We start from the raw sequence: 46,009 nt of genomic DNA, 5'->3' as shown, positions 1-46,009 counted from the left end.
CATGGACGTCGAAGCCGACCTCGGCATCGACTCCATCAAACGCGTCGAAATCATGGGCGTCCTCCAGGAACAGTTCCCCAGCCCCACCCCCGTCGGCCCCGAGCAGCTCGCCGAACTGCGCACGCTGAACGAGATCGTCGGCTTCGTCCTCGAACTCGGGGGCGGCCCGGCCGAACCCGCACAGAACACCGCCCCGACCGCCACCCTGCCCCCCAGCACCACCCCCACGGCCACCGCCACTCCCACCGGCGCCGACGTCACCGCCGCCCTCCTCACCATCGTCTCCCAGAAGACCGGCTACCCCGCCGACATGCTCGACCTCACCATGGACGTCGAAGCCGACCTCGGCATCGACTCCATCAAACGCGTCGAAATCATGGGCGTCCTCCAGGAACAGTTCCCCAGCCCCACCCCCGTCGGGCCCGAGCAGCTCGCGGAGTTGCGGACGCTGGGTGACATCGTGGGCTTCGTCGCCCGGCTGTCCGGCTCGCCCGCGCCGGAGGCCGCTCCGGGAACGGCTCCCGGGACCGCTCCGGGGACCGCTCCGGGGGAGACGGCGCCCGCCGCCGCCCTGGACGTCGCCCTCACCCCGTCCCCGATCGGCCGCGGCCACGCCGCGCTGCGCGACCTGCCCACCCCCGACCACCTCGTCGGCGCCTACCCGTCCGGCGTGACCGCGCTGCTGGTGGACGACGGCAGTGAGGTCGCCGAGGCCATGGCGGCCCGGCTCGGCGCCGACGGCTGGCAGGTGCGGGTGCTGCGGCTGCCGGGCGTGCCGCAGCGGATCACCGGCGCGGACGATCTGCCGTTGACCGGCTGGGGAGCCACCGAACTGGCCGCCCGGGTGGAGGAGTTGGGCGGCACCGCGGTCCACCTCGCGCTCGTGTGCGCCGCCGCCGACGGTCTGCCGTGGGCCGAGGGCGTCCGCCGGCTCGCGTACACGCTGCTCGTCGCCCGGCACCTGGTGGCGCCGCTGACCGCCGCCGCGCGGTCCGGGCACCGGGCGGCCTTCCTGACCGTCACCCGGCTCGACGGCGCGTTCGGGCTGACCGGTGTCGACGAGGACGCCGCGCCCGCCGGTGGTGTCGGCGGCCTGGTGAAGACCCTCGCGGTCGAGGCACCGGAGCTGTTCTGCCGGGCCGTCGACCTGGCCCCCGCGCTCGGCGCGTCCGGGGCGGCCGACCTGGTCCTGGCGGAGGCCCACGACGCGGCCGCCGCCCCGGTGCAGGTGGGCCACGACGGCTCCCGGCGGGTCGCGCTCACCCTCGGGGACGCACCCACCGCGCCCACCGCCCCCACCGGCACCCCGCTGACCCCGGACGACCTGCTGGTCGTCACCGGCGGGGCGCGCGGCATCACCGCCCGCTGCGCGGTCGCGCTGGCCGGCGCGCACCGTCCCGGTCTGCTCCTCCTGGGCCGTACCGCCCTCGGCGCGGAGCCGGAGTGGGCGCGCGGGCTGTCCGACGCGGCCGCGCTGAAGGCCGCCGCGGTGGCGCGGCTGAAGGCGGCGGGCGAGAAGCCGACCCCCAAGCGGGTCGAGCAGCTCTACCAGGCGGTCGTCGGTGAGCGCGAGGTCCGTGAGACGCTCGCCGCCGTCCGGGCCGCGGGCGGCGAGGCGAAGTACCTCGCCGTCGACATCACCGACCCCGCCGCGACGGCCGCCGCGCTCGCCCCGTACCGGGAGCGGATCACCGGTGTGGTGCACGGCGCGGGTGTCCTCGCCGACCAGCTGATCGCGGCGAAGAAGGCGGCCGAGATCGAGCGGGTCTTCGCCGTGAAGCTCGGCGGTCTGCGGTCGGTGGTGGCCGCGCTGAACGCCGATCGGCTGCGTCACGTCGTGCTGTTCTCGTCGGTCGCCGGGTTCTTCGGCAACCGGGGCCAGTCGGACTACGCGATGGCCAACGAGGTCCTCAACGCCTGGGCGGCCGGCTTCCGCCGCGCCCACCCCGCCGCGCACGTCTCCTCGCTCAACTGGGGCGCCTGGGACAGCGGCATGGTGTCGCCGCAGATCAAGGCAGTGTTCGAGGAGCGCGGGATCGCGCTGATCCCGGAGGAGACCGGGGCCCGGCTGTTCACCGAGCAGTTCGCCCCGGAGCGGGCGGGCGACGTGGTCACGGTCCTCGGGCCGACCACTCCCCTGTCGGCGCGGGAGGACGGCGCGCCCACGCAGCCCGCCGTCCTGGAGCGCGACCTCTCGGCCCTGGTGACCGAGCCGCTGGTCGCCGACCATGTCATCGGTGACGCGCCGGTGCTGCCGGCCGTGGCCGCGCTCGGCTGGGCGGCCGGCGCGGTCGAGCGGCTGACCGGTCATGTGGTGTCCCGGGTGCGGGACTTCGCGGTGCACAAGGGTGTCGTCTTCGACGGCTCGCTCGACGGCTGCCGGTTCCGGCTCTCCGTGGACCCGACGCCGGACGGCGCCGAGGCCGACGTGGCGATCCGCTCGCTGGCCGCCGACGGGACCGTACGTCCGCACTACGCGGCGCGGGTGTCGCTCGGCGGCGCGCGGCCGGAGCCGGGCCGGCCGGCCGGGCTCCCGGCACTGGGCGGCGGCCGGGACGCTCGGGAGTTCTACACCGACGGCACGCTCTTCCACGGCCCGGCCCTGCGGGGTCTGCGCCGGGTGCTGGAGTCGGGTGAGGCGCGGCTGGTCCTGGAGTGCGCGCTGGCCGAACTCCGGCCCGAGGGAGGGGCGTTCGGGTCCGAGCGGTACGCGCCCGCCGCCGCCGACCTGCTGCTCCAGGCCGCGCTGGTATGGACGCGGCTGCACCGCGACACGGCGAGCCTGCCGATGGCGGTGGCCGAGGTCGAGCTGTACGCGGCGCTGCCGGACGGCGAGCCGTTCCTGGTCGTCGTGGAGCCCGCCTCCTCGGACACCACGCTCACCGTGACCGCGTGCGCCCCGGACGGACGGGTCCTGGCCCGGTTCTCCGGCGTGTCCCTCGTGTCCACCCCGCAGCTGGCCGCCAAGTTCGCGAGCCGCTGAGCCCGACGTACGGACCGGGGGTCCCGGCGGGTGAACTCCCGCCGGGCCCCGGCACCCTGGAGGAAACAGCTGCCATGAGCAAGTTCGCGATCGTCGGGATCTCCTGCCTCTTCCCCGGGGCGGACACTCCCGACGCGTACTGGAGGAACCTGCGCGACGGCGTCGACAGCCGCACGGAGGGCGGGCCGGAGGTCTTCGGCCCGGCCTCCGACGCCCGGGACGCGGACCCCGCGCACGCCGTCACCTGCGTCCGCGGCGGGTTCGTCTCCGACTTCACGTTCGACCCGACCGGGTACCGGCTGAACCCCGACGACCTGACCCGGCTCGACCGGGTCTTCCACTGGTCGCTGCACGTGGCCCAGGAGGCGCTGCGCGACGCCGGGCACGCCGACCGGCCCGAGCTGCTGGCCCGTACCGGCCTGGTGATCGGCGACTACTCCTTCCCCACCCCGGCCTCCGCCCGGATCAGCCTGCCCCTGGTCCACGAGGCCGTGCTGTCCGGACTACGCCGGTCGGGGCGCCCTGCACCCGCCGTGACCCCGCTCCTCGACCCGGCCGCCGTGCACCCGGCCGACGCCCGCGTCAGCGGCGCCCCGGCCCGGATCGCCGCCGCCGCGCTGGGCCTGGGCGGCCCGCGGTACGCCCTCGACGCGGCCTGTTCCTCGGCGCTGTACGCGCTGAAACTGGCCTGCGACCATCTGGCGGCCGGCCAGGCCGACCTGGTGCTGGCGGGCGGGGTGTGCGCGCCCGACCCGACCCTCATCCACCTCTCCTTCTCCGACCTGCACGCCTATCCCCGCAACGGCGTCAGCCAGCCCTTCGACGCCCGCTCCACCGGCATCCTCACCGGGCAGGGCGCGGGCATGGTCGCCGTACGGCGGCTGGCGGACGCGCTCGCCGACGGGGACCGGATCCACGCGGTCGTGGACGGCATCGGGCTGTCCAACGACGGCGCGGGCCGCCATCTGCTCGTCCCCGACGCGGCCGGGCAGCTGTCGTCGTACGAACTCGCCTACGCGCGGGCCGGGTTCGGGCCGGAGCTCGTGGACTACCTGGAGTGCCACGCCACCGGTACGCCGATCGGCGACGGCACGGAGGCCGAGTCGGTCGCCGCCTGGTTCGGCGCGCACGGCGCGGTCCCGCCGCTGGGGTCGGTGAAGGGCAACCTCGGGCATCTGCTGACCGTGGCGGGCCTGAGCAGCCTGCTGAAGGTGATCCTGGCCATGGGGCACGGCCGACTGCCCCCGACGCTCGGGGTCGAGCGGCCGATCGCCGAGGGGCTGCCAGTGGTGCGCGAGGGCCGCGCCTGGCCCGACGGGCGGCCCGGACCGCGCCGGGCGGCGGTGTCCGCGTTCGGGTTCGGCGGGACCAACGCCCATGTGGTGCTCTCCCAGGAGGCGGCCGCCGAGGAGTCCGAACCGGTGGTCCCGCCGGTGGTCCCGCCGACGCTCGACGTCGTGGGCCTGGGCGCCCACTTCGGCACCCTGGACTCGGCCGCCGCCTTCGAACGGGCCCTGCACGACGGCGCCGACGCCTTCCGGCCGCTGCCCGAGCACCGCTGGCGCGGCCTGGAGGACACCGCCGGCGGCACGCTGGAGCGGGCCGGGCTGACCCGGGCCGACCTGCCCGAGGGTGCCTTCGTGGACCGGATCGAGCTGGACCCGGCCGACCACCGCATCCCCCCGGCCGACCTGCGCAACTACAACCTCCAGCACGCCCTGATGTCGAAGGTGGCCGACGAGGCGCTGCGCGACGCCGGGTTCGACCGGACCGTACCGCCGGGTGCGAAGGCGCCCGCGCCGCGCAGGGTGGCGGTCGTCGTGGCGATGGAGATCGAGCCGAGCGCCCATCTGCACCTGGCGCGGCACGGCCTGGGCGACTTCCTGCGGCGCGCGTACGCCGACGCGGGCTTGGAGCCGACCGGGGAGCAACTGCTCGCGGCGGCCCGGGACGCGGTGCACGAGCCGATCGTCGCCAACGAGGTGCTGAGCTACATCGGCAACATCATGGCCAGCCGAATCTCCTCCCTCTGGAACCTGACCGGCCCTTCGTTCACCGTCTCCTCCGACGGCGCGGGCACCGCCGAGGCGCTCCAGATCGCCCGGCTGCTGCTGCTGGACGAGTCGGTGGAGGCCGTGCTGGTCGGCGCCGTCGACCTCGCCGCCTCCCCCGAGAACCTGCTGCTGCGCGGGGCGCGCCCGGTGGCGGGCGCGGGCCTGAGCTTCGGCGAGGGGCAGCGGGGCCGGCGGATCGGCGAGGGCGCGGGCGCCGTCGTGGTCACCCGGGCGGGCGAGGCGACCCGGCCCGTGTACGCGCGGGTGGACTCCGTCGCCGTCCGGCACGTGGCTCCCGTCGACGGGGTGCTGCCGGAGGCCGATCCAGGCGTGCTCGCGGCGGCCGCCGGGCAGGCGCTCGCCGAGGCCGGGATCGAGCCGGCGGACGTGGGCTACCTGGAGGCTCACGCGGGCGGTACGGCGGTGCAGGACGCGGCCGAGCTGGCCGGGCTGGCCCGGGTGTACCCGGCCGGGTCCGGGGCGGTCGCGCTCGGCAGCGCCAAGGCGCAGGTCGGCGACGCGCAGGCGGCGTCCGCGATGGCCGGGCTGCTGCGGGCGGTGCTGTGCCTGCGCCACGGCTATCTGCCGGGGGTGCCGGGCTGGCGCCGGCCCGACCCGGAGCTGGCCGCCTCCTTCGCGGCCTCCGCGTTCCATGTGCCGGACGCCTCCCGGCCCTGGCTGCGGGGCGGGAACACGGAGCGCCGGTACGCGGCGGTGAGCGTCATCGGTTCCGACGGAGCCCACGGCCATCTGGTGCTCTCCGGCGACCGCACCCGCGGCGACGACGTGGCCATGGACTGGCGGTGGGCCGGCGCCCCGGTGCTGCTGCCGCTGGGCGCGCCGGACGTGGACGGGCTGCTGGCCGAGGTGGACCGGCATCTGGCGCTGCTCGCCGAGGGCGCCGACCCGTACGGGCTGGGCCGGGCCGCCGCCGAGCGGCTGCCGGGCAGTGCCCTGCGGGTGGTGCTGGTCGGCCGGGACGGCGAACAGCTGCGGCAGCAGCTGGAGTCGGCGTCCCGCGACCTGCGGGAGGCGTACGCCAAGGGCGAGGAGTGGACCACCCCGGCGGGCAGTTGCTTCGCGCCCCGGCCGATCGGACCGGACGGCAAGGTCGCCCTCGTCTACCCGGGCGCCTTCAACTCCTACCCCGGACTGGGCCAGGACCTGTTCCGCGCCTTCCCCGCGCTGCTCAGCCGCTTCGAGGCGGAGGCGGCCGACCCCGACCGGATGTTCCGCGCGGCACAGCTCTATCCGCGTACTCAAGTCGCCCCGGACCGGCGGGCGTTGATGGAATTCGAAGGGCGGCTCGGCGAGGACGTCCCCTTCATGCTCGCCACCGGCACCACGTTCGCCATCCTCTACACCGACCTGGTGCGCGACCTGCTGGGCGTGCCGGCGCACGGCGCGTTCGGGTACAGCCTGGGCGAGTCCAGCATGCTGTTCGCCACCGGCGGCTGGCGGCGCTCCGCCCGCCGGGACGACCGGATCGGCGCGACCCCGCTCTTCCGTGACCGGCTCACCGGCCCTCGCCGCACGGTCCGCGAACTGTGGAACCTGCCGGACTCCGTGCCGGACGCGGCCGTGTGGGGCAGCTTCGTGCTCCTCGAGTCGGCGGACCGGATCACCGAGGCGCTCACCCGCCACGACCGGGTCTTCCTCACCCATGTCAACACGCCGACCGAGGCGGTCATCGCCGGTGACCCGGCCCGATGCCGGGCCCTGATCGAGGAGTTGGGCTGCCCGTCGGCCCGGTCCCCCGTCAGCTCGGTGATGCACTGCCCGGTCGTGGACGGGGAGCTGGACGCCCTCGCCGAGCTGAACGACCACCCGACCGGCTCGCCCGACGGGCTGGAGCTGCTCAGCGCCTACGACTACGGGCCGGTCGACGGCCTGGAGCGCGGGGAGGTCGCCCGGCGCATCGCGCGGACCCTGCGCGGCACGATCGACTTCCCGCGCCTGGTCCGGGCCGCCCACGACCGGGGCTACCGCTACTTCGTCGAGGCCGGTCCCGGCGCCACCTGCACCCGCTGGGTGCACGACACCCTCGGCGACGCCCCGCACGTGGCGGTGCCGGTGGACCGGCGCGGGGTGCCCGCCGCCCGCTCCGTCGCCCAGCTGGCGGCCCGGCTCGCCGCCCACGGGCTGCCCGTCGACCTGACCGCGCTGCTCGGCCCCGACCCCGTCCGGACGGCCCGTCCGGCCCTGTTGCGGGTGCCGGTCGGCGGGGGCGCGTCCATCCCGGCGGGCGTGGCGGCACGGGTGGGCGGCCTCGCCGCCGCTCCCGCCGCCCCGCTCTCCGCCCGTACGTCGCCCGCGCCGGCGCGCGCCACGGCCGACGCCGCCCGGCCACAACCGGCCCCCGCCGCGACCGTCTCGCTGGAGGTAACCGACCCGATGCCCGCCGACCCCACCCTCGACGACGCCGAGGTCATCACCTTCGACGGGGAGCCGATCGCGTTCCTGCCGTGGGCACAGCAGGACGGTCCCCCGCCCGCGCCGGCCTCCTCCGCCCCGGCTCCTGCCCGTCCCGAACGTCCCTCCGCCCCCGCGCCCGTGCCCGTACCCGCCCTACGGCCTTCCGCGTCCACCGGTTCGCCCGCCGCCGATCTGGTACGCGAGATACGGCAGCAGATGGTGGCCACGCACTCGGTCGTCATGGAGACCCAACGCGTCCTGCAGGAGCACACCCTGGCCCGTGCGGAGGCCCTGCTCGACGGACCCCCGGCACCGGTCTCCGGCGCCCTCCCCACGCAGCCGGGGGCGACTCGGTCCGCTCTCCCCGTGGAACCCCCTGCCGCTCTCCCCCTGGAGCCCCCCACCGCACGCCCCGCGCTCCCCGCTGCCCCCGCAGCCCCCACCGTCCCCGCCACCCCCACGCTCTCCGCCCCGCCGCCCCCGTCCGCTCCCAGGGACCCCGGCGTGGTCTGGGACGAGGCCCAGCTGCTCGCCTTCGCCACCGGCAGCGTCGCCGAGGTCTTCGGCCCCGACTTCGCGCCGGTCGACGCCTACGCAAAGCGGGTCCGTCTGCCCGCGCCGCCCTACCACTTCGTCACCCGCGTCACCGCGCTCCAGGGCGAGACCGGGGTCTACGAACCCTCCTTCATCCGCACCGAGTACGACGTCCCCGAGGACGCCTGGTACGCGGTGGACGGCGGGGTGCCGCCGGCCGTGGCCATCGAGGCCGGCCAGTGCGACCTGCTCCTCATCAGCTACCTGGGCATCGACTTCCGCAACAAGGGCGAGCGCGTCTACCGGCTGCTCGACAGCAAGCTGGTCTTCCACGGCGACCTGCCGCGCACCGGCCAGACCCTGCGCTACGACATCTCCATCAACCGGTTCGTCCGCCAGGGCGACACGACCCTCTTCTTCTTCAGCTACCTCTGCTACGCCGACGGCGAGCTGATCCTCGAACTCAAGGACGCCTGCGCCGGGTTCTTCACGCAGGCGGAGCTGGACACCCCGCTCGGCGTGGTCGTCACGGAGCGGGAACGGCAGCGGCGGGCCGCGCTCACGAAGACCACGTTCAAGCCGCTCGCCGACACCGACCGGAACCATCTCACCGCCGCCGACCTGGAGTTGCTCGCCGACGGCCGGCCGGGCGAGGTCTTCGGCCCGCACCACGCCCAGGACCCCGGACTCAACCCGGCGCTGCGCCTGCCCGACGCCCGGCTGCGCATGGTCGACGAGATCCGTATCGACCGCACCGGCGGACCGCGCGGACTGGGCGCGATCACCGCGTACAAGCGGCTGGAGCCCGACGCCTGGTACTTCGCGTGCCACTTCCCCGACGACCCGGTCCTGGCCGGTTCGATGGTCGCCGAGGGCGCCGTCCAGACCCTCCAGGCGTACCTGCTCCACCAGGGGATGCACCTGGTGCTGCCGGACGCCCGCTTCCAGACGATCATCGGGCTGGAGACGGAGGTGCAGGTCCGCGGCCAGATCACGCCCGCGCACGCCGAGATCCGCTACGAGATCGAGGTCATGGAACTGACCCTGCTCCCGCGCCCCTCGGTGATCGCCGACGTCCTGGTGTACCTGGGCGACAAGCCGGTGATCCGGATGCGCGACTTCGGCATCCAGGTCCGGGAGAAGGACGGCACCCCGTACCGCCCCCCGCTCGGCGGTGTCCCGGAGTTCCTCGGCCGCCGCAACCGGGCCGGCGAACCCGCGATGATCAACGAGCTGCACCTCGCGCACGCCGCGAAGGGCGACCTCGGGACGGCGATGGGCCCGGAGTTCGACGTCTACCGGGACAGCAGGGCGCCGTACATCCCCAACGGGGACTTCCAGTTCGTCGACCGGATCATGCAACTCAAGGGGACGCGCGGTGACCTGAAGCCGGGCGCCGAGATGGTCACCGAGTACGACTCGCCGGCCGACGCCTGGTACTACCGTGAGAACGCCCACCCCCACATGCCGAACTGCGTCCACATGGAGACCTCCCTCCAAGCGGCGATCCTGCTCGGCTACTACCTGGGCGCCACCCTCAAGCAGCCCGGGACCGAGTACTCCATCCGCAACCTCGACGGCACGGCGACCCTCGTCAAGGACATCGACCTGCGCGGCAGGACCGTGCGCCACCACTCCACCCTGCTGATGACCAGCGCCGTGTCGGGCGCGGTGCTCCAGAACTTCCGCTACGAACTCTCCGCCGACGGCGAGGTGTTCTACCGGGGCGAGTCCCTCTTCGGCTACTTCAGCGAGGCGGCCCTCGCCCACCAGGTCGGCCTCGACAACAGCACGTACGTGGCGCCGTGGATCGAGCGGACGAAGCCCGGACACGTCCGCCGCATCGAACTCCCCGACGACGCACCGCAGTTCGGCGGTGAGCTGCGGCTGCCCGGCGGCCACTTCCATCTCGTCGACCGGGTCGACGTCGTCGAGGACGGCGGCAGGCACGGCCGGGGCCACCTGCACGGCCACCGGGTGATCCGTCCCGACGAGTGGTACTTCGACTGCCACTTCCACCGCGACCCGGTGATGCCCGGCTCGCTCGGCGTGGAGGCGATCCTCCAGGCGCTGCGGCTGTACGTTCTCGACCAGGGCCTGGCGGAGGGCATCCCCCGCCCCCGCTTCCGGCCGGCCACGGACATCGCCATGAGCTGGAAGTACCGGGGCCAGATCCTGCGCCACGACGGCGAGCTGAGCTTCGACGCGCACATCAAGGAGGTCCGCAGGGACGGCGACCGGCTGGTCGTGATCGCCGACGCCGAGCTGTGGAAGCCGGGCCTGCGCATCTACGAGCTGACCGACGTGGCCGTCGAGGTCCGCCCCGACGACACCGCCGGCTCGCCCGACACCGCCGCCGACCCCCGCGACCAGGCCTGACCGGGCCCGAGGAGACGACCCCGTCATGCAGACCCAGACCACCACGCCTCTCCGGTGGCACGGAGCGAGCGGCCCGCACACCGACCCCGCGGGCATCCGCGAGGCCCTGTCCGACCTCGACCGTCCCTGCTTCGTCGTCCGCACCCCGTCCGGCGTCGGCGCCGTCGCCGGCGGGCGGGCGACCACCGGCGACGGCCTGCCGCTGCTGGCCGCGGCGGCGCCGCTGCCCCCGCGCGCCCTCGGCTCGCCCGCCTTCCTCGCCGCCCACGGGGTCCGCCAGGCTTACATGGCGGGCGCGATGGCGGGCGGCATCGCCTCCCCCGACCTGGTGATCGCCCTGGCCCGGGAGGGCTGCCTCGCCTCCTACGGCGCGGCCGGACTGCTCCCCGAGACCATCGAGAAGGCCCTGGTCCGGTTCGCCGCCGAGATCCCCGGACTGCCGTACGCCGTCAACCTCATCCACAGCCCCAGCGAGGAGCGGCTGGAGCGGGAGGCGGTGGAGCTGTTCCTGCGGCACGGGGTGCGGTGCGTGGAGGCGTCGGCGTTCATGAGCCTCAGCCCGCACGTGGTGCGCTACCGCCTGAGCGGTCTGCGGCGCACCCCGTCCGGCGCCGTGGCGGTGGACCACCGTCTGATCGCCAAGATCTCCCGCCCCGAGACCGCCGAGCGTTTCATGCGCCCGGCGCCGGCCGCCCTGGTCAGCACGCTCCTCTCCCAGGGGCTGATCACCGCCGAGCAGGCCGATCTGGCCAAGTACGTGCCGATGGCCGACGACATCACGGTGGAGGGCGACTCCGGCGGCCACACCGACCGCCGGCCGCTCACCGCGCTCCTGCCGACCATCCTGCGGCTGCGCGACACCGTGCAGCACGAGCACCGCTACCCGACCACCGTCCGGGTGGGCGCGGCGGGCGGCCTGGGCTGCCCGGCCTCGGTGGCCGGCGCGTTCGCGATGGGCGCCGCGTACGTGGTCACCGGGTCGGTCAACCAGTCCTGCGTCGAGTCGGGCGCCTCCAAGGCCGCGAAGACGCTGCTCGCCGACGCGGGGATCGCGGACTGCGAGATGGCACCGGCGGCCGACATGTTCGAGATGGGCGTGGAACTCCAGGTGCTGAAGAAGGGCACCCTGTTCCCGATGCGCGCCAAGCGCCTCTACGAGCTGTACCAGGCGTACGACGGCCTGGAGTCCCTCCCCGACGCCGAGCGCGCCAAGCTGGAGACGCAAACCTTCCGCCGCCCGCTGGACGACGTGTGGCAGGAGTGCGTGGGCTACTTCAGCCGCCGTGACCCCGAGCAGCTCGCCCGGGCCGCCGGAAACCCCAGGCGCCGGATGGCGCTGGTGTTCCGCTGGTACCTGGGCATGGCCTCCCGCTGGTCCACGGTCGGTGACCCGGACCGCGTCCTGGACTACCAGGTGTGGTGCGGCCCGGCGATGGGTGCCTTCAACGACTGGGTCACCGCGAGCTACCTCAAGGCGCCGGGCAACCGCAGGGTCGCGGACGTCGCCCACCACCTGATGCGCGGCGCCGCGTTCCACACCCGCCTGGCCCAGCTCCGCACGGCGGGCGTCCGTGTCCCCGCGTCGGCGGCCGACTACCGCCCGGTCCCGCTGGAGTCCCCGTCCCTGGAGGGCGCCCGATGACCCCCGACGCCGTCGAACGGCTCCTCGGCGACCCGTACGACCCCCGCAACCCGTACGGCTTCGCGGCCGCCGTCGCCCGGGACGAACAGGACGAGTTCCCCGAGGAGTTGTGCGCCACGCTCCGTGCGGCGGGCTTCCATCTGAACTACCTCCCGCGGGAGTGGGGCGGCCGCTTCGAGTCCTTCGATCGGAGCATGCTGCTGGTGCGCACGGCCGCCCGCCGGGACCTGAACGTCATGCCGGGCACGATGTTCGGTATCACGGCCGCGACCTGCCTGGTCCTGCACGGCTCGCCCGAGCAGCACAAGCACGCGGCGGAGATCCTCGGCCGGGGCGGTGCCGTCGGCTTCGCCCTGTCGGAGGCCGGCCACGGCAGCGACCTGCTGGCCAACACCGTCCGCCTCGAACCCGCCGCGCACGGCTGGGAGTTGACCGGGGAGAAGTGGATGGTGGGCCTGGGCCGCCGCTGCGAGGCGCTCTACCTGGTGGCCCGCACGGGCGAGCGCGGCGGCCCGGGTGCCTTCTCGGCCGTCCTGCTCGACCTCACCCGGGGCGAGGGCCTCGACCGCGGTCCGGCCGTCCCCGCGAGCGGTATGCGCGGCATCGACTTCGCCCATCTCCGCTTCCACCGTTTCCCGGTCCCGGCGGACGCCCTGGTGGGCGTCGAGGGCCAGGCGCTGGAGTCGGTGATGAAGGCCCAGCAGGTGGTGCGGGTGATGAGCATGGCGGGCAGCCTGGGCATCGCCGACACGGCACTCCGGCTGACCCTGGACTTCGCGGCGGACCGCCGGGTGGGCCGTACGACGGTCCTCGACTCCCCTTATCCGCGGCGGGAGTTGTCCGTGGCCTCCGCCGCGGTACTGGCGGCGGACGCGGTCGCCCTGGCGGCCTGTCGAGGCATCCACGTGGCCCCGGAGACGTTCAGCATCTGGGGCTGCGCGGCGAAGCACGTGGTGGCGGAGAGCACGGACGAGGTGCTGCGCCGCTGCGGGGGCGTCCTGGCGACGGGGGCCGTCCTGCGCACGGAGGGCCCGGGCGGCGGCCTGTTCCAGAAGCTTCAGCGGGACGCGCAGATCGTCAGGGTGGTGGACACCAGCACCCTGGCCAACCTGCGCTCCTTCGCAAGCCAGCTGCAACAGGCTTTCAGGGGCGCGGGACCGCATCGACACGCGGCCCCGCCGCGGAACGCGACCAGCCACGAGGCACCCGCACTCATGGACCGGATCCGCACCGTCTTCGACCTGAACGAGCCTCTCCCCGCCTACGACCCCCACCGTCTCGACCTCAACGCCCGCGGCCACGAGCCCGTCACCGCGGCCCTCCCGCACGTGGCCCCCCAGGCACTGGCCAGGCTCACCTCCCACGCCGACCACGACACCGCCCACCTGGTGACCCGCCTCGTGGCGGCCGTGAGCGGCCTGCCGGCGGACATCCCGCACGCCGACCGGGACACCGGCCTCATCGACCTCGCCGAACGCTTCACCTGGCTGCACGCGGCCACCGTCTGCCTCCACCTGTGGTGGGCCAACGAGACCAACCCCTTCTTCACCACGGCCTGGCTGCGAGCCACCCTCACCCACCTCCTCGCGCGAGCGGCCGGCACGGACCCCCGCCGCGAGGGGCGGGCGCAGCATCCCGCCCTGGACATCACCACCGACCTGCACCACCACGACCAGTTGTTCAGCGCCCTCCCCGTCCACCTCGCCTGACCGTCGGAGACATGCGTGCCGAAGAAGGACCTCACGGAACTGGCCGGGCGGCTGGAGAGCCATCTCGGCGATCCGCACGACCCGGCGAGCCGGATGCCGTTCACCCGTGTCCTGGAGTACGACGAACGGGAGGACTACCCGTACGAGTTCGTGAACCTGCTCCAGCGCTGGGGAGCCCTCGACTTCTCGCTCCCCCGCGCGCAGGGCGGCAGGGCGGGTGACGTGGAGGCCGGTTTCCACCTGATGCGGCTGATCGCCCGCCGGGATCCGACGACCGCCACCGCGTTCATCATCACCAGCCTCAGTTTCATGCCCGCCTGGATCGCCGGGACCGAGGAGCAGAAGCGCGCCCTGGTCGAGGCGATCCGGCACGGGACGCGCTACGCCTGGGGCCTCTCCGAGCGCCGCCACGGCAGTGACCTCACCGCGAACGAGCTGACCGCGCAGAAGGCCCCCGGCGGCTGGCTGCTGACCGGCGAGAAGTGGCTGATCGGCAACGGCCGCGTGGCCGACGGCCTGAGCGTGCACGCCCGCACAGACCCGAGGGGCGGCCCCGGCGGCTACTCGGTGTTCGTGCTGGACAAGCGCGCCACCCCGGCCGGCGCCGTGGACGAGCTGCCGCGCGAGCGGATGCACGGGCTGCGGGGCCTCGACATGAGCGGTTTCCGGCTGGACCGTGTCTTCGTCCCCGATTCCGCGCTGCTCGGGCGCCCCGGCCAGGGCCTGGAGATCGCGCTCAAGACCTCCCAGACGGCCCGGGCCCTGATCAGCGGCATCGCGCTGTCGGCCGTGGACACGGGCCTGCGCGTGACCCTCGATTTCACCGAGGGCCGCGAGGTGTACGGCCGCACGGTCAGCGACATCCCGTACTCGCGCCGCCAGTTGACCGAGTGCTTCGCCGACCTGATGGTCGCCGACGCCGTGAGCCTGGGTGCCGTACGGGCGCTCCAGGTGGTGCCCGAGCAGACCAGTGTGTGGTCGTCGGTGGTGAAGTACTTCGTGCCGACGCTGCTGGAGCGCACGTTCGCCCAGCTGAACGTCGTCCTCGGGGCCCGTTTCTATCTGCGCGACCACCCCCACTACGCCATCCACCAGAAGATGATGCGCGACCTGCCGGTGGCCAACTTCGCCGACGGCAACACGGTGGTGAACCTCAAGAACATCGCTCTCCAGCTGGAGGGGCTGCTGGCCACGGCCGGCTCGGCGGATCCGGCGGTCAGGGCGGGCGCGCAGGAGCGGGCGGCCGTGCTGTTCGGCGTCGACCGTGAGCTGCCGCTGTACCGGCCCTGGGACCAGGAGCTGTTCAGCCGGGGCATGGACGACGCCCTGCTCGCCGCCCCCGACGCCCTGCTGCGGCTACGGCGGACGGCCGGGGAGGCGAAGCCAGAGGAGCGGGAGTGGCTGACCCGGTCGGCGGACGTGGCCGGTGAACTCCTCGCCCACGCCGACGGGTTGCGGGAGCGGACCGCCGCGCTGAAGGCGGCCCTGGGCCGTGACTTCGGGCAGTCCGCCGAACTCTTCGACCTGGCCAAGGAGTACTGCCTGCTGCACGCGACGGCCGCCTGTGTCCTGACGTACGTCCACTCGGCGCACGCGCTGGACGATCCGCTGCCGAGCGCGGCGTTGCTGCTGCTCCAGCTGGAGCGGATCCGGCGGCATGTGCGGCCGCACGAGGCGGTCACCGACGCGGCGGTGGTCGACGAGGTGATGCGGGTGCTGCGGTGTCTGCACCGGGAGGATCTGCTGTTCTCCCACTGGCAGTTCCCGCTCGCGCCGCGCGGCGACCTCACCGCGGCGCGGCACTGAGATGGCGCGGAGCACCGACCGTCATCTGTGGCTGCTGCCGGAGTCCGCGGCCGAGGGGTTCGTGGCCCGGCTGGGCGGGACGGCCCTGCTCACCGACGGCGAGCGGGCGCGGTGCGAGCGCCCGCTCGCACTCCCCGCGCGGCTGCGGCGCACCGCGGCGCTGCTGCTGGCCCGGCACGCGCTGAGCGCGGTCTCGGGCCAGCAGCTCGACTCCTGGCGCTTCACGGCCGGCCCCGACGGCAGACCGGAGCCGGCCGCCCCGCCCGGTTCCGGTCTGCGGTTCAACCTCTCCCACACCGAGGGTCTGATCGCCTGTGTGGTCACCGAGGGCGGCCGCGCCTGCGGGGTCGACGCGGAGGCCGCCCACGCGACCGCCGACGCCGTACGGCATCTGCCCGCGCACTTCGCCGAGCCCGAGCGGGCGGACCTCGCGCGGCTGGCGGATCTCGCGCCGATCGTCGGCGAGCGGGCGCGGGCGGCGCGGGTCGCCGCGTACTGGGTGCTCAAGGAGGCCTATCTCAAGGCCCTCGGCACCGGGCTGCGGCGCGAGCTGTCGTCGATCGTCTTCGCCGGCCTGCCGGGCCCCGGCATCACCCTGCACGACACGCGGCGGTCGGCCCGCTTCTGGCGGTTCGACCTGGTCCACCCCACCCCGGACCACGTCGTGGCCGTCGCCACCGAGCACACCGGTCCCCTGGGACTGCGCACGACCGTTCTGACCAGCTGACCTTCCCCGAACGAGGAGCCCCGATGTCCGAGAAGCCCAGCATCGCCGTGGTCGGCGGCGGAGTCGCCGGCCTCTCCGCCGCGTACGCCCTGCGCGAGCACGCCCGGATCACCCTGTTCGAACGCGAGGACCGCTACGGCGGCCACGCCAACACCGTGGAGGTGGTGGACGCGGGCCGCACGCTGGGCATCGACACCGCGTTCGTCGTCTTCAACCGGCCCGCCTACCCCAACCTCTCCGGATTCTTCGACGAGTTGGGGGTGGAGAACCGGCAACTCCTCAGCGGGTTCAACTTCTTCGACCTGTCCAGCGGTCTGCAGTACGGCAGTGACGAGATGGACCTGTCGGAGGACGAGGTGCGGGCGCGCTACCCCGCGTACTTCCAGACCATCTGGCGTGAGGCGCGGCGGTTCCACGAGGAGGGCCGGCACGACTTCTTCCGCAAGCGCACGGACCTGCCGATGGGCGAGTACCTCGACCGGGGCGGCTACAGCGAGGAGTTCCGGTACGGCTACTTCATCCTGCTGTGCAGCGCGGTCTGGTCGGTGCCGGCCGAGCTGGTGTGGGAGATGCCGGCCACGACCGTCATCGCGTTCTTCATGGCGCACGACGAGAGCGGCCTGGGCGGGCGCCGGGTCGACTGGCGGACGGTGAGCGGGGGTTCGATCTCGTACGTGCGCAAGGCGCTGGCCGCGATCGACCCGAAGGTACGGCTCTCGGAGCCGGTCACCGGGGTCCGTGAGGACGCGGACGGGGTGACGGTCCGTACGGCGAACTCCGAGGAGCGCTTCGACTACGCGGTGGTCGCCACGCACGCCGACGTCACCCGCTCGCTGCTCCAGAACCCGACGCCCGCCCAGCACGAGCTGCTCGCGCCGCTGCGCTACAACGCCTCGACGGTCGTCCTGCACACCGATCCGTCGGTGATGCCGGCCGACCGCGAGCGCTGGGAGGCGTGGAACTACGGCAAGGTGACGGTCGACGGGCAGCCGCGCACGTACGTGGCGTACTACATGAACAAGCTGCACGGGTTCACGTCGGAGACGGACTACTTCGTCACCCTCGACTACCCGCTGGAGGTCCGTGAGGACACCGTCGTCCGGCGCTTCCACTACGAGCACCCGGTGCTCGACATGGCGATGCGCACCGCGCAGAAGACCATCTACGAGGTCAACGAGGGCCCCCGGGTGAAGCTGTGCGGCTCGTACTTCCACTCCAAGCAGCAGTACTGGGACCAGATCGGCTCCCACGAGGCCGCGTTCTCCTCCGGCAAGGAGGCGGCGGCCCAACTGCTGCGGGAACTGGCGGACTAGGGCGCGTGGCGGCGGGCCGACTCGTTCTCCTGGGCCAGGCGCCTGAGGGCCATCAGGGCGGGTTCCAGGAGGACGGTCAGCAGGAGGGCGCGTTCGGCGGTCTCCAGCGGGTCGGCGATGCCGTTGAGCTGGTCGAGGTCCAGTTCGGCGGTGCGTTCGGCGAGACGGGCGTAGGGCAGCAGGGTGTGCCAGTCCAGCGGGACGCCAAGTGAGCGCAGGGTGCTCAGGGTCTCGGCGAGGGTGGCGCGGGCGGGTGCCGACTCGTGCACGTCCCAGCCCAGTTCCTTGACGAGTGCCTCGACCTCGGCGGCCTCCGGGGCGTCCTCGGCGGGCTCCTCGCCGACGCGGACGGCGCCGAGGGTGAGGCCCAGCAGCCGGTGGGTGTCGCCGGTGTGCTCCGCGAGGGCGTCCAGCACGTCCCGGGTGGTGCTGACCGACAGGCCCCGTACGCCGGTCAGGGCGCGGATCAGCCGGAGCCGGCGCAGGTGCTGGTCGTCGTACTCGGCCTGGGTGGCCGCGGTCTGGCGGCCGGGCGGGAGCAGGCCCTCACGGAGGTAGTACTTGATCGTCGTCACGGAGACGCCACTGCGGCGGCTCAGTTCGGAGATGCGCATCGGATTCGTTCGCCTCCGCCACTGGAATCTGGATACCTCTACTGTCTAACATGGATAGTAGAGGTATCCAATATTTCCTCCGAGAGGGCCGAGCCATGCCCACCCTGCGCTGGACCACTGTCAGCACCCCCGCACCCGGTACCGAGGCGTTCGTCATGGCGTCCCGGTTCGAGGTGCGCGCGCTCAAGGACGTGCCGCGCTTCTTCCTGAAGTCCCTGGCCGCGTGGAAGCAGGTCTCCGGCGCGCCCGGCGCGTACGGCGCCTCCCTGATCGCCCAGCCCCTGAAGCGCACCTTCTGGACCCTGTCGGCCTGGGAGGACAAGGACGCGCTCTACACGTACGCGAGGACCGAACCGCACCGGTCGATCATGAACGGCCTGCGCCCCGTGATGAAGAACTCGGTCTTCACCTTCTGGCAGGTCCCGGCGGCGGACCTGCCCATCGACTGGACCGACGCCCGGCGCCGGCTCGCCGAGCAGGAACGCACCGGCGCCTGACACCCCCCACTCAGGAGAGACCCCCACCATGACGCTGTCCGAAGAGAGCCCGGTCCTCGACGAACCGGCCGCCTCCGCCCCGTCGGCCGAGGGCCGCCGCATACCCCTCTGGCTCGCGATCGTCGCGGCCAGCGTGCCCATGTTCATGGTCGCGCTCGACAACCTCGTCGTCTCCACGGCCCTGCACACCCTGGCCGTCGACCTGGAGGCGAACACCCAGGAGCTCCAGTGGTTCGTCAACGCCTATGTGCTGAGCTTCGCGTGTCTGCTGATGACCGGTGCCGCACTCGGTGACCGGTTCGGGCGGCGGCTGGTCTTCGTGGTCGGCATCGTCGTGTTCACGCTGGCCTCGATCGGCTGCGGCCTCTCCGACACCAGCGCCCAGCTGATCACCTTCCGTACGGTCCAGGGCTTCGGCGCGGCGGCCGTGATGCCGCTGTCCCTGACCCTGCTCTCCCAGGCCGTGCCCGAGCGGCTGCGCGGGATGGCGCTGGGCGTGTGGTCCGGCGTCAGCGGCCTGGCCGTGGCGATGGGCCCGGTGGTCGGCGGCGCGGTCGTGGACGGCCTGGACTGGCGCTGGATCTTCTGGATCAACGTGCCGGTGTGCGTGATCGCGATCCCGCTGGTGCTGTTCGCGCTGCGCGAGAGCAGCCTGCCCGGCGTCCGGCTCGACCTGGTCGGCATGGTGCTGGCGGCGGCCGGGCTGTGCGCGGTGGTGTGGGCGATCGTGCACGGCGAGCCCGACGGCTGGACCTCCGGGACGGTGCTGGGCGCGTTCGCCGCGGGCGCGGTGCTGCTCGCCGCGTTCGTCGGCTGGGAGGCGCGGGTCGCCGAGCCGATGCTGCCGCTGTCCTTCTACCGGGTGCGGGCCTTCACCCTCACCAACATCGTCTCGGCGGCCATGTACTTCGGCGTCTTCGGTTCGCTGTTCCTGCTCGCCCAGTACCTCCAGATCGTGCCGCCGCGCACCCCACTGGAGGCCGGTGTCCGCACCCTCGCCTGGACGCTGATGCCGATGTTCGTCGCCCCGGTCGCCGGGCTGCTCACCGACAAGGTGGGCGGCGGCCGGCTGATGGCCCTCGGGCTCTTCCTCCAGGGCATCGGCCTGGGCTGGATCAACCTGGTCGCCGACGTCGACACCGCGTACACGTCGCTGGTCGGCCCGATGATCGTGGCCGGTGTCGGCATGGGCTTCGTGTTCGCGCCGACGGCGGCGGTCGTGCTCGGCTCGGTCGCCAAGGAGCACGCGGGCAAGGCGTCCGGCGCCAACACCACGGTCCGCGAGATCGGCGGCGCGCTCGGTATCGCCGTACTGAGCACGGTGTTCGTGGCGCACGGCAGCACCGAGGGGCCGCAGCAGTTCGTCGACGGGCTGCACCCGGCCGTGTGGGCCGGTGTCGCGGTGGTGTTCGCCGGTGCGCTGTGCGCCTTGGGCATCCCGCGCCGGCCGCGGGCGTCCGAGGACGCCTGACCTCGACGGGCGCCCGCGCGTACCCCGCGCCACCTCCCGCCTCCCCCTCCCGCCTCCCGCCTCCCGCCTCCCGCCTCCCGCCTCCCGTACGGCCGTCGGCCGGGGCGGACACCTCCAAGCTCCCCCGCCGAGGTGCCCGCCCCGGCCGTCCTGCACACCTGAGCGCACCCCCGCTTGAATGATCGAATGAACATCGGGTTAGCATCTGAGCGCCACCTAGCTCGAAAGATAGGCCCGTGACGCTCAACGACGATTCGTTCACCAACTGGAAGAACCGCGAGGAGATCGCGGAGTCGATGATCCCGATGATCGGGAAGCTGCACCGCGAGCGGGACGTGACGGTCCTGCTGCACAGCCGCTCCCTGGTGAACAAGTCGGTGGTCAGCATCCTGAAGACCCACCGGTTCGCCCGGCAGATCGCGGGCGAGGAGCTCTCGGTCACCGAGACCCTCCCGTTCCTCGAGGCCCTCACCACGCTGGACCTCGGCCCGTCCCAGATCGACATCGGCATGCTCGCGGCCACCTACCGGGCCGACGACCGCGGTCTGTCGGTGCGCGAGTTCACCGCCGAGGCCGTCGCCGGCGCCACGGGCGCCAACAAGATCGACCGCCGCGAGCCGCGCGACGTCGTGCTCTACGGCTTCGGCCGCATCGGCCGGCTGGTCGCCCGGCTGCTCATCGAGAAGTCCGGCTCCGGCAACGGCCTGCGGCTGCGCGCCATCGTGGTGCGCGGCGGCGGTGAGCAGGACCTCATCAAGCGCGCCTCGCTGCTGCGCCGCGACTCCGTGCACGGCCAGTTCCAGGGCACGATCACGGTCGACGAGGCCAACAACAAGATCATCGCCAACGGCAACGAGATCACGGTCATCTATGCCGACCGACCGACCGACATCGACTACACGGCGTACGGCATCAACGACGCCATCCTGATCGACAACACCGGCAAGTGGCGCGACCGCGAGGGCCTCTCCCAGCACCTGCGGCCCGGCATCGACAAGGTCGTCCTGACCGCGCCCGGCAAGGGCGACGTCCCGAACATCGTGCACGGCGTCAACCACGACACGATCAAGCCGGACGAGCAGATCCTGTCCTGCGCCTCCTGCACCACCAACGCGATCGTCCCGCCGCTGAAGGCGATGCACGACGAGTACGGTGTGCTGCGCGGTCACGTGGAGACCGTCCACTCGTTCACCAACGACCAGAACCTGCTGGACAACTACCACAAGGCGGACCGCCGCGGCCGCTCGGCGCCGCTCAACATGGTCATCACCGAGACCGGTGCCGCGTCCGCCGTCGCCAAGGCGCTGCCCGACCTCAAGGCGCCGATCACCGGCAGCTCGATCCGCGTCCCGGTGCCGGACGTCTCGATCGCGATCCTCAGTCTGCGGCTCGGCCGCGAGACGACCCGCGAGGAGGTCCTCGACCACCTCCGCGAGGTCTCGCTGACCTCGCCGCTCAAGCGTCAGATCGACTTCACCACGGCCCCCGACGCGGTCTCGATGGACTTCATCGGCTCGCGCCACGCCTCGATCATCGACGCCGGCGCCACCAAGGTCGACGGCGACAACGCGATCCTCTACCTCTGGTACGACAACGAGTTCGGCTACTCCTGCCAGGTCGTCCGCGTCGTCCAGCACGTCTCCGGGGTGGAGTACCCGACGTACCCGGCGACGAGCGTCTGAGGTCCGTCCGGCCGATCAGGTCGCCGGGCGTCCGGTGCGCCGCCACGGCGGGAGAACGGGAAACGTTTTCTGGTTTCTGGAAAGGCACTTCTCGCTCTCCCGCCCTGAGCCCAACCCCGGATGCAGTAGCGTCGAGCCGTGACGGATCAGGCAACCGGACGCGGCGCGAGTCCGCGTACGACGGCCGGCGGCAAGAGGCGGCGGGGCACGGCGGGCCGGGACAAACCCAGCACCATTCGTGACGTGGCCGCCAGGGCGGGAGTGTCGGTGGCCACCGTCTCCCGGACACTGGCCGGGAACTACCCGGTCTCCGAGGCCACCCGGGCCCGGGTGACGGCGGCGGTCGAGTCGCTGCACTACGTGGTGAACGTGCACGCCAAGGCGCTGTCGGGCGCCGTCCTCGGCCCGGTCGCCCTGGTCCTGCGGGACATCACCGGTCCCTCCCTCGCCCATGTGGCGGCCGGCGTGGAGCAGGAGGCGGCGGCCCGGGAGCGGCTGAGCCTGGTCTGCGCCACCCACGGGGATCCGGCCCGCGAGGACGCCCTCGTGCAGCTCATGCGGGAGCAGCACGCGGCGGCGGTGGTGCTCGTGGGCGGCGCGGAGATCGACGACGCGTACCACGAGCGCATGGCCGGGTACGCGCGCGCCCTGGACTCCGCCGGGTCCCGGCTGGTCCTGGTCGGCCGCCCGCCCCTGCCCGCCGGTCTGCCGGCCACGGTCGTCGAGTACGACAACCGCGGCGGCTCCTTCCAGTCGTCCGCCCTGCTCCTGGCCGCCGGGCACCGGCGTGTGCTGTACCTGGGCGGCGAGTCCGGGTTCAACACGTCCCAGGAGCGCAGGGCCGGTCATCTGGACGCGCTGCGCGCCCACGGGGTGGAGTACGACGAGGAACTCGACGTCCCGGGTCCGTACACCCGCACGTCCGGCTATCTGCGCACCCGGGACGCGCTGCGGGCGGGGCTGGACTTCACGGCCGTCTGCGCGGGCACCGACATGGTGGCCCTCGGGGTGCTGGCCGCGCTGGGCGACGCCGGGCTCTCCGTGCCCGGGGACGTGTCGGTCGTCGGGTTCGACGACGTGCCCTTCGCCGCCGACCTGACGCCCTCCCTCACCACGGTCCGTGTCCCCTACGAGGATCTCGGCAGGACGGCGGTCCGGCTGGCGCTGGAGCGGGAGGAGCGGGACTCCGGCGGCGACCACGTGGTCCTGAGCACCCAGCTCGTGATCCGGCAGTCGGCTGCCCCGCGCGCGTGAGGGGACGCCCCGCCGTGCCGGCGGGGCGTCCCCTCGGTGCGGCCGTCAGGCCGACGTCTCCGGGCGGCCGGGCTCGGCCCAGTGGGTGTGGAAGGCGCCGGGGCGGTCGGTACGGCCGTAGGTGTGGGCGCCGAAGTAGTCGCGCTGGCCCTGCAGGAGGGCGGCGGGCAGGCGCTCGGAGCGCAGGGTGTCGTAGTGGGCGAGGGCGGCGGAGAAGGCCGGGACCGGGATGCCCCGGCGGGCGGCCGAGGCGACCGTCTCGCGCCACGGCACCTGCGCGTCCGTGATCTCCATGGCGAACTCCATCTCGCCGAGCAGGCTGACCAGTTCCGGGTCGGCGGCGTACGCGGCGCGGATGCGGTCCAGGAAGGAGGCGCGGATGATGCAGCCGCCGCGCCAGATCCTGGCGACCGAGCCCAGGTCGATCTTCCAGCCGAACTCCGCGGCCGCGTCCTGGATCATCTTCCAGCCCTGGTCGTAGGCGATGACCTTCGACGCGTACAGGGCGTGCTCGACCTGCGAGGTGAAGCGGGCAGCCTCGGTACGGCTGAGCAGGGGGGTGGTGCCGCCGGGCAGTCCGGAGTATGCGGCGCGCAGTTCGCGCTGGCCGGAGGCGGCGCGGGCGAAGGTGGCCTGGGCGATGGCGGTGACCGGGGAGCCGAGGTCGAGGGCGGTCTGGACGGTCCAGCGGCCGGTGCCCTTCTGCCCGGCGGCGTCCGTCACGATGTCCACGAAGGCGAGACCGGTGGTGGCGTCGGTGTGGGCGAGCACCTCGGCGGTGATCTCGATCAGGTAGGAGCCGAGCCGACCCCGGTTCCACTCCTGGAAGACCTCGGCGATCTCGGCCGGGGTGTAGCCGGCGACCTGGCGGAGCAGGTCGTAGGCCTCGGCGATGAGCTGCATGTCGGCGTACTCGATGCCGTTGTGCACCATCTTGACGAAGTGTCCGGCGCCGTCGGTGCCGACGTGGGCGGCGCAGGACTCGCCGTCCACCTTCGCGCTGATGGAGTCGAACATCGGGCCGAGGACGTCGTATGACTCGCTCGAACCGCCGACCATGATCGACGGCCCGTTCAGGGCGCCCTCCTCGCCGCCGGAGACACCGGTGCCGACGAAGTGGATGCCGCGCTCGCGCAGCGCGGCCTCGCGGCGGCGGGTGTCGGCGAAGTGGGCGTTGCCGCCGTCGATGATCATGTCGCCGGGCTCCAGGAGCGGGGCGAACTCGTCGATGACGGCATCGGTGACCGGGCCCGCCTGCACCATGATCATCAGGCGGCGGGGGCGCTCGAGGGCGGCCACGAACTCCTCCGCCGTCTCGGCGGGGACGAACGTGCCCTCGTGGCCGAACTCCTCGACGAGCGCACGCGTGCGGCCTACGGAGCGGTTGTGGACGGCGACGGTGTGACCGTTGCGGGCGAAGTTGCGCGCGAGGTTGCGACCCATCACGCCGAGGCCGGTGACGCCGATGGCGGCGGTTGCGTTCACGAGGTACGTCCCTTGGATCGGTGGCGTGTTCGACAGTGGGGCGGAAAGCCCCGTACCCCCAGGTACGCGCCGTGGGCCGGTTCTTCTCGATGCCGTGCCCGACGATCTCCGGCAAACCATCCGGACGGCCGCTCAGGTGCCCGCGGGGCGCCGCCCGCCCACCACGCGCGCGGAGCTTCTCACCGGCGGCGCCAGGGCAGTACGGCCGGGTCGGCCTGGGTGCCCTCGGCGCGGTGCAGGGCGGCGCTGATCGCCTCGCCGATCTCGGCGAACTGTTCCACCTGCTCGTGAGTGAGGGCGTCGAACACGGCCCGGCGCACGGCCTCCACATGGCCGGGGGCGACCTCCTCCAGCAGGGCCTTGCCCTGGTCGGTGAGGACGGCGAGCTGACCGCGGCCGTCGGCGGGGTCCTCGCGGCGGTCGACCAGACCGACCTCGCGCAGCCGGTTGACCGCGTGCGTGAGCCGGCTGCGGGTGATCTTCAGGCGTTGGGCCAGCTCGGACATGCCGAGGGCGCCGTCGGGCGCGGACGAGAGGTAGGCCAGCAGGCTGTAGTCGGCGTGGGTCATCCCCGCGTCGCGCCGCAGCTGCCGGTTGAGGTAGTCGGCGAGCAGGGTGGAGAAGTCGACGTAGGCCAGCCAGGCCCGTCGTTCGTCGGCGGTGAGCCAGCGGGGCGTCGTGGACATGGGCACACACTACCCAAAACCCTCTCCGTTTGAAATTTCAATCGCATCGCATAGCATCGGCGGACGTCGGATTGTTTTAACTATCAAACACATCCGCAGATCAAACGCGTCATCAACACGGACCTCCTGCGCACGAAAGGCAGCACACGCCATGAAGCACACGAGGAACCCCCGGAAGCTCACCGGGAAGCGGCGGCTCGGCATCGCCGTCGCCACCTCGCTGGCCGTCACGGCCGTCTCCGCGACCGCGATCGCCCAAACCGGCCGGCCACCGCGAGCGAGCAGGACCAGCTGGCGGCGCTCCACCGGGCGGCCAAGGCCGAGGGCGGCCGGGTCACGGTCTACATGGGCGGCGACGCGCCCGGTCAGTGGGACGGCCTGGCCGCCGCCTTCGAGCAGCGGTTCCCGGACGTGAAGCTCCACCTGGTCCGCTCCCAGGTCGAGCTGTACTTCGGCAAGGTCGAGGGCGCCGACCCCGGCGACCCGGACAACACCCTCGGGCGCACCCCCGGCGCGTTCTGAGCCGGGCGAAGCGGGAAGTCCGGGGCCTGCGGGCCGCGGACCCAGGCCGGGGGCGTCCCGGCCGAGGGCCGCCGCCGTCCCCGGCGGATTGTCAGTGGTGCGTGCCAGGATCGGTCGCATGCTCGCTCACGCCCTGCTGCCCCCGGAGCCAAGCCGGTCCGTCACGTACGCGCTGTGGGTCAAGTCCCATGACCCGGACGGGGAATCCGCCGCGCTCGCCGTCCTCGACGAGGTACGGGCGGCGGTGTCGTCGGCGTATCCGCGGCTGGGCCGCTGCCTGGACCGGCTCCAGCGGCGGGCGCGGGCGCTGCCGGCGGCCCATCTGCCGTGGTTCTGGGACACGGTGGGGCACCGGCTGAGCGGCTACCCGGGCCGTACGGCGGCGAAGGCGTACACGCTGGCCCGCAAGGCGGAGCAGGAACACGCGCTGCCCGTCGACCCCGGCTGGCGGCGGGCCAATGTGCTGCTGTTCGCGGGCGTGGGGGCGCTGCCCGTCAAGGAGCTGAGCGATCATCAGCGGTGGCTGTCCGGCCAGGTGGCGCCCGCCGAGGCGCACGAGGAGTACGTCCGGGTGCTCACGGCCTGGGCGGCGTCCCCGGGTGAGCTGCCCGCCGATCTGGCCCGCCGGGTCCGGTCCTCCACGCGCGCGGCCGGGCTGGACGGCGCCGAGGAGGCCCGGGTGCTGGGGCGGCTGCTGGGCTCCGCGCGCGGCAAGGCGGTCCCGGACGCCCTGCTGGAGGCGGCCACGGCCCCGCTGGCCGCGCATCCGCAGGACGCGGACGTACAGCGGGCGTTGCTGGACCTGTTCCCCGAGTCGCGCAACGACGCGGCGGCCTGGCTGCGGCTCCTGCTGCGCGCCGGTGTGGTCGACGCGGCGGGGGACGGACGGCTGACGCCCGAGGGAGGCCTCGGCGCCTGGCCGGTCGGCAGCCCGGCCGCGACGGGCGCGCGCCGGCTGTACGCGTGGCTGCGGGACCGGCTGGACGACCCCGCCACACTCGTCGAACTGGGCGCCCACCTCCCGGCCGTGATCGTCGCCGGGGATCCGGACTTCCGGCCGTACGAGGGGGTCGTACTGCCGTGCCCGCAGCCGCTGTGGGAGGGGCGTGCGCCGGTGGAATCGGTGGTCGACGACGGTCTGCTGGTCGTCGCCGTCCCGTCGGGGGAGGTCTTCCTGCGCCCGGCCGCACTGGCGGATCCGGAGCTGGTCGAGCGCGTCGTGGCCCGCTACGCGCGGCAGGAACTGACCTGGCTGCGGGAGCGCCTGGAGCGGGTCCGGGGGATGTTCGACGGGCTGGCCCGTATCGCCGACCGAGCCGCCACCGCGCCGGTGCCCGCGGGCGGGTACGAGGCCGATCCGGCGCTCAGCGCCCCGGCCGCGGTGGCCGAGCACGCCCGCCGGCTGGGCATCGGCACGGACGCCGCCGCCCTCCATCTCCAATTGCTGGCACTGGCCCGCCCCACGGACCGCAACATCCGCCGGTGGAACGGCTGGACGCCGGCCCGTCACAAGGCCGCCCAGGCGGAACTGGTGGACGCGGGCGCCGTCGAGACCGTCCGCCGCCCCCGGGCCGGCCGCACGGTGTTCGTCCCGGGGGCCTGGGAGGTGCTCGACGCTCCCCATCTGCCGCTGGAGAGCCACAAGTTGGCGGCCCATCTGGCCACCGTGTCGGCCAAGGTCGTCCTCGGCCCGTTCCCCCGGCTCCTCTCCCCCGTACCGCTCCATGAGCTGTTCGCCCGGGCCGCCCAGGAGTGACCTCACCGGGCGGTCGGGCCCTCACACGCCGTCGGGCGCGTTCCCTGGCTCCGGCTGGGGGCCGACCGCCCGGGGAGCGGGCCGACTGACCGGCACCTGGGTGAGCCGTGTGCGTTCGGGGTCGATGAAGTGGCGCGCCGTATTGATGAAATGCAGCCGCGCGGCCTCCATCCGGTCCCTGGCCTCGTCCCAAGCCTCCGCGTCGGCCCCGGTGTCCCGCACGAACCGGTCGCTGCAGGCCCAGAACACCTCGTCCACCCGGGCGGCGGCCTGCACCACGGCGGGATCGCCGACCAGCCAGACCGTCCCCAGGGCGACGTTCCACTGCACCCAGTCGACCGCGTCGCCGTGCTTCCAGGCGCGGTGCAGCGCGAGCTGGACGCGGGTCGACTCGGCCACGATCGCCGAGCACGCGGCGATCTGTTTGTCGCGCGCCCAGTGGGTGCGGTCGCTGCGGCTGGTGAGGAGCGAGCCGGCCACCACGCCGATCAGCGTGGCGGCCACCCCGCTCACGGTGGTGACGGTCGTGGCCCAGTCCATGGACATCCGGTCCCCCTTGCGGCTGCCATTTGGGACCTCTCTGCCCGCACCGGTCGTACGGGTATGCCCCGGGCCCTCCTCGGGCGCGGCGTTTCGGCCAGATGCGGTACGCCACGCACCGCATCTGGCGGAAGGAGAGCCGGTGCGGGAGCCAGGAGCTTTCTTACGGATCACCGGGCGGCTGACTCGATCTCCGGGCCTGCTCACTGCGGCCGACCTGTCACCTGCCACGATTCGCCGGTGAGCTATGACCTTGTTGTGTGGGACGGTGAGCGTCCACTGGACAACCACCAAGCGGGCTCCGTCTACGACGAGTTCTGTGCGCGCTACCTCGAGTCGGATGATGTCGTCGTGCCTCCGACACCGCGCATCGCTGCCTACATCGAGGCGCTCGTCGAGCGCTACCCCGACGACATCGACGGCAGTGCCGTATGGGCCTCGCCACCGGTCATCGACGAGGCCTCAGGGCGGGTGATGGCGGTCGTTCCTGGGTGGCAGTCTGGGACGATGAGACCCTGGAACACCTCCACCGAGGACGGCCTGCGGAAGCTGCTCAATGAGTGGGATCCGATCGGCGTCGCCGGCGATGTGCAGGACGAGTACGACTGCATGCTCGCCCCTCTGCTCCAGCGGCTCCGTTCCGGCGCCGACCAGACTGAGATCGGTGAGTTCCTGCGGCATGAGCTGGAAGATCACTTCGGTCTCGACCCTCTGGGCCTGAGGCCAGAAGCGATGGCCGTCCGGGTGATCGGCTGGTGGGCGCCGACCGGCCCCGCTGCTGACGTGGCCAGTGCATAGCCGGTCTCCCTTCCCATCGTCCGATCGTTGGTCTCGGTGTGCCGTTGACCGACGCGCAGGGGGGCGCGGATCGAGCCGTTACTCCAGAGCGGACACCGACGCGGGGTGGTCGGTGGCGCGATCACCGTGGGGTGATCGATGCCATCGCGTGGAAGTTCCGGACCGGTTCACCGGGGGTGCGCCTGCCCGAGCGGTACGGCAACTGGCGGGGCGTCGCATGCGGCCGGGGCCCGCAAAAGGGGGCCCCGGCGAACCGGGCGACCACGCCGTCGGCAGGTCCCGCGGCGGACTGGCCACGAAGATCCACCTCACAGCCGACGGCGCCTGCCGACCCCTGGCCTTCCATCTCAGCGGCGGACAGGCCGGCGACGGACCCGCCTTCCCGGACGTGATGGCCCGCCTCCGCGTTCCCCGCCCGCTCGGGCGGCCCCGGACCCGGCCAAGACCGCCGACGAGATCCTCGACGAAGCCGCTGCCTACTGCCGACGAATCTCCGACTCAGGGCCCTAGAACACCGCCTCGGTCAGGCGGTCCACCTGGTCGGGGTCGGGGGCCCAGCAGTACAGGACGACCTCGTCGGCGCCGATGTCGGTGAGGGCGGCGACGGCCTCGCGGATCCGGCGCGGGGTGGTGAGCAGGCCGTCCGCCATGTAGGGGGCGCGGCCGCTGAACTCGTAGTAGTCGAGGAGGTTGTGCCGCGCCCGGTCCTCGGTGGCCTGCGGGCCGAGGGCGACGCTGATCTGGGCGACCAGGCGCGGGCGGCCGGGGCGGTCGTGCCGCTCCCAGCTCTTCTCCACGTCACGGAAGAGGCCGCTGAGGTGCTTCGGGGGCAGGGCGGCGCCGAGGAAGCCGTCGCCGAAGCGGCCGACGCGTTCGAGGGCGGCCGGGGCGAAGCCGCCGAAGAGCACCTCGGGCCCACCGGGCGTGGCAGGTGCGGGGCCGATGGGTCCGACGCCGTCGCCGTAGGGCTCGCCGGCCCAGGTGCGGCGCAGCAGCCGCATCTGTTCGTCGAGGCGGCGGCCCCGCGCGTGGAGGTCGATGCCGGCGGCCAGGCAGTCGTCCTCGCGGCCGCCGACGCCGATGCCGAGCGTGAAACGGCCTCCGGAGAGGCGGTCGAGGGTCGCGGTCTGCTTGGCGAGGAGGGCGGTGTTGTGGACGGGCGCGATGAGCACCTCGGTCTGGACGCGGACGCGCGAGGTGGCGCCGGCGAGGGCGGCCAGGGTGACCAGGGGCTCGGGGTTGTGGAACACGAGCCGGTCCAGCAGACCGAGCGTGCTGAACGGGCCCGCGTCGGCGCGGCGGGCCCAGTGCAGCAGCAGGGCGGGGTCGTCGATGGGAAGGCCGAGGCCGATCTTCATGGGAGCAGTCCTCCGGAGGGCATGCGGACAGATCTGCCGCCCCTCCTGGCGCCGCGCGCGATGCGCGGGCTTGCTCCCGTTCTGCGGCTGTCGTTCGAGAGAGCGTGTTTCTCAGAGTGCCGTGACGCTAACGCGGACGGCCGGTACCGGGCAAACGATTTTCCCCAGGGAGCACACGGCTTTCCCGGGAGTGCGCGCTGTGGTCGCCGGGCTGGGTGCCGTAGACGCGTTTGAAGGCGTCGCTCCGTCCGAACGCGCTCCCGTAGCCGACCTGTCGGGCGTGTGGCACGACTGAGCGGCGTCAGCAGGTGAGTGTGCCGTCGGCAGCGGGTTCGCTCTCGCCGGGGCCGAGCAGGATCTGCTTGACCTTGCCGGTGTACGGGCCCACCGCGCCGTCGTCGGTCGCGCCGTCGGAGTAGTAGACGCCGTGCGCCCAGGGGCCGGTGTCGCCGGACACGTCGGCCAGTACCTCCTCCAGCCGCTCCGTCAGGAAGTCGACGGTCAGGCAACCGCCCTCCAGTGGCGACCAGTCGGGGTTGGTCCCCTCCCTCTTGTGGGAGACGGAGGCGTCCGAGGGGAGCAGGGAGAACACGGCCTGCCGGGCGCGGTCGGTGTCGACCGGTGCGGCGAACACGACGTCCAGGGCGACGAAGCGCTGCTTGGCCCGGGCCGTGGGGACCTCGGCGCACACCACCGCGTCCCGCGCGATCCGGTAGGCGAGCGGCTTGCCCAGCGGCTGTCCGGTCTGCGCGGCGCACTCCTTCGTCCAGGAGACGCGCTGGTAACGCCGTTCCCACCAGGACTGGGTGGAGCCGAGACCCCGGCCGCCGCGGTCGTCCTCGGCGGGCCCGTCCAGTGTCCGGGCGGGAAGCGGGTCCTCCTCGAGCGGGGCGACGTGCGGGCAGAACTCGGTCCGCAGGAAGTCCGCCATCGCGGCCGCCTGTTCCTCGGTCGCACCGGCCGCGATGTCCGAGTTCTGGATGCCGTCCCAACTGCGATGGCCGACGGCCACGTTGCGGCAGGTGTCGACCTGGAGGGCGGCCAGCCCGCGGCGCTGTTCGAGGCCGGTCTCGACGCCCTCGCCGAGGCCGTAGCTGTTGGCGTCGCCGATGTCGCCGAGGCGGTCGACCAGTGCGTCGTCCACACCGGCGGCTTCGAGGACGTCCTCGACGGAGGTGTCCTGCGCCTGCTCGGCCTCCGGCTCGCTCTCCTCCGGGGACACCGGGGAGCCCGGGGTGGCCGGGGAATCCGACGAGGCCGCGGCGCGCTCGGAGGAGGGCTCGGACTCGCCGGCGCAGCCGCCGGCGGCCAGGGCGGCGAGGATGAGCAGCGCGACGGCGGCCGCGGTTCTGCGGGCTCTCACTTCACTTTCCCTTTCGTGGACTTCTTCGTCCGCCTTCCCGTCGACGCGGCGTTCTCGAAGCCGGGCAGGGGACGCGCACCGCTCAGGCTGCTGCCCTTGGACTTGGCCCTGGACTTGGACTTGGCCGTGGGGGTGGCCTTGGGGGTCGCCTTGGGCGTGGGCTTGCCCTGGGACACCCCGGCGGTCTTCGCCCGCCGTTTCCGCTTGGGCTTCGAGGAGCCGGCCGGCCGGCCGCGCAGCCAACGCCCGGTGAGTTCCAGTTCCTCGGACAGCCGGCGGCGCTGCGGCTCGGGCAGCCGCGACAGCACCCTCTGGCCTTCCTTCAGCAGCTGCGCGGCACTCCCCCGGTCCTGTCGCTGCCGGGCGGCGGCAAGGGCGTGCCGGATCTCGGCGTCCTGTCGCTGCGCGGGACGCCGTACGGCACCACCCTTCACATGGACGATGGTCCGGTGCCGCGGCGGCTCCGCGCCCTGTACGGCGATCTGGCCGTCGTCCGTGAGCGGCAGCCGGGGCGGAGCGGTGCGCGACGGGACGCCGTGGACGGCGAACGCGCGGTCCGCCTCCCGCTGGCACCACCGCTTGAGCACCCCCGCCGTGGCCGGGGCGCCGCACCCGAGCGCGGCGACGACGTCCGCCACATAGGGCGGCGGGTCGCCCTCCCCGGTCCGCAGCAGCGCCGACAGCAGCGGGGCGCCCTCGGTGTCGGCGGCCCGTTCCACGGCGACCAGGAGACGGATCCGGGACGGGACGGACAGCTCCGGCAGGTCACCGCCGGCGGCCCGGGCGAGCGCCTCCCAGGTGGGGCGGGTGCGCAGCCGCGCGGCGTCGGTCAGCGCCTCGCGCACGGCAATCACCCGCTCCTCGGGGGACCGCGGCCCGGGTGTGGCCGCGACGGGGGCGGTGGGGTGCGGGGCGCTTCGGCGGGGCCGGCGTTCCGCGCCCGGCACCGCCAGCCCTTCGGGGGTCATCGCGCAGGCGTCGAGCGGCACCCAGTCGGTGCTGCGCCGGGGGTCCTCCGCCCGCAGCCGGATCCGGCGCACGGCACCGAACGTCTCGAAGCGGAAGCGGAGCACGTGTCCCTGCTCGTCGTACAGCTCCTCGACGGTGTCCGGGTGGGCCGTGCCCGGGCCGAACACCCAGTCGAGGGTGGACGATTCACCGGTCAGCCGGTCGCGGGTGCGACGCCAGTCGGGGTGCGGGAGCCTGCTGAACTGGAAGCGGACGTGCTGCCGGGACTCGCGGACCCGGAAGTCCACCACGTCCCCGGGTCCGGACCCCAGGTCGTGGGAGCTGACGCGCCCCTTCAGCCGGTGCCGGCCGGCCCAGGCCGCGAGGTCGTCCCGGATGAAGAGGTGGTCGGCGCTGTCCGCGCCGGTCGCCGTGCGGTGGCAGGAGGTGTGCGGGTGGTGCGCGAAGTGGCAGACCTTGCCCCGGTACAGCCGGTCCGCCAGCTCGTGGCCGCAGCCGCCGAGCCGCGTTCCGCAGAAGTAGGTGTACGTGGGATGGCGGCGCCGCCAGCGGGCGAGGTCGTCGGCATCCGTCGGCAGGACGATCGCGCGGACGGAGCCCGGTCCGCCGATCACCGCGGTCTGCACGAGTCGGCTGTCCGCAGTGCTCATGACTCCCCCGAGGCCACGCCCACCCTGCCGCGCGCGACAGGGCCCGTTCTTGATCGCGATCAGTATGCGATCCCCTGCCCCACCTTCACAAGATGTTCACGGTTGTACCTTTGGTGATCGCGCCGTTCGGTCGGCCGGCGGAGGTGACGGCTCCGCCGGCCGACCGGGTGACGGCACCCGGTCCGGTCGGTCAACCGGCGGCGCAGACCGTGCCGTTGAGGGTGAAGGCGGCCGGTGCGGTGTTGGTGGCGCCCTTGCTGCCGATGAAACCGACGGTCACCGAGCCGCCGGCCGGGATGGTGGAGGTGTAGGAGGCGGGGGCGACGCTCACCGTGCCGCCGCTCTGGGTCGCGGTCCCGCCCCACATGTTGGTGACGGTCTGGCCGTCGGCGAAGGCGAAGACCAGCTTCCAGCCGCTGATGGCGGCGGTGCCGGTGTTGCGCAGGGTGATGTCGCCCTGGAAGCCGCCGGGCCACTCGCCCACCACGCGGTAGCCGACCGAGCAGGGCGTGGCGGGCGCGCCGGCCGTGGTGACGTTCACCGTGCCCGAGCGGGCCGAGCGGTTCCCGGCGGCGTCCCGGGCGTAGACGGCGAAGGTGTAGGCCGTGCCGGCGGTGAGACCGGACACGGTGACGGTGTTGGTGGTGGACGCGGCGGCGGCCGCCTCCGAGCCGCCGCTGATCTTGACGACGTCGTACCCGGCGACGCCGACGTTGTCGGTGGCGGCGCTCCAGCCAAGGGTGGCGGAGGTGGCCGTCACCGCGGAGGCCGTGGGGGTGCCGGGGGTGGACGGCGCCTGGGTGTCACCGGGGGTGCCGCCGCCGTAGACGGTGGCCTCCTCGGCGGTCTGGGCGATGCCGTTGGCGCCGTTGAAGATGCGCTGGCCCCAGGAGCTGAGGCGGCTGGGGTCGAAGTCGATCGCCAGGTCGAGGACCGGGTCGGTGTTGCCGCTCCAGGACCAGGCCAGATAGCCCAGCTTCAACTGCTGGGCGGTGGCCATCATCGTGTCCTCGTCGGGGTCGCCCCACTGGTCGGCGGGCCCGCCGAACTCACCGATCAGGATGGGCAGTTCGGCACTGACGAAGGCGTTGAGGTAGTCGGTGATCTCCGCCGCGGTGTCGAAGACGCTGTACATGTGGATCGAGAAGATCAGGTTGCCGGTGGGGTCGGCGGCGTACACGGACCGGGCATTGGCCCGCATGACACCCTGCCAGTCCTGGCCCCAGTTGGGCGCGTCCACCATGATCGTGTGCGCGAGGCCGGCGTCGCGCAGCTTCTTGACCGCGGCGATGGTGGGGGCGGTCCAGCCCTCGGGGTTCGTGTTGCCCCAGGGCTCGTTGCCGATGTTGACGACGACGTAGTTCTCCTGGCCGGCGAGTACGTCCTTCAGGCCGATCCAGTAGTCGGCGGCCTGGTCGAGCGTGCCGGCGGCGGCCTCCTCGCCGTAGCCGGTGGTGTCGTGCACCTCCAGGACGCAGATGAGCCGGTTGGCCTTGCACTGGCCGATCACATTCGCCACGTCCGAGGGGCTGTTGGCGCTCCACCGGTGGCCGTCGGCGAGGACGACCCGGACGGCGTTGGCGCCCAGCGCCTTGATGTCGGCGAGCGACTGCGTCTCGCCCGGGTACCAGGTGTGGGCGTGGTTCACGCCCCGCATCACGAAGTCGTTCCCGTCGCCTTCGAGCAGCCGGCCGTCGCTGATGTGCAGACCGGTGGCGGCGAGATCGTCGGCCGCCGGCCGGGCCTGGGCGGCGGCCGGGGACAGGACACCGAGGGCGACGAGCCCCAGGAGGACGGCCAGTCTGACCAACAGGGCGCCGTAGGAAGGGCTACGGCCTGTCGTGCTTGTTGTCGCGCCTGCGGTCGTGTTCCCTGCCGTGGTTCTCGTCGTGTTCCCTGCCGTGCTTCTCGTCGTGTTTCCTGCCGTGCTTCTCGTCGTGTTTCCTGCCGTGGTTCTCGTCGTGCTTCTTGTCGTTCTCACTGCGACTCCAGGGAGTGAGGCCAAGAAACGGTGGGGGGAGTTCCGGTGCACGATGGTGCGCGAGCACCTGTGGAAACATCTGTGGGAGCGCTCCCATAAAGCCATCGCGTCAAGTACACGTCAAGACATCGCGCAACGCGGTCCAGGGAACCGGCGAATGCCGCCAGGGACAGGACGGGGGTGAGCCACCGGGGCAGCCCGGCCATGTGGCTGCGAAGATTGCGCGCCTCATGTCCTGTGGTGCAACTTTCCGCCATGGACGCGATCGACAGAGCAATCATTGCCGAGCTGGAGCGGGACGGGCGGCTGACCAACCTGGAGCTGGCGCAGCGGGTCGGGCTCACCATCGGGCCCTGTCTGCGGCGCGTCCAGCGACTGGAGGCCGACGGGGCGATCCGGGGGTACCGCGCGGTGATCGACCCGGTGGCCCGGGGGCGAGCCTTCGAGGTGCTGATCGACCTCAGTCTGGAAGCGCAGGACGCGGAGACCGTCGAGCGCTTCGAGCAGACTCTGGCCGAGGCCGAGGAGGTGCTGGAGCTGCGGAGGCTGTTCGGCACCCCCGACTACTTCGTGCGCGTGGCCGTGGCCGATCTGGCCGCGTACGAGGCGTTCCTGAGCGGGCGCGTCATGACGGTCCCGCGGACCAAGAACGTCACCTCGCACTTCACGATGAAGACCGTCAAGCCCGCGCCGTAGGGGGCCCGCATGGTGCGGACCCGCACGGGGCGCACCCGTTCAGCGCAGTGTCGTCGCGACCGCCGCTCCCCCGGCCGCCAGGAAGGCCACGGCCCAGCGCATCCAGCGGTACTTGGCCGCGAGGATCGCCCCGAGCACGCGGGCCTGCTCCAGCATCCAGCGGGCGGGATCTCGTCCGGCGGCGAGCACGGCCGTCGCCAGTTCGTCGGGGCCGGCCTCGGCGTGGAGCGTGGCCACGGAGGGACCGGGACCTCCGGCACCGGCCCCCGGACGTCGCCACAGCCTGCCAGGGGTCCGGACGCGCGGCAGGATCACCACCGTCAGCATCGCGATGCCCGCGCACCAGAGCCCGACGCCCACCGCGCCCACCGGTCCCGAACCCCGGGGCCCCCCGTACCCGGCCGACACGACGAGAGCGGACAGGGCGACGACGCCCGAGAGCAGCACCGACGCCTTGGTGTCGGCCCGGGCGACCTCCTCGCGCACCCACGTGAGCAGCCGCTCCGCGACGAACCGGGGGCCGGGCTCGGACAGCGACACGGGTGCCGGACCGGGCCCGGTGGGACCACTGGGCCCGATGGTCCGCCGCCGAAACGGCTCGGCATCCGCCATCGCCACGCCTCCTCCCTTCCTTCCCCTGTCCTTCCCTCAGGTCCGTGAGCCGTCGGTCGGGGTGGTGGAGTTGGCGGCGGCGTCCGTACCGTCCTCCTGCTCCCAGAAGAGGCTGCGCCGGGGCGTCGAACCGTTGAGCACCTGCGGGCGCGGGTCGGCGGTCGCCCGGCGCATGCCCGATCGCAGGAACTCGACCACCACCATGGCCTGGTCGCCCAGTTCCCAGCGCTCCAGCAGTCCGCCGTTGATCAGCCGGGACATCAGCTCCATGACGTCCTGGCGCTCCTCCCGCTGCTCCGTGCGGAACATCTGGCGGATCTCCTGGAGGTCCTCGGGGTTGCGGGCCATCATCTGCGCCATGACGGCGTGGTCGCCGCCGTCCATCGCGTGCTGGAACTCGCGGGTCCAGATACGGATCAGCTCCCGCTTGCTCTCGTCCCGGCCGAGGCTCTCGCCGTGGTCCTGGATGAGCTTGTCCGACGAGATCGTCACGAACACGTCCAGTTCCAGTCCGAAGGGGACGCCCAGGTCATGGCCGGTCAGCGCCGCGTGGACCGCGTCGCGGACCTCCTCGGCGCGGCGGATGGAGTAGCCGCGGGAGACATCGCGCAGCCGCTGCTCCAGTTCGGGCAGGAGCAGCGCGGCGACGTCGGAGACCTGGCTCCGCGCCACCAGGAAGGGGTCGGCCACCTGCCAGCGGACGCGGATCGCCGTGGGGAAGGACCGGCCGGTCTCCGCCGCGGGCAGCTGGGCCTCGAACGCCACGGTGTGCCAGCCCAGTTGCAGCTCGAAGGCGGCGAGGGGGCGCGGAAGCCAGCGCAGCAGCCACCCGCTGAGCACCCGGCGCGCCAGCGGGCCCTCCTCCCCCTCGGGCCGGACGGCCCGGGGCCGTCGGTGGCGGTAGTAGAGCACGGCCGCGACCTGCGCGCTGCTGTGCCGGTACGGCCAGGCCGGGCGGTACTCACGGACGAACGGTCCGGCCAACTCCTGCGACGGCAAGGGAAGTTCGGCAGGACGGCGGGACGGGTCGGGTGTCCAGGCGGAGGCCGGGCGCAGGGCCGGGGCGGGGCCCCGCTGCGGCAGGGAGGCATGCGGGGACACCGGAGGCTGCGGCGGCGCGGGGTGCAGGGGACTGGGGCTGGGGCTGGGGCTGGGGCTGGAGCCATTGCTGTCGTGCGACGCGTTGTGGGTGTTCATCTCTCTCCGTCCTCTCGGCGGCAGGCGCAACTCACCGGCGGGACTCGTCCGGCTGCCTGATCACGGTCGGGTGCCCGGCCGCCGCGTCCGGCGGCCGCTCGGGGATCGCCTCGCGCAACCGTCGTACGGTGGCGGGGGCCAGGGACTCGTCGGGGTCGCGCTCCAGCCGGCGCACCAGGTTGCGCAGCCGCTCGGCGTCCGCCACGGAGGTCACCAGGCGCGGCAGGAAGCCGCAGAGCGCGTCCAGCAGGGGCGGCTCCTCCTCGGCGCGGCGGATCCACTCGCTCAGGGAGATCTCCAGTTCCTCCCGCCACCGGGCGGTGTCGAGGCCGCACCACACCAGGTCCGCCATCATCCGGGTGTCCTCCGGGCGCACGGTGAGCAGCGCGGCGATCAGCGGCCGGCTCCCGTAGCGCTGGAGTCCCGGCGCGTCCTCCAGGTTCCACAGATGCGAGGTGCGCTGCCAGACCAGCCGGTCAACCGTGAACAGGGCCAGGTTGCGGCGGTTCTGCCGGCGGTCGCCCATCCAGGCGCCCAGGCGCCGCAGCACCGTGCCCGGTTCGGTGCCGGCGAGCAGACGGGCCACGCTGAAGGAGGCGCCGGGCAGCAGCTCCAGCTCCTCGCGCTCCTCCCGGCCGGCCAGCCGGCCCAGGGCGTCCAGGCTCGCGGAGACCGACCGTTCCACCGTGCCGAAGCCGTGGACCAGGGCGGCCGTGACGGACTCGGCCTCGCCGCCGATGCGCGCCCAACCGCGTACCAGGTCCCGTACGACGCGGCGCACGCCCTCGTCGAGGGCCGCCGCGTGGGCGAGCGCGGTGGCGGCGGCCATCCGCTGCTGGACGGAGTCGGAGAACGCCATCGGGAACAGGACGTCCTCCAGGACGAAGGAGAAGTCGCGCGTGCCCAGCGTTCCGGCCGTGATGGCCGCCGGGATCCACACCATCGGCCGGTCGTCGTCGCACTGGGTGCGCAGCCAACGGCACAGCGGGCCCCGGGCGTTGTGGTACTCGTCCCAGACGTGGGAGAGCACCGCCCAGGACAGGGCACGGCCCTGGAGCCGCACCTTGCGGGTCGCCAGCTCCCGGTCGTCGAACGTGACGTCACCGGTGAACAGTTCGGCGCGCGCGGCCGCGAGCCGGGCCTGGAGGTGGTCGTTGAACAGCGCCCGCCCCGGTACGCGTTCGGGGTGCGCGGTCTGCGCGAACTCCCAGGCCAGCTGTTCCGCCGCCTCGGCGGCCACGCTGTAGGGAGAGCCGTTGTAGACGGAGACCGCCGTGCGGAACGCCGCCTGCCGGACGGCCGGCGCGGGCGCGTCCCGACGGCGCGGCACGGCCCGTCCGGCGGTGTCGAACCATGCCTGTGCCTGCCGGTGGGAGAACAGCCGCAGCTCGGCGAGGAGTTCGTCCTCGGGCGTCTCGCCGCCGAGGTGGGCGACGAGCAGTCCGGCCAGGGTGCGCACCTCGTGCGGCCGGAGCCGGTCGAGGCCCATCGCCTTCACCACGTCGTCGCGCCGGGCAAGGGCCAGCGCCTGTTGCAGGCGGTCGTTCTCCGAGTGGCCCAGCAGGGCGACGAGGTGTCGGCGCAGCATGCCGTCGGCCGAGGCCGGCCGGCCCAGTCGGCCGTAGCGTCCGCGCAGCAGTTCGTCGGCGAAGCCGCCGACCCCGACGACGAGGACGGCGTACGCGTCGCGTCCGTCGAGCAGGCTGCTGAGCCGGTCCAGGTGCAGTTCGGCCGGGCGTTCGGCGATCCTGCGCCAATCCTCCTCGTCCCGTCGGTCCTCCCGCGCGCGCCGCTCGGCGGGCAGGAATTCGTCGCCGGTGATCTCGATGTAGTAGCCGTGGCCCTCCTGGAGGTCCGACTCGGTGATCCGGTCCAGTTCGGTGCTCGGGTCGATCCGTTCGACGCGGCCGCGGGTCACCTCGTCGAGCAGGGAGAGGGTGGTGTAGCCGCGACCGGTGCCCGGGTCGCCGCACAGCGCGAGCAGCCGCTGCCGTTCCAGGAGCGCCTTCAGGTCGGTGTATCCGGGCGGGGGCTCGAAGACCAGCCGCAGCCGCCGCAGTTCGTCCCGGGGTACGGCGCCGGAGACCAGGCGGGGAACGGCGGCGCCGGTGCCGTAGTAGTGGTGGTGGTCGCCCAGGTGCACGTCTCCCTGGCTGCCGTCGACGATCGCGCTGCGCCCGTGGACGTCGACGAAGTTGGCGCGTGCCTGCTGGACGGCGTCGTGCGCGCCGGCCTCCCGGCGGTCGCCGAGCGGACCGGCGCGCCCCGCACCCGGCCTGCCGTCGCCGGCCGACGTCTGCGGGCCGCCGCCGGCCGGGCCGCCACTGCCCGGACCGTCCCCCGCCGGACCTCCCCCGGCCGGGCCGCCACCGGCCGCCGGACCGCCGCCCTTCCCGCCCTCGCTCATCCGCGCCCGCCCCCTCGCGCGCCGTTCTCGTCGTCCCGCGTGTGGTGGACGCCGACGATGTCGCCGTGGACCTCGGCCCCGTCGATGATCTGGTTGGAGCCGTCGACGGTGATCCAGTACTTCGTGGGTGCGGGGCGCGGTCCGGGCCGCTCCGGCTGCCCGTCCTCGGGCACGCCCGCCACACCCGCCACGCCCACCGCCTCAGGACGTGTCGCCGGTTGCGGCGTCGGCAGTGGTGGCTCGGTGCGCCGGGGCACGTGGAACCAGGCCGTCTCGTCGGTCTCCTTGAGCCGTACCGGGCTCGGCCGGTAGTGCTCGGGCTCCACGAACCTGCCGCCCTCGGCGACCACCGTGCGGTAGAGGTGGTCGGACACCACGAAGACCAGATCGACGCTCTCGTCCGCGGCGAGGATCGCCCTGGCCGGCTCGCTGTCACAGAGCCGGCAGGTCAGGTCGACCGCCCGGCCGACCAGACCGCGGCCGTCGTCGGTCACCGGGCCCGCGTGCATCGCGATCCGGAACCGCAGCGGATCGCGAAGGCCCGCGTTGTGCTCGCGCAGGCCCTGGTGGACCTCCTCGAGCCACAGTCCCACCAGGGCCGTGGGCGGCACCTCCGGCGCCACGGCGGCCAGCAGCCCGTCGCCCCGGTCCTCCAGGTGCAGGTGGCCGCCCGTCACGCCCACCGCGTCGAAGGCCAGCCCGAAGATCTCGTACATACCGCTGCGCGAGCGGAGCCTGGCCCGCTGGTCCTGTCTTCCGGAGCCCTTGATGTCGGCGCTCACTACCAGTCGGTGCACGGCCTGACGACTGTTCATTCCTCCCCCTGAGAATGCTGGGTGCTGAGTTCTGGGTGCTGAGTTCTGGGTGCTGAGTTCTGAGTTCTGAGTTCTGAGTTCTGAGTGCTGAGTTCTGAGTGCTGGGTGCTGGGTGCTGGGTGCTGGGTGCTGGGTGACCAGATGCCGAGTGCGAAGTGCTCGGGAGCCGAGTGCTGAGAGTGCCGCGTACGGAGAATCCTGGGAACCGCGTCCCGGTCCCGGCACGTACAGGATGGACTCGGCCCGCCCCTGGCGTATGTAGCCGTTTACACAAACAGCGGTAGCCGCTTGCACAAACGGCCGTGGCCGCTTACCCGATGGGCCGGGAAGGCCCGGTTCCTTCCCCGGCAAGCAGCCTCAGCGGCTCCAGGTCCGTGACGACGATCTGTCGGGTGGCGGTGCGGACGAGGCCCCGCTCGCGCAGCAGCCGCAGCGCCTTGGCGACCGCCTCGCGGGTCGAGCCCACGGAGGCGGCGAGATCGTGCTGGGGCAGCGGCAGGTCGACGGTCACACTGCCGTCGGCGGCCCGGCGTCCGGTCCGGGTGGCCAGCTCCAGCAGCCGGGCGGCAAGCCGTTGCAGGACGTTCTCCGAGGCCAGGGAACGGCGTTCGCCGTCGGCGCTGCGCAGCCGGGAGCCGAGCTGCCGGAACGCAAGGGCGCTGACGGCGGGGCTGGAGGCGAGAAACCCGCGGAACCGGTCTCCGGGGATGACCACGGCGTCCACGTCCCCGAGCGCGGTGACCGTGGCGCTGCGTGGCCGGCGGTCCATCGCGGCGAGTTCGCCGACGAGTTCACCGGCCCCGCGCAGGGCGAGGATCAGCCGGCTGCCGCGCTCGGTCGACACGGAGACCGTCGTCCAGCCGCCGAGGAGCGCGACGACGTACGAGGTGGTGGATTGTTCGGACAGCAGCACCTCGCCGGTCCGGTAGCCGCGCGGGACGCCAAGCGCCAGCAGCGCGGCGCGGTCCCGCGGCCGTAACGCGTCGAGGAGCGGCTGCTCCTGCTCGATGAGACTCACCCTGACCGCTCCCGGACCGGCACCGACGGGGACACGACGACAGCGCGTGACAGCTCTGACACGCACACGTCACGCCATCGTCGCAGCCGATCGCCGATCCCGCACCAGCCCCGCGTGTCGCCCCGCCGCGCTCCGAGATACGAAGGACCAGATCGGCCTCCGGGCGGCGCGGACCCCCTCGGGCGGGGGTGGGCGCCCCTGAGGCGGGGGTGGACGCCCCTCGGGACGACCGGTCCGCTCAGCCGTCCTGCCGTCGTTCCGCGAGGTCGGCGGCCCAGAAAGCGCCGTCCGGATAGCGGTACTCGGCGATGGACGCGGGGCGCATGGTGGCGGAGAAACCGGGCGTGAGCGGAGCCGTGTAGTGGCCTTCGCGGATCACCTCGGGCGCGGTGAAGTGTTCGTGAAGATGGTCGACGTACTCGATGACCCGGTCCTCGGTGGTGCCGGACAGGGCGAGGTAGTCGAACATCGACAGGTGCTGCACCAGCTCGCACAGGCCCACCCCGCCGGCGTGCGGGCAGACCGGCACCCCGAACTTGGCGGCCAGCAGCAGGATGGCGAGGTTCTCGTTGACGCCGCCGACCCGGGCCGCGTCGATCTGGAGGACGTCGAGGGCGCCGGCCTGGAGCAGCTGCTTGAAGACGACGCGGTTCTGGACGTGTTCGCCGGTGGCGACCTTCACGGGTGCCACGGCCTCGCGGACGGCGGCGTGGCCGAGGACGTCGTCGGGGCTGGTGGGCTCCTCGATCCAGTACGGGTTCAGGCCGGTGAGCGCGCGGGTCCACTCGATCGCCTCGCCGACGTTCCAGCGCTGGTTGGCGTCGATGGCGATGCGTACCCGGTCGCCGACGGCGGCGCGGGCGGTGCGCAGCCGGCGGAGGTCGTCGACGAGGTCGGCGCCGACCTTGAGCTTGATCTGGGTGAAGCCGTCGGCGACAGCCTGCTCGGCGAGCCGGGTGAGCTTCTCGTCGGAGTAGCCGAGCCAGCCCGGCGAGGTGGTGTAGCCGGGATAGCCGCGCTCCAGCAGGGCGGCCTCCCGTTCGGCCAGGCCGCCGCGCCCCTCGCGCAGCAGACCGAGCGCCTCCTCGGGGGTGAGGACGTCGGCGATGTAGCGGAAGTCGACCTGGGAGACCAGCCACTCGGGGTCGGCGTGGGCGAGCAGCCGCCACAGCGGCTGTCCGGCCCGCTTGGCGGCCAGGTCCCACGCGGCGTTGACCACCGCGCCGATCGCCATGTGCATCACGCCCTTCTCGGGCCCGAGCCAGCGCAGCTGGCTGTCGCCGATCAGGTCCCGGCTGAGCGACCCCGGGTCGGCGCACAGCTCGTCCACGGACCGGCCCAGGAGATGCGGCCGCAGGGCGGCGATCGCGGCGACCTGGACGTCGTTCCCGCGTCCGATGGTGAAGGTGAAGCCGTGTCCTTCGAGCCCGTCGGCGGAGTCGGTGCGCAGCACCACGTAGGCGGCGGAGTAGTCGGGGTCCGGGTTCATCGCGTCCGAGCCGTCCAGCTCCCGGGAGGTGGGGAAGCGGATGTCGTGGGTGTCCACCGCGATGATCCGAGCGGGAGAGGCGGTCAGGGGGCTGGGCGAGGGGGTGGTCAACACGGACGCCTTTCGCGCTCGGCACTCATTCATCGGAGGAATGGCAGCACAGCGACTGTAAGGGCCCTCCCGACCCATGACAACGCATTCCTCGGATGTATGCGATCGTGGCGAGGAATTATGGCAGGTCAGCGATGAGATATGCGCAGAATCAGCGGCTTGGGCGCATGGGAGGACACCGCACCCTCCGATGTATCGGGCGACGGGACGGCTGTCCCGCACCCCCGCCGGTCCGCCTCCCCTGTGCCGCACTCCCACCCGCCTGCGGGCGGCGCTGGTGACCACCCGTCAACTCGCGTTCGGGCAGCGCACGGTTCCTCCGATTCCGTGCGAACGGACCCCTTGTCAACGCCGACGGCACCGTCGTAACGTCCTCGACGTCCGAGATACATCGGAGGAATCTCCCAGCCTTCGGTGCCCTCCCTCTCGCCTCCCCCTCCCCCTCCCCCTCCGCTCTCCCGTCGCCCCTCCCCTCCCCCTCCCCCTCCCCTCCCCCTCTCCTCTTCACCTCGTTCTCCCCCTCCTTCCCTCGGTCGTCCGACATCCCCACCGTCGCCCCCCAGCACGGCTCCCAGCCCTGGCTAAGGAGAGAACCCGGCCATGAAGCTCGCTCGTACCCGCTCCACCGCCACCGCAGCCGGCGCCGTCCTCGCGGCCCTCGTCCTCCTCACCGCCTGCAACCGCGACAGCGGGGGATCCGGCGGCTCGGGCGGCGACGGCCCGGCCATCGGGATCGACCTGCCGCGTTCCGACTCCGACTTCTGGAACTCCTACGCGCAGTACCTGAAGAAGGACATCAAGACCGACGGCGTCAACGCGCTGCCGCTCAGCAACTCGCAGAACGACATCACCAAGCTGGTCGCCAACGTGCAGGTCTTCCAGAACACGGGCGCCGAGGCCGTCGTCATGGCCCCGCAGGACACCGGAGCGATCGCCTCCACCCTGGACACCCTCGCCTCGAAGAAGATCCCCGTGGTCAGCGTCGACACCCGCCCCGACAAGGGCGACGTCTACATGGTCGTCCGCGCCGACAACCGGGCCTACGGCACCAAGGCCTGCGAGTTCCTCGGTGAGCAGCTCGGCGGTGAGGGCAAGGTCGCCGAACTCCAGGGTGCGCTGGACTCCATCAACGGGCGGGACCGCTCCGAGGCGTTCGCGGAGTGCATGAAGACGAAGTTCCCGAAGATCAAGGTGTTCGAGCTGCCCACCGACTGGAAGGGCGACGTGGCCTCCGCCAAGCTCCAGAGCCTGCTCGCCCAGCACCCCGATCTGAACGGCATCTACATGCAGGCGGGCGGGGTGTTCCTCCAGCCGACCCTGGCCCTGCTGGAGCAGAAGGGACTGCTCAAGCCGGCCGGCCAGCAGGGGCACATCACGATCATCTCCAACGACGGCATACCGCAGGAGTTCGACGCCATCCGCGAGGGCCGGATCGACGCGACCGTCTCCCAGCCCGCCGACCTCTACGCCAAGTACGCGCTGTACTACGCGAAGGCCGCGGCGGAAGGGAAGACCTTCGAGCCCGGCAGGACGGACCACGACTCCACGATCATCGAGATCCCCAACGGTCTGGAGGACCAGCTCCCGGCGCCACTGGTGACCAAGGACAACGTGGACGACAAGACGCTGTGGGGCAACGCCGTCGGCCAGTGACCGGCCGACCCGCCCGGCTCCCTCCTTCTCTCCACTCCCGTTTCCCCGTCTCCCCCGTTTCCCCGTCTCCCCCGTTGCCCCGTTCCCCTGTTCACCCGTTCCCCCCCGTTTCCACGAAGGCCGGAAGGACGGTACCCATGACGGACCCCGCGGCCGCTCCGGTGCCCGGCGTCGGCGGCCCTGCGCCGGTGGCCGAGGCCCTCGGCGTCGGCAAGAGGTTCGGCGCCACCGTCGCGCTGCGCGACGCCCGGATCGCCGTCGCCGCCGGCGAGGCGCACGCCCTGGTGGGCCGTAACGGAGCCGGCAAGTCCACGCTCGTGTCCCTGCTCACCGGGCTCCAGCGGCCCGACTCCGGCACCTTGCGCTTCTCCGGTGAACCGGCCCCCGCCTTCGGTGACATCGACGCCTGGCGGTCCCGGGTGGCCTGTGTCTACCAGCGGTCCACGATCATCCCTGAGCTGACCGTCGCGGAGAACCTCTTCCTGAACCGGCAGAGCGCCGGTCCGCTCCAGCCCATCCGTTGGCGGCAGTTGCGCCGCCGGGCCGAGGAGCTCCTCGGCGAATACGGCGTGGACGTCGACGCCGGCGCGCGAGCCCGGGAACTCACCGTGGAGCAGCGGCAGTTCGTGGAGATAGCCCGCGCGCTGTCGTTCGGCGCGCGCTTCATCGTGCTGGACGAGCCGACCGCGAAGCTCGACGCCCGGGGCATCGCCAGGCTCTTCGACAAGCTCCACGACCTCCGGCGGCAGGGGGTCGCCTTCCTCTTCATCTCGCACCACCTCCAGGAGGTGTACGACCTCTGCACCACGGTCACGGTCTACCG

Annotated in this window: 32 protein-coding genes and 1 pseudogene (1 of these 33 running past the window's edge); 18 read left to right on the top strand and 15 right to left on the bottom strand. The window is 73.0% G+C overall.

Annotated elements, in window-relative coordinates; all coding sequences use genetic code 11:
• The 7 genes from ACZ6D7_RS20895 to ACZ6D7_RS20865 all read left to right on the top strand — a co-directional run.
• A partial coding sequence (locus ACZ6D7_RS20895) for an SDR family NAD(P)-dependent oxidoreductase (protein WP_469492453.1) occupies positions 1-2,983 on the top strand: 2,983 nt, incomplete at its 5' end.
• A 74-nt stretch (positions 2,984-3,057) separates the two neighbouring features.
• Complete coding sequence (locus ACZ6D7_RS20890; RefSeq protein ID WP_469492452.1) at positions 3,058-10,365, top strand: beta-ketoacyl synthase N-terminal-like domain-containing protein; 7,308 nt, start codon at positions 3,058-3,060, stop codon at positions 10,363-10,365.
• Between the two features lie 25 nt (positions 10,366-10,390).
• Positions 10,391-12,007 carry a PfaD family polyunsaturated fatty acid/polyketide biosynthesis protein gene (locus ACZ6D7_RS20885; protein WP_469492450.1) on the top strand — a complete coding sequence of 539 codons (1,617 nt, stop codon included), beginning with the start codon at positions 10,391-10,393 and terminating at the stop codon, positions 12,005-12,007.
• Positions 12,004-13,716, top strand: coding sequence for an acyl-CoA dehydrogenase family protein (locus ACZ6D7_RS20880; protein ID WP_469492447.1), 1,713 nt, complete (start codon positions 12,004-12,006; stop codon positions 13,714-13,716). Before ACZ6D7_RS20885 ends, ACZ6D7_RS20880 begins: the two co-directional genes overlap by 4 nt.
• Positions 13,717-13,731: 15 nt before the next feature.
• A complete protein-coding gene (locus tag ACZ6D7_RS20875) occupies positions 13,732-15,522 on the top strand; it encodes an acyl-CoA dehydrogenase family protein (RefSeq protein ID WP_469492444.1) in 1,791 nt (596 codons plus the stop codon).
• Between the two features lies 1 nt (position 15,523).
• On the top strand, positions 15,524-16,249 hold the full coding sequence (locus ACZ6D7_RS20870; RefSeq protein ID WP_469492442.1) for a 4'-phosphopantetheinyl transferase family protein: 726 nt from the start codon (positions 15,524-15,526) through the stop codon (positions 16,247-16,249).
• A gap of 23 nt (positions 16,250-16,272) precedes the next feature.
• Complete coding sequence (locus tag ACZ6D7_RS20865) at positions 16,273-17,562, top strand: NAD(P)/FAD-dependent oxidoreductase (protein ID WP_469492439.1); 1,290 nt, start codon at positions 16,273-16,275, stop codon at positions 17,560-17,562.
• Here ACZ6D7_RS20865 and ACZ6D7_RS20860 read toward each other — a convergent pair.
• The gene (locus ACZ6D7_RS20860) at positions 17,559-18,176 is read right to left on the bottom strand and encodes a MerR family transcriptional regulator (protein WP_469492436.1); all 618 of its coding nucleotides are present in this window, start codon (positions 18,174-18,176) and stop codon (positions 17,559-17,561) included. The genes ACZ6D7_RS20865 and ACZ6D7_RS20860 overlap by 4 nt on opposite strands.
• Before the next feature lie 95 nt (positions 18,177-18,271).
• Between ACZ6D7_RS20860 and ACZ6D7_RS20855 the strand changes: the two genes are divergently transcribed.
• From ACZ6D7_RS20855 to ACZ6D7_RS20840, 4 genes are all read left to right on the top strand, one after another.
• On the top strand, positions 18,272-18,673 hold the full coding sequence (locus tag ACZ6D7_RS20855; RefSeq protein ID WP_469492434.1) for a DUF3291 domain-containing protein: 402 nt from the start codon (positions 18,272-18,274) through the stop codon (positions 18,671-18,673).
• Positions 18,674-18,701: 28 nt separating this feature from the next.
• The gene (locus ACZ6D7_RS20850) at positions 18,702-20,144 is read left to right on the top strand and encodes an MFS transporter (protein ID WP_469492431.1); all 1,443 of its coding nucleotides are present in this window, start codon (positions 18,702-18,704) and stop codon (positions 20,142-20,144) included.
• Positions 20,145-20,380: 236 nt separating this feature from the next.
• Positions 20,381-21,826: a glyceraldehyde-3-phosphate dehydrogenase gene (locus tag ACZ6D7_RS20845; protein WP_469492429.1), complete on the top strand. Its 1,446-nt coding sequence runs from the start codon at positions 20,381-20,383 to the stop codon at positions 21,824-21,826.
• 138 nt (positions 21,827-21,964) lie between these two features.
• The gene (locus ACZ6D7_RS20840; protein ID WP_469492426.1) at positions 21,965-23,080 is read left to right on the top strand and encodes a LacI family DNA-binding transcriptional regulator; all 1,116 of its coding nucleotides are present in this window, start codon (positions 21,965-21,967) and stop codon (positions 23,078-23,080) included.
• Between the two features lie 45 nt (positions 23,081-23,125).
• Here ACZ6D7_RS20840 and gndA read toward each other — a convergent pair whose 3' ends face one another.
• On the bottom strand, positions 23,126-24,565 hold the full coding sequence (gene gndA, locus ACZ6D7_RS20835) for an NADP-dependent phosphogluconate dehydrogenase (RefSeq protein ID WP_469492423.1): 1,440 nt from the start codon (positions 24,563-24,565) through the stop codon (positions 23,126-23,128).
• 179 nt (positions 24,566-24,744) lie between these two features.
• Entirely contained in the window at positions 24,745-25,251 is a 507-nt protein-coding gene (locus tag ACZ6D7_RS20830) for a MarR family winged helix-turn-helix transcriptional regulator (RefSeq protein WP_469492420.1), read from the bottom strand.
• Positions 25,252-25,596: 345 nt separating this feature from the next.
• Between ACZ6D7_RS20830 and ACZ6D7_RS20825 the strand changes: the two genes are divergently transcribed.
• Both ACZ6D7_RS20825 and ACZ6D7_RS20820 read left to right on the top strand, forming a co-directional pair.
• A complete protein-coding gene (locus ACZ6D7_RS20825) occupies positions 25,597-25,773 on the top strand; it encodes a hypothetical protein (protein ID WP_469492417.1) in 177 nt (58 codons plus the stop codon).
• 118 nt (positions 25,774-25,891) lie between these two features.
• The gene (locus tag ACZ6D7_RS20820) at positions 25,892-27,529 is read left to right on the top strand and encodes a hypothetical protein (protein ID WP_469492414.1); all 1,638 of its coding nucleotides are present in this window, start codon (positions 25,892-25,894) and stop codon (positions 27,527-27,529) included.
• A 21-nt stretch (positions 27,530-27,550) separates the two neighbouring features.
• Here the strand turns inward: ACZ6D7_RS20820 and ACZ6D7_RS20815 are convergent, their stop codons facing one another.
• Positions 27,551-28,075 carry a hypothetical protein gene (locus ACZ6D7_RS20815; protein ID WP_469492412.1) on the bottom strand — a complete coding sequence of 175 codons (525 nt, stop codon included), beginning with the start codon at positions 28,073-28,075 and terminating at the stop codon, positions 27,551-27,553.
• A gap of 234 nt (positions 28,076-28,309) precedes the next feature.
• Between ACZ6D7_RS20815 and ACZ6D7_RS20810 the strand changes: the two genes are divergently transcribed.
• Positions 28,310-28,867 (top strand): hypothetical protein, encoded by a 558-nt coding sequence (locus ACZ6D7_RS20810; RefSeq protein ID WP_469492409.1) that lies wholly within the window; start codon positions 28,310-28,312, stop codon positions 28,865-28,867.
• A 44-nt stretch (positions 28,868-28,911) separates the two neighbouring features.
• Positions 28,912-29,309: pseudogene (locus ACZ6D7_RS20805) on the top strand (transposase family protein); the annotation flags it as partial.
• A gap of 64 nt (positions 29,310-29,373) precedes the next feature.
• Here ACZ6D7_RS20805 and ACZ6D7_RS20800 read toward each other — a convergent pair.
• From ACZ6D7_RS20800 to ACZ6D7_RS20780, 5 genes are all read right to left on the bottom strand, one after another.
• The gene (locus ACZ6D7_RS20800; RefSeq protein ID WP_469492406.1) at positions 29,374-30,225 is read right to left on the bottom strand and encodes an LLM class flavin-dependent oxidoreductase; all 852 of its coding nucleotides are present in this window, start codon (positions 30,223-30,225) and stop codon (positions 29,374-29,376) included.
• Positions 30,226-30,526: 301 nt separating this feature from the next.
• Positions 30,527-31,588: a hypothetical protein gene (locus tag ACZ6D7_RS20795; RefSeq protein WP_469492403.1), complete on the bottom strand. Its 1,062-nt coding sequence runs from the start codon at positions 31,586-31,588 to the stop codon at positions 30,527-30,529.
• A complete protein-coding gene (locus ACZ6D7_RS20790; RefSeq protein WP_469492401.1) occupies positions 31,585-33,207 on the bottom strand; it encodes a hypothetical protein in 1,623 nt (540 codons plus the stop codon). Before ACZ6D7_RS20790 ends, ACZ6D7_RS20795 begins: the two co-directional genes overlap by 4 nt.
• 190 nt (positions 33,208-33,397) lie before the next feature.
• Positions 33,398-35,020 (bottom strand): cellulase family glycosylhydrolase, encoded by a 1,623-nt coding sequence (locus ACZ6D7_RS20785; protein WP_469493046.1) that lies wholly within the window; start codon positions 35,018-35,020, stop codon positions 33,398-33,400.
• A 16-nt stretch (positions 35,021-35,036) separates the two neighbouring features.
• Positions 35,037-35,255 (bottom strand): hypothetical protein, encoded by a 219-nt coding sequence (locus ACZ6D7_RS20780; RefSeq protein ID WP_469493077.1) that lies wholly within the window; start codon positions 35,253-35,255, stop codon positions 35,037-35,039.
• 188 nt (positions 35,256-35,443) lie between these two features.
• Between ACZ6D7_RS20780 and ACZ6D7_RS20775 the strand changes: the two genes are divergently transcribed.
• Positions 35,444-35,884: an Lrp/AsnC family transcriptional regulator gene (locus ACZ6D7_RS20775; RefSeq protein WP_469492398.1), complete on the top strand. Its 441-nt coding sequence runs from the start codon at positions 35,444-35,446 to the stop codon at positions 35,882-35,884.
• 39 nt (positions 35,885-35,923) lie between these two features.
• Here ACZ6D7_RS20775 and ACZ6D7_RS20770 read toward each other — a convergent pair whose 3' ends face one another.
• From ACZ6D7_RS20770 to ACZ6D7_RS20745, 6 genes are all read right to left on the bottom strand, one after another.
• On the bottom strand, positions 35,924-36,496 hold the full coding sequence (locus ACZ6D7_RS20770; protein ID WP_469492396.1) for a Pycsar system effector family protein: 573 nt from the start codon (positions 36,494-36,496) through the stop codon (positions 35,924-35,926).
• Positions 36,497-36,532: 36 nt separating this feature from the next.
• On the bottom strand, positions 36,533-37,693 hold the full coding sequence (locus ACZ6D7_RS20765; RefSeq protein WP_469492394.1) for a hypothetical protein: 1,161 nt from the start codon (positions 37,691-37,693) through the stop codon (positions 36,533-36,535).
• A gap of 31 nt (positions 37,694-37,724) precedes the next feature.
• Entirely contained in the window at positions 37,725-40,100 is a 2,376-nt protein-coding gene (locus tag ACZ6D7_RS20760) for a hypothetical protein (RefSeq protein WP_469492391.1), read from the bottom strand.
• The gene (locus ACZ6D7_RS20755; RefSeq protein ID WP_469492389.1) at positions 40,097-40,915 is read right to left on the bottom strand and encodes a nucleotidyl cyclase domain-containing protein; all 819 of its coding nucleotides are present in this window, start codon (positions 40,913-40,915) and stop codon (positions 40,097-40,099) included. Before ACZ6D7_RS20755 ends, ACZ6D7_RS20760 begins: the two co-directional genes overlap by 4 nt.
• A gap of 310 nt (positions 40,916-41,225) precedes the next feature.
• Entirely contained in the window at positions 41,226-41,933 is a 708-nt protein-coding gene (locus ACZ6D7_RS20750) for a Crp/Fnr family transcriptional regulator (protein WP_469492386.1), read from the bottom strand.
• Between the two features lie 238 nt (positions 41,934-42,171).
• Positions 42,172-43,509, bottom strand: coding sequence for an enolase C-terminal domain-like protein (locus ACZ6D7_RS20745; RefSeq protein WP_469493042.1), 1,338 nt, complete (start codon positions 43,507-43,509; stop codon positions 42,172-42,174).
• A gap of 624 nt (positions 43,510-44,133) precedes the next feature.
• On the opposite strand from ACZ6D7_RS20745, the gene ACZ6D7_RS20740 reads away from it, so the two are divergent.
• Together ACZ6D7_RS20740 and ACZ6D7_RS20735 are read left to right on the top strand one after the other, a co-directional pair.
• Positions 44,134-45,186, top strand: a complete 1,053-nt coding sequence (locus tag ACZ6D7_RS20740; RefSeq protein WP_469492383.1) for a sugar ABC transporter substrate-binding protein — start codon at positions 44,134-44,136, stop codon at positions 45,184-45,186.
• Between the two features lie 137 nt (positions 45,187-45,323).
• Positions 45,324-46,009 carry the 5' portion of a sugar ABC transporter ATP-binding protein gene (locus ACZ6D7_RS20735; protein WP_469492380.1) on the top strand. The gene runs 964 nt beyond the window's last position, so only the first 686 of its 1,650 coding nucleotides appear in the window; the start codon lies at positions 45,324-45,326; its stop codon lies off the right edge, out of view.

This window comes from Streptomyces sp. NPDC041784 (assembly GCF_055591025.1).
The sequence above is the reverse complement of the archived record's forward strand: the minus strand, read 5'-3'. Positions and strand labels throughout refer to the sequence as shown.

Bases quoted from the DNA above. Each gene is read 5' to 3' on its own strand.
- ACZ6D7_RS20890 (WP_469492452.1), top strand. From the start codon at position 3,058: ATGAGCAAGTTCGCGATCGTCGGGATCTCCTGCCTCTTCCCCGGGGCG.
- ACZ6D7_RS20885 (WP_469492450.1), top strand. From the start codon at position 10,391: ATGCAGACCCAGACCACCACGCCTCTCCGGTGGCACGGAGCGAGCGGC.
- ACZ6D7_RS20880 (WP_469492447.1), top strand. From the start codon at position 12,004: ATGACCCCCGACGCCGTCGAACGGCTCCTCGGCGACCCGTACGACCCC.
- ACZ6D7_RS20870 (WP_469492442.1), top strand. From the start codon at position 15,524: ATGGCGCGGAGCACCGACCGTCATCTGTGGCTGCTGCCGGAGTCCGCG.
- ACZ6D7_RS20865 (WP_469492439.1), top strand. From the start codon at position 16,273: ATGTCCGAGAAGCCCAGCATCGCCGTGGTCGGCGGCGGAGTCGCCGGC.
- ACZ6D7_RS20860 (WP_469492436.1), bottom strand. From the start codon at position 18,176: ATGCGCATCTCCGAACTGAGCCGCCGCAGTGGCGTCTCCGTGACGACG.
- ACZ6D7_RS20855 (WP_469492434.1), top strand. From the start codon at position 18,272: ATGCCCACCCTGCGCTGGACCACTGTCAGCACCCCCGCACCCGGTACC.
- ACZ6D7_RS20850 (WP_469492431.1), top strand. From the start codon at position 18,702: ATGACGCTGTCCGAAGAGAGCCCGGTCCTCGACGAACCGGCCGCCTCC.
- ACZ6D7_RS20830 (WP_469492420.1), bottom strand. From the start codon at position 25,251: ATGTCCACGACGCCCCGCTGGCTCACCGCCGACGAACGACGGGCCTGG.
- ACZ6D7_RS20825 (WP_469492417.1), top strand. From the start codon at position 25,597: ATGGGCGGCGACGCGCCCGGTCAGTGGGACGGCCTGGCCGCCGCCTTC.
- ACZ6D7_RS20820 (WP_469492414.1), top strand. From the start codon at position 25,892: ATGCTCGCTCACGCCCTGCTGCCCCCGGAGCCAAGCCGGTCCGTCACG.
- ACZ6D7_RS20815 (WP_469492412.1), bottom strand. From the start codon at position 28,075: ATGTCCATGGACTGGGCCACGACCGTCACCACCGTGAGCGGGGTGGCC.
- ACZ6D7_RS20800 (WP_469492406.1), bottom strand. From the start codon at position 30,225: ATGAAGATCGGCCTCGGCCTTCCCATCGACGACCCCGCCCTGCTGCTG.
- ACZ6D7_RS20790 (WP_469492401.1), bottom strand. From the start codon at position 33,207: ATGAGCACTGCGGACAGCCGACTCGTGCAGACCGCGGTGATCGGCGGA.
- ACZ6D7_RS20775 (WP_469492398.1), top strand. From the start codon at position 35,444: ATGGACGCGATCGACAGAGCAATCATTGCCGAGCTGGAGCGGGACGGG.
- ACZ6D7_RS20770 (WP_469492396.1), bottom strand. From the start codon at position 36,496: ATGGCGGATGCCGAGCCGTTTCGGCGGCGGACCATCGGGCCCAGTGGT.
- ACZ6D7_RS20765 (WP_469492394.1), bottom strand. From the start codon at position 37,693: ATGAACACCCACAACGCGTCGCACGACAGCAATGGCTCCAGCCCCAGC.
- ACZ6D7_RS20760 (WP_469492391.1), bottom strand. From the start codon at position 40,100: ATGAGCGAGGGCGGGAAGGGCGGCGGTCCGGCGGCCGGTGGCGGCCCG.
- ACZ6D7_RS20755 (WP_469492389.1), bottom strand. From the start codon at position 40,915: ATGAACAGTCGTCAGGCCGTGCACCGACTGGTAGTGAGCGCCGACATC.
- ACZ6D7_RS20740 (WP_469492383.1), top strand. From the start codon at position 44,134: ATGAAGCTCGCTCGTACCCGCTCCACCGCCACCGCAGCCGGCGCCGTC.